The organism is Desulfitobacterium sp., from assembly GCF_035539115.1.
Lineage (GTDB): Bacteria > Bacillota > Desulfitobacteriia > Desulfitobacteriales > Desulfitobacteriaceae > Desulfitobacterium_A.
Genome location: NZ_DATLJA010000079.1, coordinates 1 through 40,848, shown reverse-complemented (window position 1 = coordinate 40,848; position 40,848 = coordinate 1). Strand labels below are relative to the sequence as shown.

At 42.9% G+C, this 40,848-nt stretch carries 39 protein-coding genes; 37 read left to right on the top strand and 2 right to left on the bottom strand.

Annotation, left to right across the window (positions count from 1 at the left end; all coding sequences use genetic code 11):
• The first annotated feature begins 301 nt into the window (after positions 1–301).
• The 13 genes from VM640_RS12865 to VM640_RS12805 all read left to right on the top strand — a co-directional run bounded on the left by VM640_RS12865 (position 302) and on the right by VM640_RS12805 (position 13,638).
• Positions 302–631 carry a rubredoxin-like domain-containing protein gene (locus tag VM640_RS12865; RefSeq protein WP_325392837.1) on the top strand — a complete coding sequence of 110 codons (330 nt, stop codon included), beginning with the start codon at positions 302–304 and terminating at the stop codon, positions 629–631.
• 152 nt (positions 632–783) lie between these two features.
• Positions 784–1,422 carry a fumarylacetoacetate hydrolase family protein gene (locus VM640_RS12860; protein WP_325392835.1) on the top strand — a complete coding sequence of 213 codons (639 nt, stop codon included), beginning with the start codon at positions 784–786 and terminating at the stop codon, positions 1,420–1,422.
• A gap of 264 nt (positions 1,423–1,686) precedes the next feature.
• On the top strand, positions 1,687–3,777 hold the full coding sequence (locus tag VM640_RS12855) for a sigma 54-interacting transcriptional regulator (protein WP_325392843.1): 2,091 nt from the start codon (positions 1,687–1,689) through the stop codon (positions 3,775–3,777).
• A 345-nt stretch (positions 3,778–4,122) separates the two neighbouring features.
• On the top strand, positions 4,123–4,641 hold the full coding sequence (locus VM640_RS12850) for a cob(I)yrinic acid a,c-diamide adenosyltransferase (RefSeq protein ID WP_325392834.1): 519 nt from the start codon (positions 4,123–4,125) through the stop codon (positions 4,639–4,641).
• The gene (gene meaB, locus VM640_RS12845; RefSeq protein ID WP_325392832.1) at positions 4,638–5,600 is read left to right on the top strand and encodes a methylmalonyl Co-A mutase-associated GTPase MeaB; all 963 of its coding nucleotides are present in this window, start codon (positions 4,638–4,640) and stop codon (positions 5,598–5,600) included. The genes VM640_RS12850 and meaB overlap by 4 nt, the downstream gene beginning before the upstream one ends.
• Before the next feature lie 108 nt (positions 5,601–5,708).
• The gene (locus VM640_RS12840; RefSeq protein ID WP_325392830.1) at positions 5,709–7,346 is read left to right on the top strand and encodes an acyl-CoA mutase large subunit family protein; all 1,638 of its coding nucleotides are present in this window, start codon (positions 5,709–5,711) and stop codon (positions 7,344–7,346) included.
• Between the two features lie 28 nt (positions 7,347–7,374).
• Positions 7,375–7,791, top strand: a complete 417-nt coding sequence (locus VM640_RS12835) for a coenzyme B12-dependent isobutyryl CoA mutase small subunit (RefSeq protein WP_325392828.1) — start codon at positions 7,375–7,377, stop codon at positions 7,789–7,791.
• A gap of 351 nt (positions 7,792–8,142) precedes the next feature.
• The gene (locus VM640_RS12830) at positions 8,143–8,988 is read left to right on the top strand and encodes a 3-hydroxybutyryl-CoA dehydrogenase (RefSeq protein ID WP_325392826.1); all 846 of its coding nucleotides are present in this window, start codon (positions 8,143–8,145) and stop codon (positions 8,986–8,988) included.
• A gap of 36 nt (positions 8,989–9,024) precedes the next feature.
• A complete protein-coding gene (locus VM640_RS12825; protein WP_325392824.1) occupies positions 9,025–10,383 on the top strand; it encodes a thiolase family protein in 1,359 nt (452 codons plus the stop codon).
• Positions 10,384–10,425: 42 nt separating this feature from the next.
• Positions 10,426–11,574 carry an acyl-CoA dehydrogenase gene (locus VM640_RS12820; RefSeq protein ID WP_325392822.1) on the top strand — a complete coding sequence of 383 codons (1,149 nt, stop codon included), beginning with the start codon at positions 10,426–10,428 and terminating at the stop codon, positions 11,572–11,574.
• A 45-nt stretch (positions 11,575–11,619) separates the two neighbouring features.
• On the top strand, positions 11,620–12,588 hold the full coding sequence (locus VM640_RS12815; protein WP_325392821.1) for a CoA transferase subunit A: 969 nt from the start codon (positions 11,620–11,622) through the stop codon (positions 12,586–12,588).
• 4 nt (positions 12,589–12,592) lie between these two features.
• On the top strand, positions 12,593–13,402 hold the full coding sequence (locus VM640_RS12810) for a CoA-transferase subunit beta (RefSeq protein ID WP_325392819.1): 810 nt from the start codon (positions 12,593–12,595) through the stop codon (positions 13,400–13,402).
• A complete protein-coding gene (locus VM640_RS12805) occupies positions 13,399–13,638 on the top strand; it encodes a CoA transferase (protein ID WP_325392817.1) in 240 nt (79 codons plus the stop codon). Before VM640_RS12810 ends, VM640_RS12805 begins: the two co-directional genes overlap by 4 nt.
• Before the next feature lie 110 nt (positions 13,639–13,748).
• Here the strand turns inward: VM640_RS12805 and VM640_RS12800 are convergent, their stop codons facing one another.
• Positions 13,749–13,967: a YgaP family membrane protein gene (locus VM640_RS12800; RefSeq protein WP_325392815.1), complete on the bottom strand. Its 219-nt coding sequence runs from the start codon at positions 13,965–13,967 to the stop codon at positions 13,749–13,751.
• 206 nt (positions 13,968–14,173) lie between these two features.
• Here VM640_RS12800 and VM640_RS12795 point away from each other — a divergent pair, with 206 nt between their 5' ends.
• The 13 genes from VM640_RS12795 (at position 14,174) to VM640_RS12730 (ending at position 23,548) form a co-directional block, all read left to right on the top strand.
• Positions 14,174–14,821: an HDIG domain-containing metalloprotein gene (locus VM640_RS12795; RefSeq protein ID WP_325392813.1), complete on the top strand. Its 648-nt coding sequence runs from the start codon at positions 14,174–14,176 to the stop codon at positions 14,819–14,821.
• A 133-nt stretch (positions 14,822–14,954) separates the two neighbouring features.
• Positions 14,955–15,191 (top strand): hypothetical protein, encoded by a 237-nt coding sequence (locus VM640_RS12790; protein ID WP_325392811.1) that lies wholly within the window; start codon positions 14,955–14,957, stop codon positions 15,189–15,191.
• Positions 15,192–15,452: 261 nt separating this feature from the next.
• Positions 15,453–15,815, top strand: a complete 363-nt coding sequence (locus VM640_RS12785) for a nucleotidyltransferase family protein (protein ID WP_325392809.1) — start codon at positions 15,453–15,455, stop codon at positions 15,813–15,815.
• Complete coding sequence (locus tag VM640_RS12780) at positions 15,812–16,324, top strand: ribonuclease toxin HepT-like protein (protein ID WP_325392807.1); 513 nt, start codon at positions 15,812–15,814, stop codon at positions 16,322–16,324. Before VM640_RS12785 ends, VM640_RS12780 begins: the two co-directional genes overlap by 4 nt.
• Positions 16,325–17,043: 719 nt before the next feature.
• Complete coding sequence (locus VM640_RS12770; protein WP_325392841.1) at positions 17,044–17,202, top strand: HEPN domain-containing protein; 159 nt, start codon at positions 17,044–17,046, stop codon at positions 17,200–17,202.
• A gap of 66 nt (positions 17,203–17,268) precedes the next feature.
• Positions 17,269–17,883: a TetR/AcrR family transcriptional regulator gene (locus tag VM640_RS12765; RefSeq protein WP_325392805.1), complete on the top strand. Its 615-nt coding sequence runs from the start codon at positions 17,269–17,271 to the stop codon at positions 17,881–17,883.
• 86 nt (positions 17,884–17,969) lie between these two features.
• Entirely contained in the window at positions 17,970–20,333 is a 2,364-nt protein-coding gene (locus VM640_RS12760) for a PEP/pyruvate-binding domain-containing protein (protein ID WP_325392803.1), read from the top strand.
• Positions 20,314–20,385, top strand: coding sequence for a hypothetical protein (locus VM640_RS12755; RefSeq protein ID WP_325392839.1), 72 nt, complete (start codon positions 20,314–20,316; stop codon positions 20,383–20,385). The genes VM640_RS12760 and VM640_RS12755 overlap by 20 nt, the downstream gene beginning before the upstream one ends.
• 108 nt (positions 20,386–20,493) lie before the next feature.
• Positions 20,494–20,808: an MFS transporter gene (locus VM640_RS12750; protein WP_325392801.1), complete on the top strand. Its 315-nt coding sequence runs from the start codon at positions 20,494–20,496 to the stop codon at positions 20,806–20,808.
• A gap of 70 nt (positions 20,809–20,878) precedes the next feature.
• On the top strand, positions 20,879–22,324 hold the full coding sequence (locus VM640_RS12745; RefSeq protein WP_325392799.1) for a DEAD/DEAH box helicase: 1,446 nt from the start codon (positions 20,879–20,881) through the stop codon (positions 22,322–22,324).
• A gap of 239 nt (positions 22,325–22,563) precedes the next feature.
• Entirely contained in the window at positions 22,564–22,887 is a 324-nt protein-coding gene (locus VM640_RS12740; protein ID WP_325392797.1) for a heavy metal-binding domain-containing protein, read from the top strand.
• 14 nt (positions 22,888–22,901) lie between these two features.
• Positions 22,902–23,114 carry a hypothetical protein gene (locus VM640_RS12735; RefSeq protein ID WP_325392795.1) on the top strand — a complete coding sequence of 71 codons (213 nt, stop codon included), beginning with the start codon at positions 22,902–22,904 and terminating at the stop codon, positions 23,112–23,114.
• Positions 23,115–23,158: 44 nt separating this feature from the next.
• Positions 23,159–23,548 (top strand): hypothetical protein, encoded by a 390-nt coding sequence (locus VM640_RS12730; protein WP_325392793.1) that lies wholly within the window; start codon positions 23,159–23,161, stop codon positions 23,546–23,548.
• 144 nt (positions 23,549–23,692) lie between these two features.
• On the opposite strand, the gene VM640_RS12725 is transcribed toward VM640_RS12730, so the two are convergent.
• Positions 23,693–24,775, bottom strand: coding sequence for an SEC-C metal-binding domain-containing protein (locus VM640_RS12725; RefSeq protein ID WP_325392791.1), 1,083 nt, complete (start codon positions 24,773–24,775; stop codon positions 23,693–23,695).
• A gap of 246 nt (positions 24,776–25,021) precedes the next feature.
• Between VM640_RS12725 and VM640_RS12720 the strand changes: the two genes are divergently transcribed.
• From VM640_RS12720 to VM640_RS12670, 11 genes are all read left to right on the top strand, one after another.
• Positions 25,022–26,074, top strand: a complete 1,053-nt coding sequence (locus VM640_RS12720; RefSeq protein ID WP_325392789.1) for a Wadjet anti-phage system protein JetD domain-containing protein — start codon at positions 25,022–25,024, stop codon at positions 26,072–26,074.
• A 408-nt stretch (positions 26,075–26,482) separates the two neighbouring features.
• Positions 26,483–28,093 (top strand): hypothetical protein, encoded by a 1,611-nt coding sequence (locus VM640_RS12715; protein ID WP_325392787.1) that lies wholly within the window; start codon positions 26,483–26,485, stop codon positions 28,091–28,093.
• Positions 28,090–28,797 (top strand): DUF6063 family protein, encoded by a 708-nt coding sequence (locus tag VM640_RS12710; RefSeq protein WP_325392785.1) that lies wholly within the window; start codon positions 28,090–28,092, stop codon positions 28,795–28,797. The genes VM640_RS12715 and VM640_RS12710 overlap by 4 nt, the downstream gene beginning before the upstream one ends.
• On the top strand, positions 28,784–33,193 hold the full coding sequence (locus VM640_RS12705) for a coiled-coil domain-containing protein (protein WP_325392783.1): 4,410 nt from the start codon (positions 28,784–28,786) through the stop codon (positions 33,191–33,193). The genes VM640_RS12710 and VM640_RS12705 overlap by 14 nt, the downstream gene beginning before the upstream one ends.
• A gap of 372 nt (positions 33,194–33,565) precedes the next feature.
• The gene (locus VM640_RS12700; RefSeq protein WP_325392781.1) at positions 33,566–34,783 is read left to right on the top strand and encodes a serpin family protein; all 1,218 of its coding nucleotides are present in this window, start codon (positions 33,566–33,568) and stop codon (positions 34,781–34,783) included.
• Positions 34,784–34,977: 194 nt separating this feature from the next.
• Positions 34,978–35,670 carry a GTP-binding protein gene (locus VM640_RS12695; protein WP_325392779.1) on the top strand — a complete coding sequence of 231 codons (693 nt, stop codon included), beginning with the start codon at positions 34,978–34,980 and terminating at the stop codon, positions 35,668–35,670.
• Positions 35,667–36,689, top strand: a complete 1,023-nt coding sequence (locus tag VM640_RS12690) for an ABC transporter ATP-binding protein (protein WP_325392777.1) — start codon at positions 35,667–35,669, stop codon at positions 36,687–36,689. Before VM640_RS12695 ends, VM640_RS12690 begins: the two co-directional genes overlap by 4 nt.
• Before the next feature lie 40 nt (positions 36,690–36,729).
• Entirely contained in the window at positions 36,730–37,488 is a 759-nt protein-coding gene (locus VM640_RS12685; protein WP_325392775.1) for a DUF364 domain-containing protein, read from the top strand.
• A gap of 166 nt (positions 37,489–37,654) precedes the next feature.
• A complete protein-coding gene (locus VM640_RS12680; RefSeq protein ID WP_325392774.1) occupies positions 37,655–38,464 on the top strand; it encodes an MBL fold metallo-hydrolase in 810 nt (269 codons plus the stop codon).
• A gap of 145 nt (positions 38,465–38,609) precedes the next feature.
• Positions 38,610–40,256, top strand: coding sequence for a long-chain-fatty-acid--CoA ligase (locus tag VM640_RS12675; protein ID WP_325392772.1), 1,647 nt, complete (start codon positions 38,610–38,612; stop codon positions 40,254–40,256).
• Between the two features lie 143 nt (positions 40,257–40,399).
• The gene (locus VM640_RS12670) at positions 40,400–40,789 is read left to right on the top strand and encodes a PAS domain-containing protein (protein WP_325392770.1); all 390 of its coding nucleotides are present in this window, start codon (positions 40,400–40,402) and stop codon (positions 40,787–40,789) included.
• Positions 40,790–40,848: the final 59 nt, after the last annotated feature.

The window sequence follows — 40,848 nt, the reverse complement described above, 5'->3', positions numbered from 1 at the left end:
TCAAAAACAGAACCCCTTTAGCCCAGTAAAATCAATAGTTCGGAGAGGTCATTTTCCAATTTGGGACTACACTTTCGTTGGCAAACCCTAGAAGCCTTGATATTACTGCGTTTGGAATAAATTGTCGCCAAACTTGGGTTTAATAAAAGGTTTTTAGCAAATTGACGCGAGACGGTGAATAAATGGTATAATGAAGAAGAAATTTCCTTGATTCTCCTTAGTTTCGTGTTGAGTAACAAAATTAAGTAATTAGACGTGGAATTTAGGAAATTATTCGAAGTATGAAAGGAGATCCAAAATTATGTTGTGGAAATGTTCTGTATGCGGCTACCTTCATGAAGGCAGCGAGGCCCCTGAAAAATGTCCAAAATGTGGAGCGCCTAAGGAGAAGTTCTTGGCTTTATCCGTAGAAGATGCCAAAAAAGTTTATGATTCAGATCGCACAAATGAGATCCACATGGAAATTATAGAACTCGCTATGAAAATTAAAGATTTAGCCAAAGAAGGTATCGACATTAATCTTGACCCTCCTTGCGTAGCATTGTTTAAACAAGCACGGGATGAAGCTTGGGTTATTAAGCAAAGAAGCAAAGCTGAAATTGCAGGTCATGTAGGCAAAGGCAAGTGGTAAGATAGAATCTGATCGCCCCTGCTACATACCTCAAATCATGTAAATAGATATGGGAGGGTGTACAAGAGAAGAGAGAAGTCGTATTTAATGCGACTTCTCTCTTTGTTAGTATAGATAACAATGACTTGACCAATATATAGGAGGCAAAAAGAATGGTTTCAGACATTAAGAACATCTATTGTATAGGGAGAAATTATCGGCTACATGCCCAGGAGTTAAACAATGCGATTCCAACATCTCCTTTTTTGTTTAGCAAGCCCACTCATGCTTTGGCAGGGGCGAAGGGGCAAACGATTCTGCTCCCAGGGGACCGAGGAAGTGTGAACTATGAAACAGAATTGGTCATTCATCTGGCGAGGACTTATGAGCCAGGCCTTCCGCTAGAAGAACTTATTGATCGAATGACAATCGGTCTGGATTTGACGCTTAGAGATGTTCAAGATGAATTAAAAAAGAAAGCATACCCCTGGTTATTAGCTAAAGGTTTCCCCAATTCTGCAGTGCTTTCCTCGTGGCTGCCCTTTGAAGGGTTACAGGAGGTTAGTGCCTATGATTTTACTTTAGAGAAAAATGGCCAGGAAGTTCAGCGCGGCAATATTAAAGATATGATTTTTGATTTGCCAACGATCCTCGAATTCTCAGCTAAGCATTTCGGGTTAGGGCAGGGGGATATTATATTTACAGGGACACCTGCAGGGGTTGGAGCTTTGGCGAATGAAGACCATTTGGTGCTCAAGTGGAATGAAGTGCAGATAGGAGAATGTAAGGTCGTTTTGGTAAAGAATGAATAGATTTCTTCTTATAAAGCATTTGAGAAGGGGCTTTCACAGATGATGAGATTGAACGGCGTTTAGACGGAAAGTTTTGAAATTCAATGATACAGGTCTTTGTATATATAGGGAAATATCTTCACTATTGATTATTTAGGCAGGAAATATATCAATAGTGAAGAATATTAAGAAAATACAGATAATACTTACTGCTTGATGCAGTTGGGATTTGGGTAATTCCTTTGTGGCTAATAAAGCGCTAATTTTAGTAAGGGTGTGATTAAAATGCTCCTTCGGGAAGGTACCAATACCAAACTTTCATATTTGAACCTCGGCGACACTATTGCTAAAGCTGTGAGTATTTTCATGAATCTAAAGATTGCCATTATCCCTGTATTAGATGAAGAAGACCGACTTTTAAGTATATTTAGTAGAAGTAGCCTTTATCGTGCGATTCAAGACGGTGCAACCTCTAAAGACATAGTTGACCCTTACCTAATAACAGATGTGCTCAGTATTTCGGACGATATCCCAGACGACAAGTTGGCTAGTTTAGTGCAAGTGAGTCCGGTCGGGTCGCTTCCTGTTATTAACAAGGAAGGGAAAGTAATTGGCCTTCTGTGCAAAGCGAATATGGTTATGACTTTATTTAGGCATTCCGAGCTCCTGAATGTTCAGTTGAAAGCTATATTAGATTCTATGCACAACGGTGTGATAGCTGTTGACAGCCAAGGTTCGGTAACTCTTATTAATATAGGGGCAAGCCGGTTACTAGGCTTAGAGGCTGATATCTCCCTTGGCCAGTCCTTCAAAGAGTTATTGCCTAGTTTAGACTTAACCCCGTCACTCATTCACGGTGAGGTTAAAATAGGAATAAAGTACGCGCACCGTAACATTACCATGGTCGTAAATATTACTCCCCTAAACATTGGAGGGAACGTTGCGGGAGCAATCGTCATCTTTCAAGATCTTACAGATTTAGAGCATACTGCTAAAGAGCTAGAATCAGTTAAAGCTTTAAACAAAACCTTCGACACAGTTCTTAATATTATTCATGACGGTATAATTGTGGTGGATGGAAGAGGAAAAACGACGCTTGTTAATCAAGCGATGGCAGACTTTCTAACTCTACATCCTGAAGAAGTTGTTGGAAAACCGTTTACGGACATTATGGAGACGAGCCGATTACACATTGTGGCCAGCACTGGTGTATCGGAAACAAGTGATGTCCTGACAATTAAGGGCAAGCCTTTAATTGTTTCCCGGTTGCCCATAATAAAAGAAGGAAATGTCGTTGGTGCAGTGGGAAAGGCCGTATTTCCTCAGCTTGCCGAAGCCCAGGAACTCGCTGAAAAAATCCGATTCTTAGAACATAAAGTTTCGTTTTTCCAGGAAGAATTACAAAAAAACAAGACTGCACAAGATATTATGAAAGACATAGTTGCCGAAAGTACCGAGATGAAAGGAATAAAGGAAGAAATAACGATTGTTGCCTCAAGTCGTTCTACCGTATTAATTACAGGGGAAAGCGGCACTGGCAAAGAAGGAGTAGCCCATGCTATTCATCTCTGTAGTGACAGGTGCAAAGGACCATTTGTTAAAGTAAACTGTGCCGCTATTCCAGAAAGCCTAATAGAAGCGGAAATGTTTGGTTACATTGGAGGCGCCTTTACTGGTGCAGCAAAGGCCGGTAAACCGGGACGCTTAGAGATAGCTGATGGAGGAACGCTCTTTTTAGATGAAATCGGGGACATGCCGCTAGCTCTACAATCCAAGTTATTACGGGTGTTACAAGACCGTGAATTCGAACGTTTAGGTAGTACAAAAACCATTAAAGTCAATGTCCGTGTTTTAGCAGCCACCAATAAAAATCTCGAAAAAGCTATTTCTGAAGGAGAGTTCCGAGCGGATCTATATTATAGGTTAAATGTCATCAATTTGCATTTACCACCACTACGGGAGCGTACCGAGGATATAGAACCTTTAACCCATTTTTTTATAACTAAATTTAATAACATTCTTAATGCTAACGTCCAGGATATCGCCGATAATGCTATGAAGATTTTGCTCAACTACTCATGGCCAGGAAATATACGTGAATTGGAAAATGTCGTGGAGAGGGCTGTAAACTATACGCGCAGTGGGTTGATCCAGTTAACTCATTTACCCAAACAAATACTGAACAATAGCTCTTCCACAGGTCAGGTAATTAGTGGGTCGATTCGCCACCAGGAAAAAATCGGTCAAATAGAACGTAAGATGATTATTGGAGCCCTTGAAAAGGCTGGGGGCAACAAAACAAAAGCTGCGAAACTCCTAAACCTTAGTAGGTCGAGACTTTACGATAAACTCGATAAATACAATCTGAAAGATTAGTTTTTTTCGGTTTAGTTTTTTTCGGTTTATCCATCTGCCTTTGCATAGCGTCCCGAAGGCGGACATATATTGAACAAATATGTCCGCCTTCGGGACGCTTACTTATAGTATAGGGTACACAGGTGTTTTCTCCATGTTTACTCATTATTCGGGAATATCAACTTTATTTGGGTGATATTGAGTTGGCACATAAATTGCAATATAATTCTAACTATTCGGTTAATGAAAGACTAGAGATTCAGTAGTTGCCCATAAGAGGAGGGTGGTTGAAGGAGTAAGACATTTAGCAAGAGCTTTTAAGCTGATATTACAGAATATTTAGAGTATTTGGAGGGAGATGAATCAATGAAGGGACTCTTGCTTATGTATACCGGTAATGGGAAAGGAAAGACCACAGCAGCTTTGGGTCTGAGCCTTAGGGCCTTGGGGCACGAACAAAAGGTTGGTTTCTTGCAATTCATGAAAGGAAGCAAAAATTATGGAGAGGTAAGAATTTCCGAACAACTTCCGAATTTAACGCTTGTCCAATCGGGCAGGGATAGTTTTGTATCCTTTGAGGATCCCGATCCAGTGGATATCGCGATGGCCCATGACGGTTTAGACATTTTAGCCCAATGGTTTAAAGAAGATCGTTTTGACTTGATCGTCGCAGATGAACTTTTGGTCGCCTTAGGATTTAAATTGGTCACGGTTCAAGAGGTCTTAGACCTTCTTGAGAAGCGTCCGTCTCGACTTAATCTTGTTTTAACCGGACGCTATGCGCCAGATGAAATTTTAGCTATTGCCGATACCGTAACCATAATGCAAGAACAACGGCATGCATACCATCAGGGGGTTGAAGCAAAGGAAGGGATGGAATTTTGAGAATCGACGATTTGGAATCTTGGCTGGAACGCCTATGGAATGGGGACAAGCGGGCTACTGCTAAACTCATTTCCCAAGTCGAGGATAATCAAAGGCGAATCGACATTATGAGTCAAATCCTGCCGAGGACCGGACAACGAATGGTCATAGGTATAACGGGACCACCGGGTGCAGGTAAAAGCTCCTTAATAGAAGCAATAACTCAACTCTACCGGGATCAGAAGGACAAAGTTGGAATTGTCGCTGTAGATCCAAGTAGTCCCTATTCTGGCGGGGCTATTCTTGGAGACCGAATTCGGATGCAATCCCATGGTACGGACCCCGGAGTGTTCATTCGAAGTATGGGAACGCGAGGGCATTTGGGGGGAGTGGCGCGCTCCACGATCGATGTCTTAAGAATCCTGGAAGCTGCGGGTTATCAACGTCTCATACTCGAGACAGTCGGAGTAGGGCAATCCGAGTTAGAAATCATGGAACTAGCTGATACCGTCATCGTGGTTTTGAACCCGGGAGCCGGAGATGGAATCCAAGCGATCAAAGCAGGGATCATGGAAATTGCGGATATCTTTGTTGTTAATAAAGCTGATTTACCGGGTGCCGAGCGTCTTAAGAATGATATCCAAATGATGCTCGACTTAAATGGAGAAAAATCTTGGCGTGCACCAGTGGTCTTGACCAGTGTCATAGACCAACGTGGGCTTACCGAGCTTCACAATCAAATTACTGCCCATCAGAACTTTCTGATCGAGTCTGGGAAGAATCTTGAACGCCAGAAAAAGGCTTTCCGTCAAGAAGTCTGGAGCCACTGGGAAGAAATAACGCGTCAAACGTTTGAAACGACTTGGGCAAACTGGATAAATACGAGGGATGTCCTTGAACAAAAAAATCCGTATCAACTCGCCGAAAAAATCTGGACGACAATTCTCTCATTAGAATCTAAAAATCATTCTTCGAGATAATGAAATATAGATTCTGGCTTTTTAATTGTTTCAGAGCAAAAATTTATAGATATAAAGATGAAAAAGGTGTTTCAGGGAGTGACAATAAAGAAAGGTTAGGTGAATTTGATGAGTGAAGATTTTTCCCGTTGGCAAAAATCCTACCCAGAGAAGAAAGAGCGGAAAGGACCCTTTATGACCGTATCCAGTGTTCCCATCGAACCGCTTTATACTCCAGTTAACACTCCTGAAATCAATTATCGTGAAGATCTGGGTTATCCTGGAGAATACCCCTATACACGGGGCGTTCGGAGAAACATGTATCGGGGCAGACTCTGGACGATGCGGCAATTTGCAGGCTTTGCCTCAGCAGCTGAATCAAATCAACGCTATAAATTTCTGCTCAGTCAAGGACAAACTGGGCTCAGTGTCGCTTTTGATATGCCAACCATCATGGGCTATGATTCTGATCATCCACGCGCTTATGGGGAAGTCGGAAGGGTTGGGGTAGCGATTGATTCACTCCAAGATATGGAAACTCTTTTCAAGGATATCCCTCTTGATAAAGTTAGCACCTCCATGACGACGAATGCTCCGGCATCCATCTTATGGGCCATGTATATTGTGGCGGCTGAAAAACAAGGCGTTCCTGCGGATAAACTCACGGGAACGATCCAAAATGATATTTTAAAGGAATATATCGCCCAGAAATCTTGGATTTTCCCACCTGAGCCATCTCTTCGCTTGATCACAGATATTTTCGCTTTTGCGCGGGATAATGTTCCAAAGTGGAATACGATTAGTATCAGTGGGTACCATATCCGTGAAGCTGGAGCAACCGCCCTTCAAGAGCTAGCTTTCACTCTAGCGGATGGCTTTGCCTATGTTGAAGCTGGAATCAAAGCCGGTCTAGATGTTGATGATTTTGCACCTCGCCTATCCTTCTTCTTTAATTCACATACGGATTTTTTTGAAGAAATCGCAAAATATCGCGCTGCCCGCAGAATTTGGGCCCGCCATATGAAAGAGAAATATGGAGCGAAGACGGAGGAGAGCCTTCTCCTGCGCTTCCATACCCAGACTGCGGGGTGTTCACTTACGGCCCAGCAGCCTGAGAATAATATTGTGCGAACGGCCTATCAAGCGATGGCTGCTGTGCTAGGAGGAACCCAGTCGCTGCATACGAATTCCATGGATGAAGTCCTTGCGCTACCCTCTGAAAAAGCAGTACAGATTGCCTTGCGGACTCAGCAAGTTCTTGCCTATGAAACGGGAGTCGCCAATACTATAGATCCTTTAGCCGGTTCGTACTTCGTAGAAGCTTTAACAAACCAAATGGAAGAAGGGGCTGAAGAATACTTCCGTAAAATTGAAGAGCAAGGTGGGGTGCTTGCTGCAATTAGCGAAAACTTCTTCCAGCAAGAAATAGCCGATGCAGCCTACCGTTACCAAAAAGAGATCGAAAGTAAAGCTCGGATTATTGTCGGAGTAAACGAGTTCCAGACGAAAGAGAAGATTGAGATCGACCTCCTAAAAATTGATCCCGAAATCGAATCCAGTCAAGTACGTCGTGTCAAAGAATTAAAAGCAACTCGGGATAATTTGCACGTCCAGAATACTCTCGATGCCTTAAAAGAATCAGCCATGAGTTCAGATAACCTGATGCCGAAAATTATTGATGCCGTTCGTTCATACGCTACCGAAGGGGAAATCGTCTCAGTCCTGAAAGAAATCTTCGGGGAGTACAAGGAACAGGCAGTGTTTTAATGATGGGAATAATTAAGGAGGGATATACGTGGATCAAACGCGTATTCGTGTATTAGTGGGTAAGCCTGGTTTAGATGGGCATGACCGCGGTGCAAAAGTCATCGCCCGAGCCCTTCGTGATGGTGGAATGGAAGTTATCTATTCTGGACTACATCAAACTCCTGAACAAATCGTCGAAGCGGCGATTCAAGAAGATGTTGATGTCATTGGTCTGAGTATTTTATCAGGATCTCATATGACGGTATTTCCAAGGGTCAAAGAACTTCTCAAAGAGCAAAATGCCGTAGATATCCTTGTCATGGGAGGAGGAACAATACCGGAAGAGGATATTAGTGCCTTGATTAAAGGCGGATATGCAGAAGCAATTTTCACCCCGGGCACACCCACGACGGATATTATTGAGTGGATAAAGAGAAGGGTTAAGCAAAAAGAAGGACAAGGATAATAACTTTATCTGTCTATCTGTCTTTATTTAACGTCCCGAAAGCGGACGTATTTGTTTCAAAATACGTCCGCTTTCGGGACGTTTACTTATAGCATACAGCGGTCTGATTCTTCTCTATATGGATTCAACATTTATGAATTTCAATTCACAAAGAGCCATACAAGCACTAAAATCGATACTTAATAAAAAAGAGGTCGTTCCTTGGCATGTTAATTGCAAAATAATTCAAATGATTCAGACATTAATATTCAAAGATCCGGTATTTGCAGGTATAAGGAGTGAGGCTGAGAGAGTAAGACTCTGTGCATTAATGAGTACAAGAAAATTCACAACAGAACGGAGGAGTTAGTTATGAAGACAATAATGGTTATAGGGGCAGGACAGATGGGTGGTGGAATAGCCCAGGTTGCTGCTCAGACGGGCTATTCTGTCATCCTAAATGACATTAAAGAAGAATTTGTAACTCGCGGTCTTGGTATTATTGAGAAAAATCTCCGTCGAAGTGTCGAAAAAGGGAAACTTAATGCGACGGAAATGGAAGCCACTTTAGGCCGTATTACAAAATCGACCTCTTTACAAGATGCTGCTTCAGCTGACTTGGTTATTGAGGCTGCTGTGGAAAATATGAAGATTAAGAGCCAAATTTTTTCGCAACTTGACGGAATTTGTCCAGAACATACTATTCTTTCGACCAATACTTCTTCCTTACCTATTACTGAGATTGCTTCTTTTAGCAAACGACCCGATCGAGTCATAGGGATGCACTTTATGAATCCCGTTCCTGTGATGAAGCTTGTTGAAGTTATTCGTGGTCTGGCTACCAGTGACGACGTATATAAAACAATTGAAACCCTCAGCCTCGAAATGGGAAAAACACCAGTGGAAGTCAATGATGCCCCTGGATTTGTGGCAAATCGGATCTTAATCCCCATGATTAATGAAGCCGTCTATGCCCTTTATGAGGGGGTTGCCACGGTCGAAGCCATTGATAATGTTATGAAATTAGGGATGAATCACCCAATGGGACCTTTAGCGTTAGCTGATTTAATCGGACTGGACACTGTTTTAGCCATTGCAGAAGTCCTTCATGAAGGACTAGGCGATAAATATCGTCCTTGCCCGTTACTCCGAAAATACGTTAAAGCGGGTTGGTACGGTAGAAAATCCGGTCGCGGTTTTTATAAATATGAAGCATGACGTCTGCCATCAATCGCTTTAAGGAGGAAATAATATATGTCTAAAATAGCCCAAAAACTTGAAATTACAAGAAAAGGATATTACAAGGATGGTAAAATAAGCGCTTACGGTGAAAGAAAGCCTGATTATTCAACCATGGGGAGAAAAATCGGGAACACCTATGCCAAACAACGTGAGGTTGTATGCGTAGAAGCCTGTAGAACGCCTTATGGTAAATCCCTTGGAGCCTTAGTGGAATATGATGCTGCCCAATTAGGAGCACTGGCGATTAAAGAAGTGATCCGCAGAACCGAAGGAAAAGTCGCCCCTGGGGATGTGGATTATGTCATCATGGGCCATGTAGTTCAGGCTGGCTGTGGACAAGTTCCGAGTCGTCAAGCTACGCTTTTAGCAGGACTTCCTGAATATATTCCTTCTATTACGGTCAATAAGGTATGCTCCTCTGGAGTTAAAACGATTGATTTGGGTGCTCAAATGATTGCCTTGGGAAGAGCTGAGATCGTTATCGCCGGTGGTCAGGAGAGTATGAGTAATACTCCTTTCGCACTCCCTGATATGAGAAAAGGGAAGAAGATGGGGCTTCCCAGTACGGACTGTGTTGATTTAATGGTAAAAGACGGTCTCTGGGATGCTATTTATGATCGTCATATGGCCCTTCATGGTTCTGAAGTCGCTGATGAATTTGGCTACACTCGGGAAGAACAGGATGAATGGGCTCTCCATTCCCAACAGGCCGCCAATGAAGCGATTGTTTCGGGGAAACTTGATGACGAAATTTTCCCCATCACGATTAAAAAAGGTAAAGAAATAATGGAAAAGGATGAAGGACCCCGTTCCAATACCACGATGGAAGGTCTAGCCAAACTTGATCCCGTTTTCAATCATGTCAGTGCCGTAACGGGAAAACCAGGCAGCGTGACCGCGGGTAATGCGCCTGGAACGAATGACGGTGGAGATGTTTGCCTCCTCATGAGTCGGGCTAAGGCGGACGAACTCGGTATAAAACCCCTATTTACGATTGTTGACTATGCAGAAGTATCCCAACCGACTAAAGATATTGCCACTGTTCCGGGCCTTTCCATTATGAAGGTACTGGACCAAAACAATATGACGCTTGATGAGGTAAAGCTTATCGAGATTAACGAAGCTTTCGCAGCTGTAGCACTTGTGAGTGCCCGGAGTATTCTCGGGATGACGAAGGAGCAGATGTTCGAGAAGGTCAATGTCAATGGTGGTGCGATTGCCTATGGTCATCCCATCGGGGCAACTGGGGCTCGAATCGTGATGACGTTAGCCTATGAGCTAAAACGTCGTGGCGGCGGTTATGGAGTATGTGGAATCTGCGCCGGTCATGCCCAAGGCGATGCCATGCTGATTCGCGTCGATGCTGACTAAAGTTGACGACAATATAGTGTAAGAAATGGAGTGGAGTTAAACATGGATTTCCAAATGAGTAGTGAAACATTGATGCTTAGAGACATGGTCAGGAAATTTGCCCAAAACCAACTTGCACCTTTAGCCCCTGAACTGGATAAAACCCATGAGTTTCCAATGGAAACGTGGAATAAAATGAGAGAACTTGGACTCACGGGTTTCCCGATTCCTGAAGAATGGGGCGGTGGAGGAGGCACCTATTTGGACTTCGCGATTATCGTCGAAGAATTCGCTAAGGCCTGCGCTTCAACTGCAGTTATTACGAGTGTCCATACAGGCTTAGGTTGTATGAGCATGTATCTCTATGGGAGTCAGGACTTAAAAGAAAAATATCTGAAGAGGCTGGCTACAGGCGAGATTATTGGTGCTTATGCACTGACGGAGCCAAATGCCGGATCAGATGCCGCTTCTCTAAAATGCAGCGCCGAAGATAAAGGCGATCATTTTCTCGTGAATGGAAGCAAAATTTTCATTACTAACGGTAGTGTGGCTACAACCTTTTGTACGTTCGTGAAGACAGATTCAACGCAGCCGAAAGGCAAAGGGATTACTTGCTTAATCATCGAAAAAGGCACGCCAGGATTTACCATTAGTAAACCTGTGGACAAAATGGGAATGCATGGTTCGCCCACCGTTGAACTTAATTTTGAAAATGTAGAAGTTCCCAAAGAAAATGTCTTAGGAGAAATCAACAATGGTTTTGCCGTGGCAATGGGGCTGCTGGCCGGTGGCCGGATCACCATTGCTGCTCAAGGGCTAGGGATTGCTGAAGGTGCCCTGGAATTCACCACAAATTATATCAAGGAAAGACAGCAATTTGGTAAACCACTAGCGGCTAATCAGGGTGTTCAATTCATGATTGCCGATATGGCCACCAAAATTGAGGCGGCCCAGATGCTGATCTACAGAGCAGCCTGGCTCAAAGACAACCAAATGCCTCATAACAAAGAGGCATCAATGGCTAAACTTTTTGCAACGGACGTTGCCATGGAAGTCACAACGAACTGTGTGCAATTGCTAGGCGGATATGGTTACTGTTCAGAATTCCCTATCGAACGTATGATGAGAGATGCTAAAATTACGCAAATCTACGAAGGATCGAATCAGATTCAGCGGATGATCATCGGGCGTGAAGTGATCGGTCGCTTTTAGTAGTTAAAGGTGATTCAACGATTGAATTAAAGGAGGTTTTGTTCAATGGCCAGGCCTAAAATTGTCAGTCTAGCGGAAGCGATCGGGCAGATCAATAATGGGGATATGTTAACCTTCGGGGGCTTTACGGTTTGGCGTCGTCCCATGGCGGCTATTTATGAGTTGATTCGTCAGAAAAAACGGAATCTTCATTTGGTTGAGGTCAATGGCGGAACTCATGATGATATGTTAGTAGGAGCCGGTTGCGTTGGAATATGGGAATCAAGCTGGTGTGGTCATGAACTCTACGGCAAGTTTGGTGGCAATTTGGCAAGAAAAATGGAAAATAACGAAATATTGTATGAAGACTGGGCTCATATCCATGTCTTAAATCGGTTAACCGCCGGAGCGAAGGGAGTTCCCTTTTTACCCACGTATTCTGCGATAGGAAGCGATATGCTGAATCCCGAGAATGATAATCTCGGGAAAGCGGGACTCCGAGATGGCTCCAATCCCCATATTGGTAAGTATAAATATGTCATGTATAAAGAACCTTTTACCAATTCTGAAATCGTTCTGATCCCTGCAGCAAATCCAGACTGGTGTATTACACATGTCCAAATGGTGGGTACCGAAGGAACTGTGCGGGTAGAGGGCTTAAAATTTAGCGACCAAGAAGTGATCAAAGCGTCTAAACACAACATTATCATCGCTGAGCAGATTGTTTCTGAAGAATACTTACGCCGTGAACCGACCCAGAATATGATCCCTGGTTATCTGGTGGATTATATTGTTGAATTACCGTGGGGGGCTCACCCCACAGGATTATACGGTGCGTATGAACCTGATGGTCCTTTTATTAATAATTTCTTTAAAGCCACCCGAACCCAAGAAGGGTTCGATCAATGGGCAGAGGAATGGATTTTCGGGGTCAAGGACTTCCAGGAATATCTGAGTAAACTAGGGATTACCCGACTGGAAGCCCTAAGAGCGAATCCTTCTTTAGGTTATTCTTCAACACTGAAAAGGGGGTAAGATCATGGAGACTAAGAAAGGTTATTCTAAAATTGGAGAATTTAAGCCCATTGACCTTTTGGCTTGTGCTGCGGCTCGTGAGGTTAACGATGGTGAAATTGTATTTGCCGGAACGGGTTTACCCATGGCGGCCATCATGTTGGCTCAGCATACGCAAGCTCCTACTGCTGTCTGTATCTATGAATCGGGTTCAATTGATGGCCGACCCATCGATTTACCGACTTCAGTAGCCGATGCACGTTGCAGCTACCAGGCTGCCGTAGCGGATGGTCTCACTGACGTGTTTGGGCAACTCCAGTCGGGCCGAGTTGACGTGGCTTATCTGGGGGGTGCCGAAGTGGATCTCTATGGGAACATTAATTGTACCTTTATGGGTGGTCCCACGGGTAAAAGGCTTACCGGCAGTGGCGGTAATTCGGATATCCATTCCTTAGCCAAGCGAAGTGTTTTAATTATGCCGCAGATTAATCAAAAACGTCGTTTTGTGGAAAGAGTCAGCTACATCACTTCGCCTGGATGGAGAATTCCGCATTGGCCGGATAAAGAATGGGTTCCCAAACAGGAGGTTTATGGTTCTGCATTCAAGGGCGGGCCGGCTGCTGTTATCTCCGACATGGGAGTCTATCGCTTTGATGAAAAGGGTGAGATGTATCTTGATACGTTTCATCCGGGTTTTACACCTGAGGATTGCCGCGAAAATTGCTGTTTCAAGCTGAATATCTCCAGGGTTAAGGGAGAAACGCTTACCCCTACTTATGAAGAGTTAGACCTGCTTCGTCACACCATTGACCCAGAAGGGATTATCATCAAATGAGTATGCCTTTAGAGGGGATTAAAATCTTAGATTTATCTCGATACTTGCCCGGCCCTCTGGCCACGCAGATCCTGGCGGATTTTGGAGCAGAGGTCCTCAAAATCGAGGATCGCAAGGGGGAATTAGGTCGATATTTGCCGCCGATGATCAACGATACCAGTGCCCGCTTCTATACAGTTATGACAATTTGGCGAAACCACGTGCAAATAAAAGGAATATTGCGATATCTAAACTAGAATTAAAAATTTTTTAAATGAGAAGGGGATCGGTTCTATGTTCCAAAAACGGAACATGGAGCCGATCCCCTTGCTTCTATTTGTTATTGACCACTTTAATCCGTTTAGCCTTAATCGTTCGGGAGCTTCCGTACTGGCGCCCCAACAGCCTTGAGAATCAATTCCATTGGGCAAAATCCAGTCAACGCAGAAGTCATCAGCAGACAACCCACTAAGCCAGTGAAGATAAACCAATAAGAGCTGACAAAGTGGCCTAAAAGAACGCTTGCAAGCACAAAGAAGCCAGCTATAAGTCTAATCAAAGAACCCTTGCCATTAATGACGTACACTTTTCCACTCCTCCTCTCACCCCTATACCAGGGGGATGTAATAAAAGCATACCTCCTTATTTACCATCGTCAAGTAGGTACCTTAAGATATGAGTAACTTTAATGGAAGCCTCAATTGAAAAACTTATTTCCACTCCCATTACTCTTAATTAATTATGGAGTTGGGTAAACTAGAATTAAATATTCTCGTATAGGAGCAAATTAACATGCCAACATTTATTGAATTCGATGCTCATCTCATGAATGACAATAAACCATCAACCTACATAAGAGAATTAAGCAAAACCGGTATTTTTGAAGTTAAATACCCTTACACATTACTGGGTGACTTAAGGAAAGTACCCCAATCTCCGAAATATCACCCAGAAGGTAGTGTTTGGAACCACACGATGTTAGTTCTCGATAATGCAGGGGAAAGAAAGCATCTCAGCAAAAATCAAAAGGTTTTGATGTGGTCTGCTTTGCTCCATGATTTAGGCAAAGCACCCACAACTCAGTTAAGGAAGGGGAAAATAACCTCATATGACCATGATAAATGCGGAGAGAGGCTTTCCATTGAATTTCTCAAGGAATTTATCAGTGATGACCAATTTATTAATCAAGTTTCCAAAATGGTCAGGTGGCATATGCAAATACTCTTTGTTACAAAGGGGCTGCCTTTTGCAGATATTAGAAGGATGGTTGCCGAGGTCTCTATTGACGAGATAGCATTACTTGGGTTATGTGATAGGTTGGGAAGAGGAGAGATGACCTTTGATAAAAAGCAAGAAGAGGAGAGAAGCATAAAGACCTTTTTAGAGAAATGCACCAACTATTTAAATAACAGAAATTCCGTTGGCGATGGCAAACTATAATATCCCCGGAAAAAGCATACCGCGTCCGATAAAACGTAGCCCTTTCTCAGGATGTAAACCTGAAACGAGCTAACTCCTCAGGCGGTAAACATGGTATAATTAAAAGGGCTTTTGGATGGGGAGGTGCTATTTAATGGATAACGATATTTTAAAGGAAATACTCGCGGAGCTAAAAGAAATTAAGCAGCATAACAAGAACATCGATAAGTCAGTTAATAAGCTAGAAAAGTCAGTTAATATGCTAGATAAGTCAGTTAATAAGTTGGATAAGGATATGTCTGAGATTAAGGATACAATTAATACATATGTTTACGTGGATATTGCTAAATTAGAAAAGCGAATTGAAACATTAGAAAAGAAAGTTGTTTAATCTGAGACCTTCTGGCCTAAGCAGCGTGATTTAATATTTTCCAAGCTAAAGGGCTCACCTCGTTGAGGCAAGCTCCTTTTGTCTTTTCATTGTATAATATTGGAGAGTGGGCTTAAGAAAATATGAAAGCGTGCATCAGGAATAGAAATATTAGGTAACTAAAGCCAAAGGGATGATTTACTTGGCTGGCGCAAAAGATGGTGGATTAGGCATTGTGAAGGGCGCTTACTTATGCTATTCTTATAATAGGAAAATAATGGGATGGTGAGGCTTGTGGATATTTCTCAGTATATATCTGGACACAAAGCCAATATTGAAGCCGAGGATAAGCGACGAGAAAAGTTCTATGAAGAAGCTATGATTAAGGCCAGATATATTGCCCAAGAGTTTGTTAAGGCGTATCCAGGGGTCGAAGTATGGCTTTTCGGCTCGCTAACATCTGATCTCTATGAGTTAAGTTCGGATATTGATCTTGCCATAAAAGGACTACCCGAAGAGGAGTACTACAAAGCCCTTAAAATCGCGGAAAATATTGCTACACCTATTGCGGTAGATCTAGTACAGGTGGAGTTTGCACCGGAAACACTGCGTCAGAAAATCGAGCGAGATGGAGTGAGCTTATGACAAGTGGAGAAAAGAAAATCATACGGTATCATAAACTGATTGGCGATTTGCAGGTGGACATGGACTCTATCAAGAAACTCAGACATGAGATTGACGAAATAGCCCTAGATATTGAAAAGATCCAAGGGGCGATTCCTAGTCGTGATTTAATTTCCTGCGCGGCCTTTATCCACCATTTCTATACCGGTGTAGAATCCATGTTTGAACGCATTGCACGGGTAATAGATGGAGGAGCTTCAACGAGTGGTGATTACCATCGCGAGTTAGTGAGTTCAATGAGCTATGAAATTCCGAATATAAGACCAGCAATCATTAGTTTAGAATTAGCGGAGGAACTAGATGAATATCGAAGATTTAGGCATATGTTTCGCCATGCTTATGGTTCAGAATTGCGTTGGCGAAAAATGCAACCGTTAGTGGCCGGAATCCCTAATGTTATGTGTGGAATAGAAGAGGCCTATGCCAAGATGGTTCAATTTACTGAACAATTGATTAAGGAATTGTCTTAAGTATGAAAGCGTTCTACTGAATAGGTACTTTGACCTAAGCTTAAGGGCTCACCTCGTCGAGGCAAGCCCTTTTTTTGATTTTTCTTAAGGAGTAGGTGTCTTCTCCTAAGTCTTCGAGGTGTTTGTTACCTTGTAATAAATCCAATCATCATGTTTCTGAATATTCGTAGAAGCCCATTAACATCACTTCCCGAAAATCCGATGATGGATAAGGAAGGCATCTTGATGCAACTGGTTTTTGCTGAATTTGACTAAAAGTAGTTAGATTTTATTTTGATAGGAAATTCCCCTATGCTAGAGATAAAAGGCAAATATAACAATGTAATTGTATATACGGAAAATATTGAACCGGGTGCTATCAATCAAATTGAAACCTTATGCTACCAGGAGTTTGTAAAAGGCAGCAAAATTAGGATTATGCTCGATGTTCACATAAGAATCATGACAAGCCTGTAAGGGTAGGATCGAATGTATATGGAAGAAAGAAAAAAGCTATGTCTGGTTAGTCATTGCATACTCAACTGCAATTCGAAAGTGGAGGGGTCCTGTAAGCGCAAAGAGCTTATGGCCATGCTACAAGAACACAGTATTAGTAGTTTAGCAAAAAAAAATAGACTGCCTGCAATTAGTGCAAACGATCTATTGTATTATACCAAATATTTACATGGATTTCATCTTGTTTTTTCAATCCTGTTGAAGAGTCGGTTTGATCTCTTGAACTGCTAGGATACTATCATCATAGTGTCATAAATCGATACTATTATGCAGCCTTTCATGCTGTAAGGGCGTTATTGGCTCTGAAAGAATTGGATTCATCAAAGCATAGCGGCGTAATATCATATTTTAACAGGTTTTTAATTTTTTTATTGACATTTTAAACAGTAGAGTAACATAATTGAATATAGAAGCTATATACTGAATTCATTGAGTTGGAGGGTATATATATGGTACAAGAAAAATCAAATCGTCGCTCTTATAGCAGCCGTTTACGACGCAATCAGAAGGAGAATACGAGGGATAGTATCTTAGCGTCTGTAGCAGAGATTATTAGTGAAGGTCGCATTCTTGACTTTAGTGTAAAAGATGTAGCTGAGCGCGCTGGAATCTCTTATGGTACGGTTTACCGCCATTTTCCTACTAGGGAATCATTTTTAGAGGCTCTTTATGAGTCAGCTTCAGAAATCATGGCCCAGAGTACTCCTTTTACGCCCCGCTCCTTGGATGATATCCCTGCCATGGCTGGGAAGACATTGGAGATGTTTGAGGAAAAGGCAACAATTGTTCAGGCTTTCACGATAGCTTTGTTGGCAAATAATGTTCAACCTAATAGTAGGCACCAGAGAGATGAAAAAATTCAGAAAATGGTTTTAGAGAGTAGCCTTGATATGACTCCGGAAGGCGCTAAGATAGTTAATGCAATAATTTCTCATCTCTATAGTTCTCTAACATGGGCAACCCTTAAACAGAGGTATGGTCTTAATTCAGAAGAAACAGCTGAAGCACTAGATTGGGCTCTACAAACTCTGATTAAAGATTTAAAACTTCACAAGGAGGAGTAAATTAAAGGTCATGAAACGTTTTTGATGATAAAAAAGAAGTAGAAGCTTGGGCAAAGAAAAACAACTTTACAAGGAGGTTTTGGGTTTTGGAACAATTAGTCTATTTTTTTAAAGATTTAAGGCCTGAACATAGGTATCTAGGAGGAGGAAAGGGAGGGACACTTGCACACCTTTATCAAAATAATTATCCAGTACCTAATGGCTTTATAATTATGCAGACAGCTTTTAAAAAGGACGAATTAATAAAGGAAGCCTGGGTCCAGATCCAGGCGTGCCTTAAGCAAATACGCCAGGAGGGTGGTGAAAGCTCTTTTGCTGTCCGTTCATCCGGCCTGTCTGAGGATTCAGCGATGGCTTCTTTTGCCGGTCAGTTTGACACGGTACTGGATGCACGCACCGATAATGAAATCAGGAAGGCTATCCAAACTGTGCGCCAGTCACGGCATAGTAAGGAGGTGCAGGCTTACAGCGAGGTAAAAGGCATTAATGAGTCTCACGAAATGGCTGTGGTTGTTCAGAAAATGGTAAGAGCAGATATTTCGGGCGTATTGTTTACAGCAGACCCGGTTAATGGTAACCGAAATGAAATGGCAGGGAACTTTATCTTTGGGCTAGGTGAAAAATTGGTGTCTGGTCAGGTTACAGCTTATACGTTCATACTGGGGCGAAAAACAGTCATTTGGCAAAAAGTAAACTATGATGGACCGCCTGAACTAAAAAAGTTTGCAGGTAAGCTTTACAAATTGGGAAATCGTTTGGAGAGGGAACTGGGTTGTCCCCAGGACATAGAGTGGTCAATTATCGGAGGTAAATTATATTTGTTGCAGTCCCGCCCAATAACGACTTTGATTGGACATAATCCTGTCACCGGGGAGTGGAATGACAGTACAACCGGTAGTTACTTATGGTCAAATGTTAATTTCGGAGAAGCTATCCCCCAGGTGATGACACCTATGACTTGGACAGTACAAAAGCCCATATTCGAATCGTGGAAGGTGCTTCCCGGATATGAATCTTCCGGTAATATTGGTGGACGTATCTATCTTAACTTAAGTATTTATGCTTCGGTTTTAAGTGCTTTGGGAAAAAACAAACAAGGTATAATTCAGTTTCTGGAAGGTTTGTTATATACAAGGATCCCAGAAAGCATGGAGATTCCTATAATACATCTTACTAAGCGAGCTACAGTATCGGTTCTTACTAATTTTGTGGGGATAATTATTAAACAAATTAAAGCAATCCGAGAAATGCCTCGCTTCTTGGCTTCGAACCAAGCATGGTGTGAGGGGATGCAAAAACAGATTCAAGCAACGGAGCAAAAGGCTGATCTGATTTTCTTGTGGCATAACGATATTTTGCCTCACCTGCAGAACACTGTTTGGAGTGTAATGGGCAGTATGACTCAATTCTCAGACTATACCATTAAGTTACGTCGTGAATTAACTGAACTGGTAGGACCGGAGGATGCAGATAGGCTCATATCAGGCTTGAGCAGTAGTTCTGACTTCAAAGACGGATCAGGCTTATTAGCAAGTCTTGGGCCTGTTCTTGGTATAGCAAAGTTAACACGCGGAGAAATAAGCCGTACTGAATATATAGCTCAGTATGGCCACCGGGGACCAAATGAGTTCGAGCTGTCAGTTCCTCGTCCAGCAGAGGATCCGTATTGGCTAGACCAGCAGTTGGCTCAGTTCGAAAAATCGCCAATAGATGTAGAAGCTCTTCTTTTAAAACAGCGCGCTGAGTCTGATGCTGCCTGGAACCGCTTCGAAATAAGATTTCCGCAGAAAGCAAAATCTATGAAGCGTCGTATAAATAAGGTTGCTCCAAAAGCACGCATGCGCGAAGCTGTTCGTTCCGAATACGTGCGTGATCGGTGGGTTGCTCGCACTTTCGCTCTTCGGGCAGGGCAATTAACAGGTCTGGGAGAAAGAATTTTCTTCCTGACTATCGAAGAAGTGCTGGATGTCCTATCAACGGACGAGAGTGCAGTGAGATTTATCCCTGCCAGGAAGGACACTCATAGAAGGTACTCATCTTTGCCGTCCTACCCGTCTATTATATGTGGTCGTTTTGATCCATTTCGGTGGGCGGAAGACCCCAAGCGGCGAAATGATATTTACGATGCATATAGTTCTATTTCTGCTGCCACGTACGATTCCAGTGAGTCAAAGGGTAGTATTATAACAGGTTCGGCAGGGTCTGCTGGTCGAATTGAGGGAGTGGTTCGTTGCTTAAAAGGGCCAGAGGAAGGAGATCAACTTCAAAAAGGTGAGATTTTGGTTACAGCCCAGACAGATATCGCTTGGACACCGTTATTTCCCCGAGCAGCAGCAATCATCACAGATGTAGGAGCACCGCTTTCGCACGCTGCCGTCGTTGCTCGTGAGTTTGGGAATCCCCGCAGTTGTGGGTTGTGGCAATGCGACTATGCGTTTGCAGACGGGTGACCGCGTACTTGTTGATGGTGGAAAAGGTACTGTAGTTAGAATTCTAGAGTGAATCATATCTTAACAAATTCAGGGGTTAAGTATACCTTTTACTGTTGACGCTAATTAAAAATTGAGGCTAGTTAGAAGTTAGGCTATCTCAATAGGAAGGAAAAATAGTGTGTTTGCTTTTACTGGTATTCTCCTAGGACTGGTTTCCTCAATTATAATGCAAACGATTTTAGCAACTGTTTTACCAAGTGTAGTGGAAGATTTAGGCGGTGAAAATCTATACAGCTGGGTATTTAGCATCTATTTAATTTCTTCTACTATTACAATTCCCATATTTGCCAAGTTAGCTGACCTCTATGGGCGAAAACGTTTTTATTTAGGTGGTATGTTTATATATCTGGTTGGTTCAGCTTTAAGTGGAATAACTCAGACAATGGGCCAGTTGGTAATATACCGAGTGCCATTTTGTTTTTTTATTGTATAATATTGGAGAGTCAGCTTAAGAAAATTTGAAAGCGTACATCAGGAATTGTAATAGTGAAAGAGATGACTAAATGATCAATCGCAATTTCAAGGAGTATCAATTAAGCGGTGAGTTATTAAAAGCAATCACCTTGTTAAATTTCAACAGTCCCACCAAAGTCCAGGAGCAGGTGATTCCGGCTGTATTGGCACAAAAGGATATCATCGTCAAGTCCCAAACGGGCAGCGGAAAGACGGCAGCCTTTGCCATTCCTATTTGCGAATTAGTGGATTGGGAACAGAATAAACCGCAAGCCTTGGTGCTTACACCCACCAGAGAACTTGCAGTCCAGGTCAGAGAGGATATTTTTCATATTGGTAGATTTAAACGGCTAAAAGTAGCGGCAATTTATGGGAAGTACCCTTTCCAGGTTCAGGAGAAGGAACTTAAACAAAAAACCCACATCGGGGTTGGAACCCCGGGTCGGTTGATCGATCATATCGAAAGAGGGACTTTGGATACTTCCAACATAAAATTTCTCGTCATCGATGAAGCCGATGAAATGCTGAATATGGGCTTCATCGAGCAAATTGAAACCATCATTACGAACTTGCCTCAAGAACGGGTGACCCTTCTATTGTCAGCGACAATGCCCCAAGACATTAATGTCTTATGCAGTAAAATCATGAAGAATCCGATCCGAGTCGAAATCGAAGAACAAAATCCAGCGGCAGATCGGATCACTCAGGAAAGATATCAGGTCGATCAGACCGCTAAAATGCAGCTCTTGCGAGAGCTAACGATTGTCGAAAACCCTGATAGCTGCATGATATTTTGCAATACCAAACAAACGGTCGATGAGGTTTACGCTGAACTCGTGAAGCTGAACTATTCTTGTGAGAAGCTGCATGGCGGAATGGAACAACGAGATAGATTGAGCGTGATGAATGATTTCAAACACGGTTTTTTCAGATATCTCGTGGCGACAGATGTCGCGGCTAGAGGTTTGGATATCGAGGACATTACCTTGGTTATCAATTATGATATTCCCTATGATCGAGAAAGCTATGTTCACCGGATCGGAAGAACAGGCCGCGTCAACAAGCTGGGGAAGGCCATTACGTTTGTTACCAAAAATGAAGATAAGTTTTTAAAGGATATCCATGACTATATCGGCAAAGAGATTCTTTTGAAGGAAAGACCGGAAGAAGAAACAGTGCAGCAGGCGAAACAAGAATTTATGGCGAAAAACAATACGTTGCCAGAAATCAAAGAATCCAAAGGCGAGCAGCTGAGCGCTGAAATTATGAAAATCCATGTGAATGCCGGGAAGAAAACAAAGATGAGATCGGTCGATATTGTCGGCACACTTTGCAGTATTTCAGGCATAACCGCAGCAGATATCGGAATCATCAATATCCTAGATGTATCAACCTTTGTCGAAATCTTAAATAATAAAGGTGAGCTGGTGCTGCAAGAGCTGCAAAACACTCCAATTAAGGGCCGGCTTCGGAAGGTAAGCAAAGCGGACAGGTAAAAGGAGCCGTATGCAATACATAGGGAAAATGAATAGCCGACTGAAGTAATAGTCACTATTGTCGGCTATTCTTATAGAGAATATCTAATAATAGAATGGGGGTTCCAAACATTTCTTAAGCAGAACAGAAAGGTGTTGTGATCGCTGATTGGTGGCAAGAAAATCTTTACATTTTTCGATAGCCGTTTTAAAGTAGGGTATAGAATAATGATCTTCATTGCCAAAGGGGGAATAATGGCATGTTAGTTGTTACGACAGAAAATATCAAAGGCTGCAAAGTAACAGATGTTAAAGGTCAAGTGTTCGGTGTTGTTGTTCGTAGCCGGGGATTAGGCGGGAATATCGTAGCGGGTTTACGCAGTCTTGTCGGTGGGGAAATCCATGAATACACATCCTTACTTGAAGACACACGTAAACAAGCCATAGATCGTATGGTTAAGAATGCTCAAGCAATGGGAGCGAACGCGGTTGTCATGATGAGATTCGATTCCAGCGAAATTGGGCAAACGATGAGTGAAATTGTGGCTTATGGGACTGCGGTAGTCGTGGAGAAAGAAGTTTAAGTATGGGAATAGCTGTGGCCATCAATTTATTAGTTTACGGTGGATTACTTATTATTGCCGTACTTTCGTGGTTCCTTTGGGACAAACGTTACCATAGGAACCACGGGGCTGACCTTCCTAAAGGATATATAGCTACAGATGAGGTCTTCATGGATCCCGTGACTGGGAAAAAACTTAAAGTTTATTATAACCCCCAAACCGGAGATAGATTTTACCACGAAGGTTAAGTCATATAAAAGCAGGCAATTGTAAATAGACATGGAGGACTACGATGATTAAAGCTTATTTAGTTGGAATCGCGACCCAATATGAGAATGAGGATATAGAAATTCGATATCGTATCTATCAAGATGAAGCGCTTGTAGCTGAAAAATCTATTTTCCAGGCATATGAAAAACCATTGGTGGTAAGTCATGTTGCATTACTAACACTTCTGAAGGAATTAAAAAAATATAAGGACAATGAGATAATTATTATCATCAATGATGGCGCTTTAAATGAGCAAATTAGAGGAACATCGAAAACAAAAAAGGAATTCGTTCAAGAAATGGCAAACCGAGTTAGAGAGGAACTCAATAAATTTAAGGGTTCCGTTACGGTTAAAGATGTTAGTGGAAATCATGTGGAATTAGAGAAATGGAATGATATATTACGTTTTTAATAGTATAAAGGCTGTAGAAGGTAATGATTTTATCTTCTACAGCCTTTTTTTCGTTTGAACTCAGCTTGAGGCCTGAAGATTATGCTCAGGTACTTCGCTTGACGACAGGGTTCAGCATTTCCTTGCCGATAAATTTCTTACAGGCTACAGGATATCTTTGCCTAAGTCTTCGAGGAGAAATATTACCTCGTTGTGAGTTTCTTCATCGACAAGGTTATCAGCCAGAAGTGCGGTTAAAACTTTCTTCGCATCACTTTCACGTTCATATTCGCTCAGCATTAATGCATAGCGGAAGCGACCGAAGTGAAAGTCTGGAAGAGTCTCAAAGAGTTTCTGATATTCCAATTCGGAATCTTCGATATTTCCACTTTTAGCGATCAGATCAGCCTTATCACAGATTAGATTTCCTTTTTCCTCGTCATCTCCGGCCAACTGGATGAGTTGTTCCGTTGCTTCAAAACTCTTTTCCGTGAGTTCAGCATGATTTTCACAAAGTATTTGATAATCCTGCCAAGCATTTTTTAAAAATTCACCCGCTTGGTAAGCTTTGGCTAGTTCGATATTTTCTATAAGTACGATCTGAGCACCCTCAATATCATTAAATTGCTCCATATATTCGGAAATATGAAACCTTGCTTCGAGTTGGAAGATTGGATCGAGGGGATCTTTTATATCCTCAGGTAATCCGGCGAGGTATGAACCATAACCCAAATTCAACCTGCCCTCCAGGGGGCTGATACTAAATGCTTCCGCATAGGGGGCACAACAGCGTTTAAACTTTGCTCCGCTTCCGCAGGGACAATGATCGTTTCGGCCTAATTTGCTCACATTAGTACCGATTAGAGCGAGACGTCGGACATAAGCTTCCGTGTCAAAGGGTTTACGCTCGTTAATCACTGCAAAAAAGTCGTGAATAAAGACGCGAGCGATGCTGGCGCGGGCGGCATGAGCAGTAAAACCGTTCTCTTTTTGCAATTTCTCAAAGACTTCACGGACGCTCCTTAGTTCATCATCCTCTAGCTGATTTTCGATAATACCTTCAATCATAACATGGAAAATTGGATTTACTCCGTTGATTTCCAATAATGCGGGATAGAGCTTTCGCCGTTCATAAAGAGTTCTGACCTCTGGGTGTTCAGCGAGAACTGTGGCAAATCCTTTATCATCTTCTTCGGGTAAAATTTGTCCTAAATCTTGAACGTTGGGAATTTGAAGAATCTTAGCCATCTTTAAAAACATCCCTTCTGATTTTTATCAACATTACCATTGTATTATAATAATATTAAGAATTCTTTATGGCAAGCGTGAGTGGGTTCACCTGCTGTGAGTGAGTGCTTTTCGTCAAAGGCTTATACTAAGGGCGTCCCCGCTTGGAACGTCCTTGAACTATTAATAAGCTGTAGCGAATACCCTAGATTAGCCCGCTTAGTTATTGTCAATGATATGAGAAAAAGGTATAGTTTTAGGTAAGTAATGATTAAGGAGATTGGAATGGAACCGCTCGAAAAAGTACTGAAAAATGCCAGCAAAACGATTACTGATGTGGAGCTCCAACAGATACTTCGAGAATCGGATTATGATCGATTTCACAGCGAAGTCGAAAAGTTAGTGGCAAGCGGAGCTCTTACTCCGGTGAAGTCTTCGAAAAAAAATGGACGCATACCGCCTCTCTTTAATAAATATCGAATTGTTAAACCTCAAGAAGAGAATACCCATTACCTTGAGGCGATTCGTCGGCTCAATCCCGTTTTAAGCATTGCTGGTTATTTGCATAGACCGCAATTATATAAAAAACACCTGCAGATCGTGGAAGGAATCAGTAAATATTTGTGGTTTTCTCAAGATTTATTAGCAAGGCCCATGTCACGCAAGGAACGGTCATTTTCGGTGTGGGGCAGAGAAAAGTTGTTAGATGAGCATCTGTCCTTAGTCAAAGAAGTGCTCAAGTTTAATGGGTTAGAAGAGGGTTTTCTTAACTATTATGATACTCCTGAGCCCTTTTTCGAATATCTTCATGAACGTGGCGAGCTCACAACCGTCTTAGTCATCGAGAATAAAGACACTTGGTTTACGTTCCGAAAGCTGATGCAAGATACCGGAAAAAACAGAATTGCCGATACCATCGTTAATGTGCTCTTGTATGGTGAAGGGAATAAGATCACGAAGCGAGGGGCCTTGGAAGAATATAATGATGCTATGCTGAGTGGGGAAGGACGAGCTTCCCGCTTTCTCTACTTTGGGGATCTCGACTGGGAAGGTATCCGCCTGTTTTTTCGCACCAGAGAAGCCAACCCGTCTCTGGAGCTAACCCCCTTTTCCTCTTTATACCGGCTTATGCTCGAACGGGCTGCAAAGGTCGAATTACCAAAATCTCTAGATCATAGAGGGGTTATCGGCCCGCTTCCCGAATTTTTATCTTTATTGGGATTGGCAGAGGGAAGAGATTTAATGCGATTGTTGGCTGAGGGAAAATATATACCTCAAGAAATTGTGAATTATCAAGTGGTTGCAAACCTTTTAAAATAGACATTCATGCCGCTCCTCCGCAGCACCTGCAGAGGATGAAAAGGATGAAAAGGATGAGGTCGTGGAACTTTTCGCGCATCCGTACCTTCGGGCGTGAATCTCCACTGGAGACTCACGTACTCACCATCTCCAGGCTGACTCACTTGCTTCCGAGGCAGCTTTGCCAACCCTTCTGGTTACTGCATGTGCGTCGCTCCTGCAAATCCCGAACAGTCCAGTGAACTGTTCGCCCGAAGGTTGCGCCCGCGACATCAGGCCCTCCATGGCCAAGCCCTCGGCGACGCTGGTTCATCGGAAGCTTCGCTCTTCTGAGCGCCCCTCCGAAGAAATCGTTCACTCCTGGGCGAAAAGCTACGCTAACAGGTCTTTAAGTCTTTTTCAGAGTAAAAGAAGCGAGGGATAGACGGAATGAAAGTTACAAATCTGGAGTTTCTTGAAGGCTTTGAACAGAGGATGAAACTTGTTGGTGCGATTGATTCCATTATCAATCGCACCAATCGGAAAATGGAGTTTGAGCGATTATTTGAGCCAGGGCAGCTAGATAACATTATCCTCTCTGTCCTTGTATTCATTATGGAAAAGACATTAAGCGAGGACGAAGATTGTACGATGGACAGTATTGCCCACTTTATGGCTAAGATTATTCCTGAGTATTCGCTGAATCTATCTTCAGAAGTCCTTCGCCAGTTGACAGAATACATCATCAAAGACATCCTGCAAAATGGCGGTGAGGCTCGCTACTACCCCGTCATGAAATATGGGAAGGGAATGGAACAACTCCGAATCAGACTGATTGATGACAAGCTCATCGATGATCAGCGAGGATATATTTTGAATTACCAACTGACCGATCAGGGGTATGATCTACTCTTCCGCACGAAAGAAGTCGAGCAGGAAATCAATTTTACGATTGAAGAATTGAAACTTCGAGAATTGATTAAGCGCAAAAACTACAAAAAAGCGATCGGGCAAAGTGCGAACCTTGTGCAGATGATCCGGCAAAAAAAGAACGATATCCGGCAGTTTGTCCAGAAAGTCCGGGAAAACATATACGAAGTCAATATCGAAGAATTCGAGCGTTTGGTCGCGAGTACCTATACCTTACTCGAAGAAGAATACGGCATGATGAATGAGATCCGCTCCATGATCGTACTTTCAGAAAAACGCCTCAAAGAAGAGGAAAACACCCGGGGCGCGTTGGATGAGCAAATGACAAAAGCACGCTCCGAGATCGCGATAATTCGCAGAAATATCAATCTCACCATAAGTGAACAGAAAGAATTGATTCTTGAACGCCTTAGTTTGTCCAGAATCTATAAGGAAACGATTGCCGATTCTTTTGCTCTTGCTCGGGCCCGCTATTATGACTTTGAACAAGTGATCTTAAAACCCTTAGAACAAGGTGATGAAAGCATTGTTTCCTCTCTCTGGCAACTGCTGAATCCCTTATTTAAGCCCAATCCGGACCGCATCCTGAACTTGCTCACCTTGTTTGATCGCCAAGCCCGGCTTAAGCAGGAAGAAGAGATCAACCAGAGTATTGTTATGGAGGAACTGGGTGAAGACATGGAACTGCGAAAAATCAGCAAAATTAATGACCGTAATATCGAGTTTATCCACTGCATTTTAGAATTTGCTGATCGCAAACGGGAATCCTTCAGGTTTAGTGAGTTATTTCAGGATCTCAAAAATAGCGAAAAAATATTTGAAGAATTAATCGAAGATGATTTTGTTTTTAAGACCATGCTCAAGCTCTATGACCTCCAGATGATCGATATAACCAAGTGGAAAATGCAGCAGGAGGAGGTCATCGCCAACTCCACAGGGGAACTTGATGTCAGCTATTGTCTGTATCGCATTGAATATACGCAATCGGATTTATTTGGGATTCAAGAAATTGAGATCAGTAAGCCTGATGAACAATTATTTGAACAGGAAATAGAGACCTATATTGGGGAAGAAAAGTTGAGTCGGCGCATCGCGATTAGCGATTTTAGGATTGAGGTGAGCTTTGAGTGAGCGATATTAAAACAGCGCTGAAGATCTATCGGAAATTGCTGGAAAAGGGACAGCTGGATCGAGAAACCGAGGGGGATCTCTTTTTAGAATTCCGTAATATAGAGGTTAGGGCGATCCTCGCGGAATTTGAAGAGGAACTCGATTTTAAGGCCATTGAAGTAGCGGGCAGTATCTATATGCTTCCGAATAGTGGGAACGGAGTTCTGGGTTATACAACGAAGGACCTGCGGGAAGGGGTAGCGACGGACGCCAAACTCGTGGATGCCTACTTACTGAGCTATATTTCCATGTTCATTTTGTATTTGTTTTACGGTGGGAAAAATCGAAATCCTAAGCAGCGAGAATTCTTAAGAATCAGCAGATTAATCGAGGAACTGGATAAACGCTTTGACAGGGCTTTAGAAGACAGCGACCAAACTAAGGTACTCGAAGAGAAATATGCCCTGAATTTTATGCGGATTGCCGAACTTTGGACAAGCAAACAGGATTTCGAAGAAAGAGGACGTAAGACAAAAACAGGCACGATTTTGAATACGTGTCGGCTTTTAGAGCGAGAAAACCTGCTGCGACTTGTGGATGAGGATCGTGAACTCCGTCCCACCCGAAAACTCGATGACTTAATGCTCAATTATTACCTGGATGAAAATCGGATTGAGGAGATTAAAACGTTCTTCGAAGGAGCTGTGCTTGATGCCAAGAATTAACCGAATTCGGATTATCAATTTTTCGTACAATAATGATGCACGGCATATTCAAGATGAAACGTTTAATTTTTACGGGGGAGAAAACGCCCTCCTGAGTCTAGCCAATGGCGGGGGTAAAAGTGTCTTGGTGCAGTTGATCTTTCAACCCATCGTACCGGAAACTAAAATTCAAGGGCGTAAAATCAACGCATTTTTTCGCAAGAAACGCTTACCTGCCTATGTTCTCATTGAATGGAAGTTGGACAGTGCAGGGGGCTATCTCCTAACCGGTATCGGGATGGTGTCGGCTGAAGTTTCGGGGATTGAGGATGAGAAAAACAAGGTGAAGTATTTTACCTTCACGTCAAAGTATACGAGCGCCAATGATTTTGATCTGGTCAATATCGATCTGGCTCAAAAAAATGGGAATATCCTAGAGATTAAGCCCTTTAAAGAGGCTCGGGAGATGATGGCGGATAAGGAAAAAAAAGGCCCTTATCTCTTTGGCTGTTTTTACGATGATGATGGAGAGCGCTACCGAAAACGTTTGGCTGAATTTGGAATCGCTCAAGATGAGTGGAAAAATATCATCGCTAAAATCAATGATAGTGAAGGCGGATTAGATGAGATCTTCCAAAAATATAAGAACTCCAGCCAACTATTAAATGAATGGATCATTAAGACTATCGAGAAAGTAATCTATAAAGACAGTTCCGAAGCTCACCGACTTGAAGAAATGATGCAAGGTGTAGTGCGGGAGGTTATTGAGAACGAGCGCTTTATCTTAGATAAGCAAGTTCTCGATGAGTTTCTGGGAAGCTACGGTGAACAGGTAGAAGCTTTAGTCGCCTTGCTCAATGGCTTAGAAGAACAAAAACACTTAGCAAGCCAGCTTGCAGCTATTAATAGTTACTTAAACACAGAAACTGCTGTGCTCAAGGAAACCCAAGAGGATAGTCAGCTTGAATTAGTTAACCTCAAAAAAGAACAACAGCGGATTGATTTAGAGGAACGCTCTTATACGTATTGGATTAGAAGTGAGGAGCATGCTTCTGCTGCCTCCAAACTTGCTGAGACTGAAAGAAGAACTCAGGAAAACGAAGAAAGGCTGGAAGCGGCTAATTTCTCCGCTAAAATAATGCAAGCTGCCGGACTAAGAGGGGACCTTGATCATAAAAGGGCCGCTCTTTCCGGGATTAACGAAAAGTTACTTGCTTCGCGATCGCAATACGATACAGATGAAAGGATGCGTAATCTGGAGTATTCTCTCAAAAAATTATCTCAGGAAATCTCACAGACGCTTGAGATTGAAGTGTCGCGCTTAAGCGGCGAAAAAGCAGATCAGGGAAACGTATTACAGCAGGTAAAAACTGACTTCTCTAATCTGGACCGAGACTTAAGAAGTTTAGACGTTGAGAAAGGCAGCCTCCAGCAACAAAAGAAACAGTATGAACTGAAGGAACGGGATGTTTTCGCCCAGCTGAAGTTGAGCCTTAATCGGAATCTGCTCGGGGAATTGGCGGAGAAGGACATAGCGAAGGTAAGACTAGAGCTCAAGAAGACCTTGGATAACTTTGTTCAAGAAGGTCAACGATTGACTGAAGAAAAAACCTCGAAAGAAAACAAATTAAAGGGAGCGGAGCAGGAGATCCAAGGGTTACAGGAAGCTAAGTTGAATGAAAGAAATGTCCTGAATACCCTCACGAGAGATATTACCGAATACGAGCAACAAGAACAGGAAATTCAAGAAATCCTCTATAAGTTCGGGTTTGAATTTGAACTCCGCTTTGACCGGGAACGTCTTCACACCCTGTTTAATCAACGGCTTAAAAACCTTGATCATAGCCTTGAAGAAGCGGTACGGATTCGTGATGATTCGACGGAGTCTCTTTATTCGCTTAAAAACGGAAGATTGCATATTCCTGAGGAAATCGTCTCCTTACTGGCCGCTAAGGACATCCCCTATGACACGGGGGAAACGTATCTACGCAATCAATCTTCCGAAATACGGAAAAAGTTGCTTGCCGGAAATCCTGTTTTGCCCTATGCCTTAATTCTAGCGCAAGAGAATATCGAACTTCTGGCCCAAGCGATGAGCAACCTGACTATGCGTCGTGTTATTCCCCTTATCGCCTATGAGGACTTGGGAATAAACTTACGTTTAATCACGGACAAAATGGTTCAAGCCGGTGAAGGAATTTCTCTCGTTTGCCTTTATGAGGGCAGGGTTTTTGATAACGATAGCCTTGTCGAACTTGAAGAAGAACTGAAACAAAAACAAACCCGAGCCCTGGAACAATATAAACATTATTCTGGAGAACGTAATGAAGCCGTCGCGAAGCAAGCCATCTGTGAGCGTTTTAACTATAAGGCGGAGCATCGCTATCTCCTCGAAAAGAAGAAAACGGCCAATGAAAAACAGCTTGAAACGATTTTAAACAGGATATCTCTCTTGGAAACGGAAAAATTGAACCTCCGCGAGGCTCTGCAAGAACTTGAGCAAACAATCGATGAACTGAAAAAGTTCCAGCAAAAAGCGCAAGCAGCCATTGAAACTTTTCAGGCGTGGTTTGAACAAGAACAGGACTACCAGGCGTGTCGGAGAAGGCTGGCAGAAGTATCTGAAGCGATCACCGGTGCAGAAAGAAGAAAGTTTGAACTGGCCTCGAGCCTGGAAAAATTACAAGAAGAGATCAGCAGATTATTGTTAGAGCTTGAGCAGAAAAAAAGAGAGTCGAGAGCTATCCAGCAAAAGTACATTACTTATCAGGATGCGTCGGAGGCAGAAATCGTCGAAGGAAATCTGGAAGAGCTGGAGTCAAGGCTGGACGCCCTAAAAGCCACATACACAGGAGAAATTGAGCAACTGGAAGCACGTAAAAAAGAGCTGCTAGCGGACTGTGCGAAAAAGGAAAAAGAACTGACCAAGTTAGGCCTAGCGGAAGACGAATATCGTGAAGTAGTCTATGAGGAAGAAAGGTCAGAGGCCCTTAGTGCGGAAATAGGCGAGCTGGAAAAATCGAGTAAAAAGTGGCAACAAGAAACCTTTCAAGCTGGCAAAAACGAGAGCGCTGCCGAGACAGCCTGCAGTATCGCACTTGAAGAAGTCAAAAAACTGGGGGCGGAATCCCCTCTCAGTCCCGAAACTATCCAAGGAGATTTCCAAGGGCGGCATCATAAGCTATCCACCCAGTATGGTAACCTGCTTCAAGAGATCGAGCAAATCACTAAAAAAATCGACGACTACAGCAAGCTCATCGATCAAATCAACCCCTATCTCGAAGGGATGAACCTTGAGCCGGAAAAAGATTTTCAGCTCGAACACGATATCAAGGCTCAAACGAAAAAGTTAGGGGAAAGCTACCGTGCGATCGAAGCGACGAACCGGACCAAGGCAGATACCCTAAGGAACAACTATACAGGGCTCAAAGTGGACTATCGGGATAGAAATACGAACATCAGTAATATCTTTAAAGGACTTGACCTGCTTTGGGATAAGGTGGATATGGATTATGACGGTTATTTCTATCTTTATGAGCGGATGTGCCAACATCAAGACAAACTTCGAGAATTAATTAAACTTCATGAAAACCAACTTTCCAATTTAGAGCGCAACAAAAAGGATATGATTCAGCAGAGCCTGCTCCAGGGGATGAGGATATATGAAGAAATAGAATGGATTTCGGATCATTCTAAGGTTCGCCTGCAAGGGAGAAACAGACCTGTGCAAATGCTGAAGATTGAACTCTCTTTAGATTCTAGTGACGCAGCCGGTGTGCGGATGACGGAATATATCGAAGAGTGTATTGCGAAAGTGCGTGAGGAATCTCGCCAGGAAAAAAGTGAAGAGGACGTTAGAAAGTCGATCGCCAAATTACTGTACAGCCGCGAATTATTGAATGTTTATCTGGGTAATTCGCATATTCCTGTTAAAGTCTTCAAAATTGATCTTAACATGCAAAAAAGTAGTCTTAAGACCTGGGAGGACGCAATGCTCGAGAATTCCGGCGGGGAAAAGTTTGTCGTCTATTTCTCTGTACTTTCTGCTTTAATGGCTTATACCCGCTCGCGTACACTAGAGGCTGTTGGTGCGGACGAAGAAAAGGATTCGAGCGTTTTGGTGATGGATAACCCGTTTGGTCCTATATCTTCAGAACACTTGCTCAATCCACTCTTTGAAATTGCTAAAAAACATCGCACGCAGCTCATTTGCCTTTCCGATCTGAAACAAAACTCGATCATGAATTGTTTTAACTTAATCTACATGTTAAAGGTAAGAACCAGTGCCATAGGAAGCAACGAATATTTAAAATTCGAAGAACATATTCGTGATGAAGACGCGATTCAGAACGACGAAAAACTAGAGAAAGCGATATTAAGAGTTTCTGAGCCTAAGCAGCTTACTTTATTTGAGTAACTCTTTCTTCTGTTATCTTACTTAATATAAGAATTTTGAAAGACTTATCCCTTCGGGTGGAGCGTGCCTAGACAATGTAGCGGAAGTAGTCCCAAGATAGTCCTCGGATAATCTTAAAAGCAGTCGGTAGATCCGGCTGCTTTTTCTATCTCTGTATTAGTGGATATACGCAACGTCCTCTGCAGGATATCTGTTAAGTGTGAAGAAATGTAAGGAAAGACCTCGATTACGGTTGGGTGCAGTAGCGCAAACATTTTTGATACTTTATTGATACTTGGATAATAATCTAAAGGAGGTATTGTGATGAAGCGCAGATTTTCTCTCTTTTTGATTGCACTCGTTAGCCTGTCGTTATCATTATCCGGCTGCATATTGACGAGTAGAACCGAAAAAGTGACAGACCTGATGGCTGAAGTCCACGCTGCAGAAAGACCGGCAGTGCAGAATCTGCCGGATGAAGCCACCCGTAAAGCGATCAACCGTTTTTCAGCAGATTTATACAAAGCATCAGCTGGTCATCAGGGTAATGTTCTGATTTCACCCGCTTCAGTTTATCTAGCCTTAGCGATGACTCTCAATGGCGCCGATGGTGAGACAAAGACAGCGATGTTGAAAGTGCTGGCTGATCAGGGGATAACTGTGGACCAAATCAATCAAGCCTGCCGCGATTGGATGGACCAACTGAGCAATACGAAGGGCAAGACAACCCTCACAATTGCGAATTCAATCTGGTTTGGTCAGAATTTCACACCGTTCAAACCTTTCCTGCAGCGCAACGCAGACTTTTATGCGGCAGAGGTACGGCAACTCGATTTCAAAGATAAAAATACACCGTCTCTGATCAATGATTGGGTTAAGAAATCTACCCACGGAAATATCGACAAGATCGTGGATTCAATCGAGCCCGATGTAGTGATGTACCTTATTAATGCGATCTATTTCAAGTCCGACTGGCAAACTCCATTTGCTAAAATTGATACTCGCAAGCAGACGTTCAATACCCCGAACGGTACCATCGAGACTGAATTTATGCACCAGATCGGCAAGATGTCATATTTTTCAGGTTCTGGCGCCACTGGCGTATCCCTGCCGTATGAAGATGAACATTATGCCTTCTTTGCCTTGTTACCGGAGGAGCAGACGACCCCGCGTGAATGGCTCGCTAAGCGAGATCGGACGACAATGTTGGAAGATATAGCCGGGTTGATGGTGCAAAAGACGAATTCTACCGTCCAACTCGCTCTGCCGAAGTTTGAGACGAGCTATGAAGACAGCCTTCGCGATGAGCTCTCCCACCTGGGCATGCAGATTGCCTTCGATCCAAAGTACGCTGATTTTTCACAGATGACTGAAAAGCAAACGAAGGATCTGTATATCAGCGAGGTTAAACACAAGTCCTTTTTGCGAGTCGATGAAAAAGGCACAGAAGCTGCAGCGGTGACCTCCGTTGAAATGACGAAGAGTGGGATGCCAGTGACTGCTAGAAAGCTGATTTTTGACCGGCCTTTCCTTTACGGGATCATGGATCTTCAGACAGGTTTGCCACTTTTCCTGGGCATCATGGAGAATCCAAAGCCTTCTCAGACTTGATCTTCTGAATAATCCTTTTTGGACGTTGAGAAATGGTCACGTATCGTATTGCCCTGATAATGAGCCTTTTTTGAGGATTGGGTCTATCCCAATTTTTTGGCTTATTTCGACTTATATCATGCTATACTATAAGGTATGTATTTAATTCTGGAGAGAATTTAAATAATGACTGAAAATTAGAAAGGAAACCTGCTATGAAGCTTGTAACTGTAGCTGGGCCGCCCTCTTCGGGGAAGACCTCGATAATATTAAAGCTTATTGAAAGTATGAATAGTTCTAAGAACCGTGTAGGCGTGGTCAAATTTGATTGTCTCACTTCCTTTGATAATCAGCGCTATGAGGAAGCGGTTATTCCTGTTCAGACCGGATTTTCGGGGAAAATATGTCCAGACCATTATTTCGTCAGTAATATTGAGGACGTTGTTCAATGGGGCGTGCAATCAGGCTTGGAGATGCTCATTACTGAAAGCGCCGGGCTTTGTAACCGTTGCTCTCCCTACATTAATGGAATACTTTCCGTCTGTGTGATCGACAATCTATCGGGAGTAAAGACTCCACGCAAAATAGGACCTATGCTGAAATTGGCCGATATTGTCGTCGTAACCAAGGGAGATATCGTTTCCCAGGCGGAGCGGGAAGTATTTGCCTTTAATATTAAACAGGTAAATTCCTTAGCAAAGATTGTTTTTGTCAATGGTATTACAGGACAGGGTGCCTTTATGCTCGCAAAATATTTGCAAGCAGCTCACGAGATCCAGACCCTAAGAGATATGAAACTACGGTTCACAACCCCAGCAGCGGTCTGTTCCTATTGCACAGGAGAAACAAAAATAGGAGAGTCGTACCAAATGGGCATGATGAAGAAAATGGAGCTCAAGAAAATATGACGGTGAACGATTTTATGACCCTTGCCAATAGCAAAAGACTTGGAGAGATATTACAGGAATACCCAATAGCCGGAGATTTTCTGGCTAATTTGCGTTTAGATCACCTTTCTCAAAAGCTACCACTGCCTTTGGCTCTGGAGGAAGTCGATGATGATACTCTCGCCGAATTTGGAACAGACCGATTGGGAGTGCTACTCAACTTTTGTGAATTTCTTGAGACATTTACCCAAACTGAAGCTTCTTCGAGCACCGTTTCAGCCCTTACGATTATGGGTGGTTTTAACAAATCCAAGGAACCGGAAAACATCACTCTTACCCTTACCTCTGGAGAAATCATTAGTATTGTGGGACCTACAGGGTCAGGCAAGAGCAGATTGCTCAGTGATATTGAATGTCTTGCTCAGGGAGATACCCCTACTGGCCGAAAAATACTCGTCAATGGGGAGGAACTTGATGATCTGCAGCGGTTTGAGATGGACGGCAAATTGGTGGCTCAGCTTTCCCAAAATATGAATTTTGTCATGGATTTGACGGTTCGCGAATTTCTAGAGATGCACGCTCAAAGCCGATTGACGCTCAATACCGTCGAAGTCGTGGCGAAGTGTTTTCGCTGTGCCAATGAGCTGGCAGGAGAAAAATTTTTAGAGGATACAAAAGTGACCCAGCTCAGCGGAGGACAATCCCGAGCGCTGATGATAGCGGACACGGCATTTATGAGCGACTCCCCCATCGTTCTGATTGATGAGATTGAAAATGCGGGAATTGACCGTAGGCAGGCCATTGAGATCTTGTCCAGAAGGGAAAAGATTATCCTCGTTTCCACTCATGATCCTTTACTGGCGCTCAGTGCGGATAAACGCATTGTAATTAAAAATGGGGGGATAGCTCGGGTTATCGAGACTTCGAAGGCGGAAAAGCAAAGCTTAGTTGGCCTAGAAAAGCTTGACAATACGCTTCGAAGGCTTCGTAACCGCCTGCGTGCCGGGGAGCAGATAACCGAAGATCTATTGGAGTCGTAAAAAAGAGTTTAGAAAATTGATGATATGAGGAGTATATGTTATGTGGGAGATATATGATGATTTGATTAACGGAATCCCGGAAAACTTTATGACCGATGAGCTTATCTGTGGATACCCGCATGCTTATGTCCGCAGTGGGAATGGTTCGGGAATTGCCGGAATTCGTCTTATCGAAACGAGAATGCCCATATTGACAAAAAATCTGATTGGAACGCCGTTGCGGGAGGTTGCAACCTGTGTAAAGTCGTGGAACTTCATCGAAGCGACAGTGGGACTTGCCGCCATTAATGCCTATTACAATAATCCCCAGGTTGCCAGAGAAAATGGGGTGCAGTTTTCGGAGGCCAAGCGGGTAGAGGACAGAATGTTTGATCCGTTTATTATGTCGCAAAATGAAGTTAGAGGTAAAAAAGTTGCGGTTCTCGGACATTTCCCGTACCTTGACCGTTTGCTTGAGCCGATCTGCGACTTAGTGATTATTGAATCGAATCCTGAGGAAGGCGACTATCCGATATCAGCCAGTGAGTACCTACTTCCCGAATGTGATTATGTGTATCTGACCAGTTCCTGCATCGTAGATAAGAGCTTACCCCGCTTGCTCGAACTGTCGAAAAATGCCCAACAAATTACCCTAGTCGGCCCAGGAACTCCTTTGGCTCCTCCGCTTTTTGATTATGGGATTGGAGATCTCTCAGGATTCATCATTAAAGATAATCTCCGTGCTTTTAGAATCGTAGCCGGTGCCGAAAGAGTGAAAATATTTACCGCAGGTCAAAAGGTGAACTTCAAAAAAACCTGAAGGAGATTTAAAGTGTACCCTATAGAGTAGACAGTTAAAAAAGTCTATTCTGTAGGGTATTTTTGTTATATTTTATCGATTGACATGGGGCAAGCTGTATATTACATTGATTACACAAATCAGAATAATAGTTGGGCGATTATCCGATATTTAGGAGTGAAAATTCATGACAATCCGACAGGAGCAGGACGTTTGGATTTTTAACCAGCCAGTTAATCGTTTCGGGACTAATCTCAATCTCTATGTCTATATCATCGATGGAATTCTTATTGATACTGGACCTCATTGCCAAGAACAACAAGTTAGCGAATTCTGTGAAAAGGTCCTCCCGAAAAAAATCGTTCATACTCATTTTCACGAAGATCACACCGGAAATACCGCTTATTTAGCGCGTCAATTTTCACTACCAGTCTATCTTCAATCGAAAGCCCTTGAAATCTGTGCGCAAGATGGAAAGATTCCGTTCTACCGACAACTTTTCTGGGGTAAGAGAGCCGGTTTTTCAGCGCGTCCTCTTCCGGAATTTATAGAAAGTGAGAATCTCCACCTCAAAGTTATTTCTGCGCCGGGTCATACGCCTGATCATGTTGTTTTTCTGGATCAACACGAAGGACGCTTGTTTACAGGAGATCTCTTTGTTCATCCGAAGACCCGTTTGACACTATCCGGTGAAAACATCCCACAGATCATTCAATCTCTCCGCGATGTTTTACAAGAAGACTTCCAAACAGTTTATTGCTCTCATTCCGGAGTTATTACCAACGGATATCATCAAATCCAACAAAAGCTCCAGAACCTGGAAGAACTAAGTGGAAAGGTTCTGCAGTTATCGAACAAAGGCTATTCCCCACGGGAAATAAGGCGTAGAATCTTCCCCAAAACCCCTTCAATCACATTCTTTAGTGGAGGAGAATGGTCCTCCCTGAACGTAATTCACTCTATCTTAAACGATTCAAGGCAGAAAATCGCCCTTTGAAAGAATTCAGATCACCATCTAAGAGAGCAAGACGGCTGTTCAGGATGAATTTATTAAATATTCAGAATTATTATGATATAATAATCTCCTCCATCATAATATTTTAAGAAGTTGCTGAGCATAAGAAGAATAGGAGGAGAGGGAAATGAGGGAGAAACCGTGGTTGAGCTCTTATGAGCCAGGTGTGCGTGCGACTTTGGAAATACCGAATATCACTTTACTCGAGATGTTTAAGCAAACAGTTGAGCGATTTTCAGAGCACCCTGCACTATTATTTCAAGGACGATCCTGGTCTTATCGTCAAATGGATGAAGCGGTCGAACGCATGGCTCGAGCTCTTTCTTATCGAGGCGTAAAATCCGGAGACAGAATCTCTATCTATATGCCGAATAGTGCACTTTGGGTTATTAGTTTTTACGCCTGTATGCGTTTGGGAGCAGTCGTGGTTCAGACGAACCCTATGTATGTTGAATCCGAACTTAAAGCTCAACTTAACGATGCCGGCGCGATCGGGATTATCACCATTCCTCCGTTACTTCAGCGGGTCCTTGCCATTCAGGGGGAAACAAATCTTCAACTGATCGCAGTTGATCCATTGGCAAACCTTGAAATTCCCATCTCTGAAAAATTATTGAATCTCGACGCTCTTCTTAACGATTCGTCTTTGGATCGAATGGACTTACCCTTACCTAATATTCCGGCGGACACAGAAATTGCTGTTTTGCAATATACCGGAGGGACGACGGGCACTTCTAAGGGTGTGGTTTTAACGCATCGCAATCTATTAGCAAACGCCCTGCAGATCAAAGAATGGCTTCAAGGAGAAGAGGGACAGGAAAGAATCCTCACGGCGTTGCCTCTATTCCATATTTATTCCTTATCTGCCTGTATGAATTTGGCGATGGTTTCTGGGGGAGCTATGGTTATCTTGTCGAAATTCGACATTGATGTCGTACTCCAACATATAAACGATTATGCGCCGACGATTTTCCCAGGTGCACCCACGATGTATGTTGCCATCATTAACCATCCCCGGGTTAAAGAATATAATGTTTCCTCCATTAAAGTCTGTGTCAGTGGTTCTGCACCCCTTCCGGTAGAGGTTGCCAATCGTTTTGGAGAATTAACTGGGGGACGTTTAATCGAGGCGTATGGTCTCTCCGAAGCTTCACCCGCAACTCACCTAAATCCGGTCGATCATGCTCGGGTGGGATCAATCGGTGTTCCCGGGCCGAACACCGATGCTAAAATCGTCGACTTAGCAACCGGGCAAAAAACGTTAGTTCCTGGTGAAATCGGGGAACTCGCTGTATCGGGCGATCAAGTTATGAGAGAGTACTGGCAGAAACCTACAGAAACTCTTGCTGTTCTGAGAGATGGGTGGCTCTACACCGGGGATATTGCTCGGATGGATGAAGATGGATTCTTCTATATTGTTGATCGAAAAAAAGATATGATCATTTCCGGTGGGTATAATGTCTATCCCCGAGATATTGAAGAGTCTCTTTATGAACATTCTGCAGTTAAAGAAGCCGTCTGTGCTGGGATTCCGGATTCTTATTGGGGAGAATTCGTCAAAGCCTATGTCGTTTTAAAAGAGGATGCGCAGGTCACAGAAGCGGAACTTTTAACTTTTCTCAAACAGAAACTTGCAGCCTATAAGGTTCCGAAAAAGATTGAAATTCGAGAGAGCTTACCTCGAACAGCCGTAGGAAAGGTTCTCCGTCGTTTTTTAATTGATGAAGAATTACAAAAGACAACACACTCTGACATCGCAGCCAATCAGGAATAATTGCGATTATAGAACACATTTCTTGCTGAATTGTATTTCTGGGCGTACCGTTGGCTGAATGGAGGACGTACTCGGTTGCAGTACACCTTAAGAAATGGGTAGGCAGATGATTCCGTAAAGGAATTGGAAAAGGGTGAGCAACATTGCGTAACGCATGCCATGCTGTTTCGAACAGCGATTTCCCGCAATGGGATTGTGACGTTCTTTTCAAAATTCTCGATAACATTCACGATGTTGTAATCGTTATAGATTCTAAAACGACAATTGTTTATGCAAACGAGGCGTACGCAAGAATTTTAGGAGTACCCGTAGCGAAAGTTTTAGGGCGAAGGCTGGATCAAATAGAACCTGATGCTCCGGTTATCGGAGTACTCCAGACAAGTCAGCCCTATTTCGGCAAGCAAGCCTATCTAAGTTCGCTGGGTATATTTGTGGTCGCAAGTTCATTTCCTTTATCCCAAGTTTGGCGACATAAATTACCAATGCAAGCTGGGAGCGGGTTTCAGGTTTCAAGAAATCTTTGTAGTCCCTAATCAAAAACAGAACCCCTTTAGCCCAGTAAAATCAATAGTTCGGAGAGGTCATTTTCCAA

Bases quoted from the DNA above. Each gene is read 5' to 3' on its own strand.
- VM640_RS12865 (WP_325392837.1), top strand. From the start codon at position 302: ATGTTGTGGAAATGTTCTGTATGCGGCTACCTTCATGAAGGCAGCGAG.
- VM640_RS12860 (WP_325392835.1), top strand. From the start codon at position 784: ATGGTTTCAGACATTAAGAACATCTATTGTATAGGGAGAAATTATCGG.
- VM640_RS12855 (WP_325392843.1), top strand. From the start codon at position 1,687: ATGCTCCTTCGGGAAGGTACCAATACCAAACTTTCATATTTGAACCTC.
- VM640_RS12850 (WP_325392834.1), top strand. From the start codon at position 4,123: ATGAAGGGACTCTTGCTTATGTATACCGGTAATGGGAAAGGAAAGACC.
- VM640_RS12840 (WP_325392830.1), top strand. From the start codon at position 5,709: ATGAGTGAAGATTTTTCCCGTTGGCAAAAATCCTACCCAGAGAAGAAA.
- VM640_RS12830 (WP_325392826.1), top strand. From the start codon at position 8,143: ATGAAGACAATAATGGTTATAGGGGCAGGACAGATGGGTGGTGGAATA.
- VM640_RS12825 (WP_325392824.1), top strand. From the start codon at position 9,025: ATGTCTAAAATAGCCCAAAAACTTGAAATTACAAGAAAAGGATATTAC.
- VM640_RS12820 (WP_325392822.1), top strand. From the start codon at position 10,426: ATGGATTTCCAAATGAGTAGTGAAACATTGATGCTTAGAGACATGGTC.
- VM640_RS12815 (WP_325392821.1), top strand. From the start codon at position 11,620: ATGGCCAGGCCTAAAATTGTCAGTCTAGCGGAAGCGATCGGGCAGATC.
- VM640_RS12810 (WP_325392819.1), top strand. From the start codon at position 12,593: ATGGAGACTAAGAAAGGTTATTCTAAAATTGGAGAATTTAAGCCCATT.
- VM640_RS12805 (WP_325392817.1), top strand. From the start codon at position 13,399: ATGAGTATGCCTTTAGAGGGGATTAAAATCTTAGATTTATCTCGATAC.
- VM640_RS12795 (WP_325392813.1), top strand. From the start codon at position 14,174: ATGCCAACATTTATTGAATTCGATGCTCATCTCATGAATGACAATAAA.
- VM640_RS12790 (WP_325392811.1), top strand. From the start codon at position 14,955: ATGGATAACGATATTTTAAAGGAAATACTCGCGGAGCTAAAAGAAATT.
- VM640_RS12785 (WP_325392809.1), top strand. From the start codon at position 15,453: ATGGTGAGGCTTGTGGATATTTCTCAGTATATATCTGGACACAAAGCC.
- VM640_RS12780 (WP_325392807.1), top strand. From the start codon at position 15,812: ATGACAAGTGGAGAAAAGAAAATCATACGGTATCATAAACTGATTGGC.
- VM640_RS12765 (WP_325392805.1), top strand. From the start codon at position 17,269: ATGGTACAAGAAAAATCAAATCGTCGCTCTTATAGCAGCCGTTTACGA.
- VM640_RS12745 (WP_325392799.1), top strand. From the start codon at position 20,879: ATGATCAATCGCAATTTCAAGGAGTATCAATTAAGCGGTGAGTTATTA.
- VM640_RS12740 (WP_325392797.1), top strand. From the start codon at position 22,564: ATGTTAGTTGTTACGACAGAAAATATCAAAGGCTGCAAAGTAACAGAT.
- VM640_RS12730 (WP_325392793.1), top strand. From the start codon at position 23,159: ATGATTAAAGCTTATTTAGTTGGAATCGCGACCCAATATGAGAATGAG.
- VM640_RS12725 (WP_325392791.1), bottom strand. From the start codon at position 24,775: ATGGCTAAGATTCTTCAAATTCCCAACGTTCAAGATTTAGGACAAATT.
- VM640_RS12720 (WP_325392789.1), top strand. From the start codon at position 25,022: ATGATTAAGGAGATTGGAATGGAACCGCTCGAAAAAGTACTGAAAAAT.
- VM640_RS12715 (WP_325392787.1), top strand. From the start codon at position 26,483: ATGAAAGTTACAAATCTGGAGTTTCTTGAAGGCTTTGAACAGAGGATG.
- VM640_RS12705 (WP_325392783.1), top strand. From the start codon at position 28,784: ATGCCAAGAATTAACCGAATTCGGATTATCAATTTTTCGTACAATAAT.
- VM640_RS12695 (WP_325392779.1), top strand. From the start codon at position 34,978: ATGAAGCTTGTAACTGTAGCTGGGCCGCCCTCTTCGGGGAAGACCTCG.
- VM640_RS12690 (WP_325392777.1), top strand. From the start codon at position 35,667: ATGACGGTGAACGATTTTATGACCCTTGCCAATAGCAAAAGACTTGGA.
- VM640_RS12685 (WP_325392775.1), top strand. From the start codon at position 36,730: ATGTGGGAGATATATGATGATTTGATTAACGGAATCCCGGAAAACTTT.
- VM640_RS12680 (WP_325392774.1), top strand. From the start codon at position 37,655: ATGACAATCCGACAGGAGCAGGACGTTTGGATTTTTAACCAGCCAGTT.
- VM640_RS12675 (WP_325392772.1), top strand. From the start codon at position 38,610: ATGAGGGAGAAACCGTGGTTGAGCTCTTATGAGCCAGGTGTGCGTGCG.